Consider the following 56,311-nt stretch of genomic DNA (forward strand, 5'->3'; position numbering starts at 1 on the left):
TATGCTGGGCAACTTCGACTTGTCGAAGTACCCGCTGGACGGGCCACTGCCCGAGTTGCCGCTGACTGACAGCGGGCAGCAGAGTCGGCAGAAGTTGCTGACCGAACTGGCGGGGCGCGAAAACCTCACGCTGGCTGAACTGGGCCGCAAGATTGCCGGCGGGCGAGGGCATTACACTCTGGTGGGCACGCCGGTACAGATTGCCGATCGCTTGCAGGAGTGGTTCGAACAGGGCGCTGCGGACGGCTTCAACGTGCTGGTGCCACATCTGCCGGGCGGGCTCGAAGATTTCGCCAATGGCGTGGTGCCGGAACTGCAACGGCGTGGGCTGTTCAGAACCGAGTATGAGGGTCGGACGTTGCGCGAGAACCTTGGCCTGGCCCGGCCCCAAAACAGATTTTTGTGATTGATAGAGCTGTTGTGGTGAGGGGATAAATCCCCTCACCACAAAAGTGTTCGACTTCAGATGACCAAAAGACAGACAAGAGAGGATTCGATGACTTACACCGCTGCCGAAAACCGCTACGACTCCATCCCTTACCGCCGCGTCGGTCGCAGCGGTCTGGTGCTGCCGGCGCTGTCACTGGGCCTGTGGCACAACTTTGGCGACAGCACGCCGATCGACACCCAGCGCGCCTTGCTGCGCACCGCCTTCGACTTAGGGATCAACCACTTCGACCTGGCCAACAACTACGGCCCGCCGTACGGCAGCGCCGAGACCAACTTCGGCCGCCTGCTGCGCGAAGACTTCAAGCAGTACCGCGATGAATTGATCATCTCCAGCAAGGCCGGTTGGGACATGTGGCCCGGCCCTTACGGCCAGGGCGGCGGTTCGCGCAAATACGTGCTGGCCAGCCTCGACCAGAGCCTGCAGCGCCTCGGTCTGGATTATGTGGATATCTTTTATTCGCACCGCTTCGACCCGGACACCCCGCTGGAAGAAACCGCCAGCGCCCTCGCCACTGCGGTTCAGCAGGGCAAGGCGCTGTACATCGGCATCTCCTCGTATTCCGGGGTGAAAACCCGCGAAATCGCCGCGTTGCTGAAAGAGTGGAAAGTGCCGCTGCTGATTCATCAACCGGCGTACAACCTGCTCAACCGCTGGGTGGAAAAGGATCTGCTCGATACCACCGAGGAACTCGGCACGGGCGTCATCGCTTTCACGCCATTGGCGCAGGGCCTGTTGACCGACAAATACCTCAACGGCGTGCCGGAAGATGCGCGGGTCAATCGTCCGGGCGGTGGTTCGTTGCAGGCTTCGCACTTGTCCGAGGCGAACATCGCGCATGTGCGCGCGTTGAACGAGATCGCCAAGCGTCGTGGGCAGAGCCTGGCGCAACTGGCGCTGGCGTGGACGCTGCGTGATCCACGGGTGACCTCGGCGCTGATCGGTGCGAGCCGGCCGGAGCAGATTATCGAGAACGTCGGGGCGTTGAAGAATTTGAGCTTCAGTGCTGAAGAGTTGGCGGAGATTGACCGGTTTGCCCAAGAGGGCGGGATCAATCTTTGGGAGAAGCCTTCGACGGCGGAATAGGTGGTTTCGAAGACTTGACGCGTCATTACGGAGAAACCTCACTGGACGAGGTTTCTCCGTAATTTTTTGTAGTTTTACTTTTTGCTCGGGAACCCGAGTACTTCTGCGGCCTCGCTGAAAAAGGAATCTCTTGCGGTTCGTTTTCTCAGTTGCATGTCGATCACCTGTGACTGATCTGGCAGGGTGAAGTAACCCTTGTCCAAACTGCATAGGCTTTCCAGTGTAGGTAGCGGTAGTCCGAGCAACTGTCTGAGTTGAGATCGAGAAAGGACTTTATTTTCCACGAGCATTTTTACGCCTCGTGCAATCAACTGAGGCCTTTCAAAGTCGAAGTCAGCGTCCATCGGCTCACCTTTGACCCATCCTCTTGCTGACCTGGCCTTCCACAGTCTCGTAGTAGTGGTTTCGTTGATTATTTCCAGATCCTGGCATCTACGAACCATCGCTGCTACAGAGACTTTCCAGCGTGGTTTCAGCGCTAGCAAAGTATCCAAGGTAGGCCATCGAATTTCTCTCAGGAAGCTCTCTGCTGGCATCAGGAATGCGCTGGCGAATCGATGAGCCTGCGACTCAAGCAGATCGTAATTCGATTCGTACTGCTCCTTCGATACATGACGATGTAGAACGATATGCCCCAATTCATGTGCAGCATCGAATCGGTTTCGTATGCCGTTCGCCTTGTCTGCTACAAGGAGGACGTAAGGCCGCTGATCCAACTCGTACCAATTTGAAACACCGTCCATTTTCAAATGGCCCAGTGTGGTCCGAGTGCAGACGATACCTGCGTTTTCGAGGGTCTGAATGACATTGGGGATGGGAGCAGTCCCAAGTCCCCAGGCTTGGCGGCATTCGCTGGCCATTCTCTCGATTTCTTCGTCCGAAATCAGTAAGCAGTTACTTTCTTCCAGATGAGGAACATTTACTGCCACGAACTCCAGGCTTTCTTGCAGCTTGTAGGAAACGTCTTGAAGCCATTCCAAGCGTACTTCCGCTATTTCCCTGGCGTTTGCCGTGGCGCTTACCTGAGAACGAAAAAAGAACGGTGTACGCTCGCTCGTTACGATTTGTTCTTCAAGCAGCCAATTCTCACTGACGCCGAAGACCTCACATAGTCGTTGGAAAGCATCGGCTTCAGGAACCTGAACCCCGTTCTCCCATTTAGAGATGTTTCCAGAGGCGCGCCCAACCATTTCAGCCAAAGCGGTCTGGGTAATACCAAACGTGAGCCGTAACTGCTTGAGACGCGCTGATTGGAAGCCTGCGACTCCAGTTCTCATGCTTCACCTCTCGGACTTCTGCTCATCATCAATTTGGTTTTCAGTTTTTTCTGCGCGGCGCATCTTATCTCGCAATGTCACCAGTTCAACTCGTTTTTGATCAGTGGCCGGATTATCTGAGTAGCTCTGAAGAAGGTCTTCGAGTGTGCAATCCATATGGAAGCCTCTGCCACTGAAATATGGCACTGCCATTGTGATTGCCAAAGGCTCTGATTGATCCTCTGAGCGCGGCGGGGGGGCATGGACTACGACAAGCGCATGAATCAACTGTTCGTTGACAGTTTGAGTGAGGCCGTCAATCCAATCCATCTGGGGGGAAGCCAAAGACTCGTTGAGCGTTTTCAGTTCAGTTCGGTGTTTTGCTGTACGAATTTCTTTCTGCCAAGGCAACACGACTGAGGTGATCCGCAGACTCCCCATCTCAAGCAGGACATAGTTGTGCCCCTTGGGATCGGTCGATTTTATGAGTGGGCTCCAACGTTTCATTCCTGCCAAGGCCTCTTGAACCAGTGAATGGCGCAAGTGACCTCGCAGGTCTTCATGAGGAGTATGGATTAAGAGATCTTCGACCTCCTTTAACGCTTTTTGAAAGGTCTGAGGAATCAAAACCCCAAGCTCATCAAAAAATTCTTTGTCCACTTGTGCACGAATGAAACTTTGAATTTCTTCTTTTGTGACCATGCGTTTCACCACTCACTAATCGGTAAGCGGATTTTTACGCCAATTTTATTCGTTATGGAAGCAATGACTGTTTTTTTATACAGCCAATCTGATGGATGGTTGCTTCTGTAGTGTTCAGCGAAAAAACGGCACATCCCCCAACACCGTAGCCCGCTGCATCACCCGCCGCGCCGGCCGGTAATCATCCACCGCGTAATGCTGTGTCACGCGGTTGTCCCAGAACGCAATATCGTCCTTCTGCCAGCGCCAGCGAATGGTGAACTCCGGCCGCGTCGCGTGGGCGAACAGAAACTTCAGAATCGCCTCGCTCTCGATTTCCGACAGCTCATTGATCTTCGACGTGAAGCCTTCATTGACGAACAACGAACGCCGGCCGCTCACCGGATGCGTACGGATCACCGGATGCGACAACGGCGGATTCTTGCGTCGCGCCTCTTCCCACTGCGCCAGCGCTTCCGGCGTGTTGCCATAGCGCTCCAGCGGAAACGAGCGGGTGAAATCGTGGGTCGCGGTCAGCCCTTCAAGCAAGCCTTTCATCGGCGCCGACAGCGCTTCATACGCGGCAATGCCGCTTGCCCACAGCGTGTCGCCACCAAACTCCGGCAACAACTTGGCGCTGAGCACCGCGCCCATCGCCGGCGTCGGCAGGAAGGTCACATCGGTGTGCCAGATCGCGTTGTCGCGCACGTCGGTGACAGCGGTGTCGAGAATCAGCACTTCCGGTTGTTCCGGCACGTTCGGGTAGATCGGATGAATGTGCAGATCACCGAAATAGTGAGCGAAGCGCGCCTGTTGCGACGGCTCGATCGGCTGATTGCGGAAGAACAGCACTTGGTATTTGAGCAGCGCCTGCTCGATGGCGTCGCGGTGTTCCAGGCTCAACGGCTGGCTGATGTCGACGCCGCTGATCTGCGCGCCGAGGGCCGAGCTTAATGGGGTGATGTTCAGGCTGCTCATGGTCTTACTCTTCAAATTCGGGGGGGCAGAGCTTTTGTAGGAGTGAGCCTGCTCGCGATAGCGTTGCGTCATTCACAACAGCCGTTGCCTTTCACTCGGCAATCGCGAGCAGGCTCACTCCTACAAGGGATTTACATGAAATGGGTCAGTGCGCCTGGCCGTGCCACGGCACCAGTTTGCGCTGCAGGGCACGCAGGCCCATTTCCATGGCGAAGGCGATCAGGGCGATGACCAGAATCCCCAGCACCACCACGTCGGTGACCAGAAATTGCGCGGCCGACTGCACCATGAAGCCCAAACCACTGGTGGCGGCGATCAGTTCAGCGGCGACCAGCGTCGACCAGCCAACCCCCAGACCAATGCGCACACCGGTAAGAATGTCCGGCAACGCGCTCGGCAGAATCACATGGCGAATCAGTTGTGCGCGAGTCGCGCCGAGCGACTGCGCTGCGCGCAGTTTGGCCGGGTCAACCGTGCGCACGCCGGTAGCTGTGGCGATGGCGATCGGCGCGAAAATCGCCAGGTAGATCAGCAGCACTTTCGACAACTCGCCGATGCCGCACCAGATCACGATCAGCGGCAGATAAGCCAGAGGCGGAATCGGGCGATAGAACTCGATCAGCGGATCCAGAACGCCACGGGCGATGCGGTTGGCACCGATGGCGATGCCCACCGGCACGGCGGTCAGAATCGCGAAACCAAGGCCCAGGCCGATGCGGCTGAGACTCGCGCCGAGGTGTTGCCACAGGGTCGAATCCATATAGCCGCTGGTGGCCAGCAACCAGCCTTTTTGCAGCACAGCGGAGGGCGGTGGCAGGAACAGCGGCTCGATCAATCCAGTGGCGGTCACCGCCCACCAGATCACCAGCAAGGCGAACAACGTCAGCAGGCTGATCCAGCGCGTGCTGAGACTGCGGCGCACCGGGATCGCTACCGATGGGGTTTTCACTGCCGGGGCGGAAACGTCGTAACTGCTCATGCGCGCTCCTGTCGTTGAACGGCGCTGCGTTGCGAGAACACTTTGCTCAGCACGTGTTCGCGGGTTTCGATAAAACGCGGGTCGGATTTGATCGCCCGTGCCGATTCGCCAGCGGCGTAACGCTGGCCGAAATCCAGGTGTAGACGCTCAACGATCTGCCCCGGATTCGGCGCCAGCAGAATCAGGTCGGTTGCGAGGAACACCGCTTCTTCAATGTCGTGGGTAATCAGAAAAACCGGTTTGGCGGTGCGCTGCCAGACTTGCAGCAGCAGTTCTTGCATTTGTTCGCGGGTAAATGCGTCGAGGGCGCCGAAGGGTTCGTCCATCAGCAACACGCGCGGGTCGGCGGCGAGTGCACGGGCGAGGCCGACGCGTTGTTTCTGGCCACCGGAAAGTTGCCAGATACGGCGGTTTTCAAAACCGGATAGATCGACCAGCGCGAGCATCTCGCGGGCGATCTTTTCGCGCTTGTCCTTGGCGACACCGGCCAGCTCCAGACCGAATGCAACGTTGGCCAACACGTCCTGCCAAGGCAGCAACGCGTCGTCCTGAAACACCACGCCACGTTCGGCGCTCGGACCTTTGACCGGCACGCCGTCGAGGGTGATGCGCCCGGCACTCGGTTCGACGAAGCCGGCAATCAGGTTCAACAGCGAAGTCTTGCCACTGCCGGACGGGCCGAGGGCCACCAGCAATTGCTGCGGCCCCAGGGTCAGAGAAATATCCGCCAGCACCGGTTCCGGGCTGCCCGGGTACTGTGCGCTGATGCGCTCCAGCTGTAGCAAAGCCATCGCAGTTAACTCCCGATCAGTTGGTGATGTATTTGGCGCTGACGTACGGCGCGTAGTCCGGCAGAACCGCTTCGACCTTGCCTTGCTCCTTGAGGAACGCGGCGGTGTCGGTGATGGCTTTGGTGGTCGGTGCGCCAAGGTCGCTGACCTGATCAGCCGCCAGTGGGTAGACGTTGCCTTGCAGCAGCAATGGAATGTCGCTGGCCTTGGCGCCGGAGAGTTTCACCAGTTTGTCGACGTTGGATTGATCGGCGAGCCAGGCTTTCGGGTCTTTGCGGTAATCGGCGTAGGCATCGAGGGTAACTTTGGCGAACGCCCGGACGATTTCCGGGTGCTTCTCGGCGAAATCCTTGCGCACGATCCAGGCATCGAAAGTCGGCGCGCCGAACTTGGCCAGCTCACCGGAGGTGATCAGCACTTTGCCGTTTTCCTTGGCTACTCCGAGGGCTGGGTCCCACACGTAAGTGGCGTCGATGTCACCGCGTTTCCACGCAGCGATGATTGCTGGCGGCGCGAGGTTGAGCACGGTGACTTTCGAGGGGTCGATGTTCCAGTGCTTGAGTGCGGCGAGCAGGCTGTAGTGACCGGTCGATACGAACGGCACGGCGATTTTCTTGCCGACCAGATCCTGGGGCGTCTTGATCCCGGAACCGTCGCGAGCGACCAGCGCTTCGGCGGCGCCGATCTGGGTGGCGATGAGGAAGGTTTCCACCGGGACTTTGCGGGTGATCGCAGCGGTCAACGGGCTTGAACCGAGGTAGCCGATCTGCACGTCGCCGGAAGCGATGGCGGTGATCACGTCGGCACCGTTATCGAATTTGCGCCAGCTGATGTCGGCCTTGGTGGCCTTCTCGTAGGCGCCGTCGGCCTGGGCGACTTTCGCCGGGTCAACGGTGGTTTGATAAGCGACGGTGAGGTCGGCGGCCTGCGCCAGAAAGCTCGCGGCAGCCAGAGAGGCCACGGCCAGCAGGCGAAGCGGGAAATGCAGTTTCATGGGAGTGCTCCAGTTCAGGCGACCGAGGATCGGCGTGGAAAGGAGACTAAATGATCTAAGAATCGTTAAATAAATAACTTTTTAGAATGAGCTTATGAGCGGAAAAATCTAAGAAGGAGGGTAGAGAGAGCCTTTCGATAGTTCCCACGCTCTGCGTGGGAATTCAGCTTGTGACGCTCCACGTCACAGGGACGCAGAGCGTCCTTTGAGGCATTCCCACGCAGAGCATGGGAACGATCATCACACGGTATTTCAGGTCGGCGTACTTCGCATCAACACCGCGGTCAGTCCCCTCTCCCTCTGGGAGAGGGTTAGGGTGAGGGGCTTTTAATTACTGATCGCCAGAATACTCGCCTGATACGACCCGACAAACACATCGAAATCGCCCACTTCGTTCTGCTCCAGCTCAGCCTGCGCCGCCAGCGAAGATCGCGCCAGTTCCTCAAACTTCGCCTGCTCATCCGCCGCCAAAGGCTCGCTGCGGAAGAATTCGGCATGCGCCTGGCTCTGACGCAGGGAGAACTGCGCGAAGCTTTCCTTGTGCTCAGCCATCGCTGCCAACACCTGCGCCGAAGGCGTCAGCGACGGATCGCGGACCTTGGCCAGTTGCGCATCCAGCGCCTTGCTGTGCGCGTCGCCGCCATGGCTCTGATCCAGCAGCGCGGCGAGCGGGGCAATCTGTTCCAGCAGCTCGGTCGCCCAGGTCTTCATCTCGACCGGCTCACCGTCACGCTGCAATTGCAGGCCCGGACGGCGACCTTCCTTGACCACGCTGAGGAAGTTCGAGGTGGCGTTGCCGCACGACGTGTTGGTCAGCAGCGGGCTGTCGTTCAGCGCGCAGTACAGCAGGAACGCGTCGAGGAAGCGCGACTCGGTAAGGTCGATGCCCATCGGCAGGAACGGGTTGATGTCCAGGCAACGCACTTCGACGTACTGAATGCCACGGGCCATCAAGGCCTGGATCGGCCGCTCACCGGTGTAGGTCACGCGTTTCGGGCGGATGTTGGAGTAGTACTCGTTTTCGATCTGCAGGATGTTGGTGTTGAGCTGCACCCACTCACCATCCTTGTGCGTGCCGACCTCAACGTACGGCGCGTACGGCGTGGCCACGGCTTTGCGCAGGCTGTCGGTGTAGCTCGCCAGATCGTTGTAGCATGGCGTCAGGCCGGCCTGGGCGTTGCTTTGATAACCGAGGTCGCTCATGCGCAGGCTGGTGGCGTAGGGCAGATACAGGGTGTCCGGATCGAGCTGTTCCAGCTGATGCGAACGACCGCGCAAGAAGCCTGCGTCCAGCGCCGGCGATGCACCGAACAGGTACATCAGCAGCCAGCTGTAGCGACGGAAATTACGGATCAACGCGATGTAGGAAACCGACTGGAAATCGCGGTCAGTGCCGACAAAACCCTCGGCTTCGCGCAGCAGCGGCCAGAGCTTTTCCGGCAGGGAAAAGTTGTAGTGAATCCCGGCGATGCACTGCATGGTCTTGCCGTAACGCAGGGCCAGGCCCTTGCGGTAGACGTACTTGAGCTGACCGATGTTGGAGGTGCCGTAATAGGCGATCGGGATGTCTTCCTCGGCCGGCAACGGGCACGGCATCGATGGACTCCACAGGTACTCGTTGCCGAGCTTGCTGTAGGCAAAGCGATGAATCTTGTCCAGGCTCGCCAGCGTATCCGCCGGGTCGGGCAGGGCGGGCGTGATGAATTCCAGCAGCGACTCGGAATAGTCGGTGGTGATTTGTTCGTTGGTCAGCGCGGAACCCAAGGCTTCCGGGTGCGGCGTTTGCGCCAGTCGACCTTCGCTGGTCACGCGCAGGCATTCACGTTCGATACCGTGAAGGCACTGTTCGAGCAGAGAGAGGTTGGCGCGCTCGCCGAGCAGAGCCAGGCGGCGGTTGAGAAGTTCGCTCAATTTGGATTCCTTCACGCGTCAGTCGCCCCAATATGGGGGTGGGCAGGACGGTCTACAAGGGTGAAGTTGAAACTGGCGTTTTCGCCTGGTTTTTCGGGCCTCAAAGCCCCCGTTGAAACGCCAACTTCATTCCCTGAATCTGGCTGATGCACGCGAAGAATACGCGATCCCTGTGGGGGCGGGCTTGCCCGCGAAGAGGGCGTGTCAGTCAACCTCAAGTTGCCTGACACAGCGCTTTCGCGAGCAAGCCCGCTCCCACAGAAAAGCTCGACGCTGCGATCACAGCGCCGAAATTAACTCAAAATGATGAACAACATCTACAGGACAGCGAACGTGCCTTGCGCTTTTGCGACCAGTTTGTCGCCTTGCATTACGTCGGCTTCGACCACCAGCGTACGCCGGCCCGGGTGGATCACCCGCGCCGTGCACAGCACCTCACCGTCGGAAACGGCACGGATATAGTTGATCTTGCACTCGATGGTCGCGCTTTGCTGATCGAAGCCATGCACGCTGGAACAAGCCAGCCCCATGGCGATGTCGACCAGACTGAACAGCGCGCCTCCGTGCAATTTGCCACCGCGATTGCGCAGTTGCGGTTCCAGCCCCAGGGTGACTTGCGCCACCCCGGTTTCCAGGCTGTGCAGGCGGCAGCCCAACAGCTTGAAAAACGCGCTCTCGACGAGCCCGGCCGGAACGTCCATCAGCGTTTCTTCAACTGCTTGGCGTTGGCGAACAGCGAGGCCATCGCATTGTTCACCGGCGCGGCGGTGACGGTTTCCTTGCGTGGCGCGTTGTTCGAAGGCTGGCGCTGCGCCGAGCCCGGACGCGAGCCACGGGCGCCGTCGATCTTCTCGCCCGGGGTGTCGCCCATGCGCATCGACAGGCCAACGCGTTTGCGCGGGATGTCGACTTCCATGACCTTCACTTTCACCACATCACCGGCCTTCACCGCTTCACGCGGATCCTTGATGAACTTCTCCGACAGCGCCGAAATGTGCACCAGACCGTCCTGATGCACGCCGATGTCGACGAATGCACCGAACGCGGTCACGTTGGTGACAACACCTTCGAGGATCATCCCCAGTTGCAGATCCTTGAGGTCTTCGACACCTTCCTGGAACTCGGCAGTCTTGAATTCCGGACGCGGGTCACGGCCCGGTTTTTCCAGTTCTTGCAGGATGTCGGTCACGGTTGGCAGACCGAAGGTCTCGTCGGTGAATTTCTTCGGGTCCAGACGCTTGAGGAACGCGGCGTCGCCGATCAGCGAGCGAATATCGCGGTCGGTTTCAGCGGCAATGCGCTGCACCAGCGGATAGGCTTCCGGGTGAACTGCAGAGGAATCCAGCGGGTTGTCGCCGTTCATCACGCGCAAGAAGCCGGCGGCCTGTTCGAAGGTTTTCTCGCCCAGACGCGCGACTTTCTTCAGTGCTGCACGGGTTTTGAAGGCGCCGTGTTCATCGCGGTGAGCGACGATGTTTTGCGCCAGTGTCGCGTTGAGGCCGGAGATCCGCGCCAGCAGCGCTACCGAAGCGGTGTTCACGTCGACACCGACGGCGTTCACGCAGTCCTCGACCACAGCATCCAGGCCACGCGCCAGTTTCAGTTGCGAAACGTCATGCTGGTACTGGCCGACACCGATGGATTTCGGATCGATTTTCACCAGCTCGGCCAGTGGATCCTGCAGGCGACGGGCGATGGACACTGCACCACGGATCGACACGTCCAGATCCGGGAATTCCTTGGCCGCCAGCTCCGACGCCGAGTACACCGATGCGCCGGCTTCCGAAACCATGACCTTGGTCATCTTCATGGCCGGGTATTTTTTGATCAGCTCGATCGCCAGTTTGTCGGTCTCACGGCTGGCGGTGCCGTTGCCGATGGCGATCAGGTCCACCGAGTGCTTGGCGCACAGGGCGGCCAGGATGGCGATGGTCTGGTCCCACTTGTTGTGCGGAACGTGCGGGTAAACCGTGGCGTGATCCAGCAGCTTGCCGGTCGAATCGACCACCGCAACTTTGCAGCCGGTGCGCAGGCCCGGGTCGAGGCCCAGGGTCGCGCGCGGGCCGGCCGGGGCGGCCAGCAGAAGGTCGTGCAGGTTGTGGGCGAACACGTTGATCGCCTCGGTTTCGGCGCCGTCGCGCAGCTCGCCGAGCAGGTCGGTTTCCAGATGGGTGTAGAGCTTGACCTTCCAGGTCCAACGCACCACTTCGCCGAGCCATTTGTCGGCCGGACGGTTCTGGTTCTGGATATTGAATTGCTGACCGATCATGCCTTCGCACGGGTGCATGGTGCCCGGCAGCTCGTCGCCGACCTTCAGCGCAGAGCTGAGGATGCCTTCGTTACGGCCACGGAAAATCGCCAGTGCGCGGTGCGATGGCATGCTTTTCAGCGGTTCGTCGTGTTCGAAGTAGTCGCGGAACTTGGCGCCTTCCTCTTCCTTGCCGGCGATGACGCGGGCACTGAGGGTCGCTTCCTGCTTGAGGTAATTGCGCAGCTTTTCCAGCAGGCTGGCGTCTTCGGCAAAGCGCTCCATCAGGATGTATTTGGCGCCTTCGAGCGCCGCCTTCACATCAGCCACGCCTTTTTCGGCGTCGACGAAACGTGCGGCTTCGGCTTCCGGGGTCAGGTTCGGGTCGTTGAACAGGCCGTCGGCCAGCTCGCCGAGGCCGGCTTCCAGGGCGATCTGGCCCTTGGTGCGGCGCTTCTGCTTGTACGGCAGGTACAAGTCTTCGAGGCGAGTCTTGGTGTCGGCGAGCTTGATGTCGCGTTCAAGCTGCGGAGTGAGTTTGCCTTGCTCTTCGATGCTGGCGAGGATGCTGATGCGCCGTTCGTCGAGTTCTCGCAGGTAGCGCAGGCGCTCTTCCAGATGACGCAACTGGGTGTCATCGAGGCTGCCGGTGACTTCTTTCCGGTAACGGGCGATGAAGGGAACGGTAGAGCCTTCATCGAGTAGCGCGACGGCCGCTTCGACCTGTTGTGGGCGTACGCCGAGTTCCTCGGCGATGCGGCTGTTGATGCTGTCCATAAAACCACCTGACATATTGTGAAAGCAGGCTCGCAGGCACGGAAATAAAGGCCCGGAGTCTGGTTGAGCGGCTTGAAGATTACCGCTGCCTGGGTCAAAAGGCAGCCCATTGACCCGTGAAATCGAACAATTACTGCGCCGGGCAGGAAAAAAAGGCCTGCCACCTGCGGTAACGATTCAGACGTTGCCTGGCACAAAACGCCGCGCATTATAACCAGCGTTCTGTCATTCGGGGGCGTTGCAGTCTGTAGGCATAAACCCCGGTTTTCTGGCAGTGAAGGAAAAATCTGCTAACAATGCACACGGTGCGTATAACGGCAGCTACGCCATAATGCGCGCCGAGCTAAAAGGAGCATCCAATGAGCAGCACTGCACAAACTGCTGAAGGCGAAAAAATTCTCATCGTTGACGACGATCCGGGGCTGAGCAGCCTGCTGGAACGGTTTTTCGTCAGCAAGGGCTACCGCGCCCGCACCGTACCGAACACCGAGCAGATGGATCGTCTGCTGTCGCGTGAAGTTTTCAATCTGGTCGTACTCGACCTGATGCTGCCTGGCGAAGACGGTCTGACCGCCTGCCGCCGTTTGCGGGCGGCAAACAACCAGATTCCGATTATCATGCTCACCGCCAAGGGCGATGAGATGAGCCGCATCAAGGGCCTGGAACTGGGCGCCGACGATTATCTGGCCAAGCCGTTCAACCCGGACGAGCTGATGGCTCGGGTCAAAGCGGTGCTGCGTCGTCAGGCCGCACCGGTACCGGGCGCACCGGGCAGCGAAGACGAAAACGTCACTTTCGGTGATTACGTATTGTCGCTGGCCACTCGCGAACTGAAGCGCGGCGACGAAGTGCACATGCTCACCACCGGTGAGTTTGCGGTACTCAAGGCCTTGGTGATGAACGCGCGTCAGCCATTGACCCGCGACAAACTGATGAACCTGGCCCGTGGCCGCGAGTGGGATGCTCTGGAGCGTTCCATCGACGTACAGATCTCCCGTCTGCGCCGGATGATCGAGCCTGATCCGTCGAAACCGCGCTATATCCAGACTGTCTGGGGCGTGGGCTACGTGTTCGTACCGGATGGCGCCGCCACCAAGTGATCGGCGATTTGTAGGAGCGGGTCTGCGGGGGCTGGTCGAACGGCCATGCCCGCAGACTCGCAATCCGCAATATGCGAGCATTGCTCGCTCCTGCAAGTGTGTAGCGGTTATAGATGAAAACCCCCGTCTGGTTCCCCCAAAGTTTTTTCTCCCGCACCCTCTGGCTGGTGCTCATCGTCGTGCTGTTTTCCAAGGCGCTGACCCTGGTTTATCTATTGATGAACGAGGACGTGCTGGTGGATCGCCAATACAGCCACGGCGTCGCCCTGACGCTGCGCGCCTATTGGGCCGCTGACGAAGAAAATCGCGCGAAGATCGCTGACGCCGCCACCCTGATCCGGGTGGTGGGTGCCGGCGTGCCGGAAGGCGAACAGCACTGGCCCTACAGCGAAATCTACCAACGGCAAATGCAGGCGGAACTCGGTGCCGACACCGAAGTGCGATTGCGCATGCACTCGCCGCCGGCATTGTGGGTTCGCGCGCCGAGCCTGGGCGATGGCTGGTTGAAAGTCCCGTTGTATCCGCACCCGTTGCGTGGCCAGAAAATCTGGAACGTGCTCGGCTGGTTCCTGGCGATCGGTTTGCTGTCGACCGCCTCGGCGTGGATTTTCGTCAGCCAGCTCAACCAACCCTTGAAACGTCTGGTCTACGCTGCCCGGCAACTCGGTCAGGGTCGCAGCGTGCGCCTGCCGATCAGCGATACGCCAAGCGAAATGACCGAGGTGTATCGCGCCTTCAACCAGATGGCCGAAGATGTCGAACAGGCCGGCCGTGAGCGTGAATTGATGTTGGCAGGGGTTTCCCACGACTTGCGTACACCGTTGACCCGATTACGGCTGTCGCTGGAGTTGATGGACGACCGCAACGACCTGACTGACGACATGGTGCGCGATATCGAAGACATGGACGCGATTCTCGACCAGTTCCTAGCGTTCATCCGTGATGGTCGTGATGAGTCGGTGGAGGAGGTCGATCTCAGCGATCTGGTGCGTGAGGTGGCGGCACCGTACAACCAGAACGAAGAGAGGGTGCGCTTGCGCCTCGAGCCGATCCAGCCGTTTCCGCTACGTCGGGTGTCGATGAAACGCCTGTTGAACAACTTGATCGGCAACGCCTTGAACCATGCTGGCAGCAGTGTGGAAGTCGCCGCCTATGTGTCCGGTGATGTCAGCGCGCCGTATGTGGTGCTGAGCGTGATGGACCGTGGGGCGGGGATCGATCCTTCCGAACTTGAAGCGATTTTCAACCCGTTTACCCGAGGAGATCGGGCGCGGGGCGGCAAGGGCACCGGGTTGGGGCTGGCGATCGTGAAGCGGATTGCTTCGATGCATGGCGGCAATGTTGAGTTGCGTAACCGGTCTGGGGGTGGGCTTGAAGCGCGGGTGCGGTTGCCGTTGGGGCTGATGTTGCCGCGGGATGCCGTTTAAAACATAAACCCTCACCCCAGCCCTCTCTCTGTATGTACCGGAGACATGGTGGACACATGTTCGGAGACATGGTGGACGGTTTTAGATCTTCTTACCTGCCGTAACGATCTGCAAGTNGGTGATGAGCAATGTGTCTATTAAAAAGTGTCCACCATGTCTCCGAACACCTGTCCACCATGTCTCCGGTACATACACTCTCAGAGGGAGAGGGGGCCGACCGAGGTGTCTGGCGTTGTACATCGACCTGAAAGACTGGCTCGATTGTGGATTCGGCACAGCAGGATCAGGTCGGCGTATCTCTTAAGCATCTCCCTATCAGTCCCCTCTCCCTATGGGAGAGGGTTAGGGTGAGGGGCTCTTGCTCTTCGCTCTAGCCCTTACCCTTGGTGCGAGTCATATTCGGCCCGCCATTCTTCTCAAGGTGCTCGATGATGATCCCCGCCACATTCTTCCCTGTGGTAGTCTCGATCCCCTCCAGCCCCGGCGACGAGTTCACTTCCATCACCAGCGGCCCATGATTGGAACGCAGGATATCCACACCCGCCACCGCCAGGCCCATGACCTTGGCAGCACGCAACGCGGTCATGCGTTCTTCCGGGGTGATCTTGATCAGGCTGGCGCTGCCGCCGCGATGCAGGTTGGAACGGAATTCACCCGGTTTGGCCTGACGCTTCATCGCCGCGATCACCTTGTCGCCGACTACAAAGCAGCGGATGTCCGCGCCGCCCGCTTCCTTGATGTATTCCTGAACCATGATGTTCTGCTTCAGGCCCATGAACGCCTCGATCACCGACTCCGCAGCGGTCGCGGTTTCGCACAACACCACCCCAATGCCCTGAGTGCCTTCCAGCACTTTGATCACCAGTGGCGCGCCGTTGACCATGTCGATCAGGTCGGGGATGTCATCCGGCGAGTGGGCAAAACCGGTCACCGGCAAACCGATGCCGCGCCGTGACAGCAACTGCAGCGAGCGCAACTTGTCACGCGAACGGGCAATCGCCACCGATTCGTTGAGCGGGAACACACCCATCATTTCAAACTGACGCAACACTGCGCAGCCATAGAACGTCACCGACGCGCCGATCCGCGGGATCACCGCGTCGAAACCTTCCAGCGGTTTGCCGCGATAGTGGATCTGCGGCTTGTGGCTGGCGATGTTCATGTAGGCGCGCAAAGTGTCGATCACTACCATTTCATGCCCGCGTTCGGTGCCAGCTTCGACCAGACGACGGGTGGAATACAGACGCGGATTCCGCGACAGCACAGCGATCTTCATGCAACACCTGTGGAGGAGGTAGATACCGGGAACACCGGCTTGTCTTGTACATATTTGATGCCCGGATTGACCACCAGATGGCCATCAATCAGGGCTTTGGAACCGAGCAACAGGCGATAGCGCATGGATTTGCGGCAGGCGAGGGTGAACTCGATCGGCCAGACCCGATCACCCAGGGCCAGGGTGGTGCTGATCACATAGCGCTCCTGGGCATGGCCGTTGGAGCTTTTAATGGTTTTGCGCGTTACCAGCGGCGCTTCGCAACGGCGGTGACGCAACTGCACCACCGTGCCCAGGTGCGCGGTGAAGCGCACCCACTTCTCGCCGTCGCGCTCGAACGGCTCGATGTCGGTGGCATGCAGGCTGGAGGTGCTGGCACCGGTGTCGATTTTCGCCCGCAGGCCGGCGACTCCCAAATCCGGGAGCGCCACCCACTCGCGCAGACCGACAACGGTCAAATGGTCAAATGTCTTCAATGGATAAAACCAACGATTAACGCGTCCACGCCTCAGGTGAAACCTGGGCCAACGCTTTGAATGCAGGTTTGGCGAACCAGTACCCCTGCATCAGAAATATTCCACAGTCCGCCAGGAAATCCCGTTCACCGGCGCTCTCGATGCCTTCGGCGATGACTGTAACGTCCAACTCCGCACAGATTGTGACAATCCCCCGGACGATAGCCTGACGAACGCGGTCTTGATCGACATCGCGGATCAGCGCCATGTCGAGTTTGATCAGGTCCGGTTGGAAATCAGCCAGCAGATTGAGCCCCGAATAACCGGCACCGAAATCGTCGATGGCGGTCTTGAAGCCGAATTCGCGGTATTCACGCAGAATATTGGTCAAATGGCGATAGTTATCTACGTGCTCGCTTTCCAGGGTTTCGAAAATCAGTCGGTCGATCGGGAAACTGTGTTTTTTGGCGGCCTCCAGGGTGCTGCGAATGCATAGCTCTGGACGATAGACGGCGTTGGGCATGAAGTTGATCGACAAGTGTGTCTGCATATTAAGGTTGGCCGCGCCTTCGATGGCGCGGGTCCGGCAGAGTTGGTCGAAGCGGTAGCGGTTGTCTTCTGTAACCTGATCTAACACCGTCAATGCGCCTTCACCAGCCAGACCACGGACCAGCGCCTCATGGGCGAAAATCGACTGGTCGCGCAGATCGACGATAGGTTGGTAGGCGAAGTCAAAATCAAAACCCAGCGGTTCGCTTTGCTGGCAGCCCTGGCAACCGGCCTGGGGCGAGGTCAATGAAGACGGAAATTTAGTCACTCGATCACTCCATGCCGCTGAACCGGCGAAGATCACAGTCTATCTGGAGGGCCGAATTCTTGCGCCCGACAGAAACGGTAGTACAGTTCCGACTACTGGCAGAACGAGGAATTCATATGGCGCAAAAACAGGAAGAAGACGACAAGGTCCGTCTCGATAAATGGTTGTGGGCTGCGCGTTTTTATAAAACCCGGGCCTTGGCGAAAGCAGCGATCGAGAGTGGCAAAGTGCATTGTCGGGGCGAGCGCTGCAAACCAGGCAAAGAGCCACGCATCGGCGATGAATTCGAGATTCGTACTGGTTTCGAAGTGCGTACGGTGAAGGTCGAAGCCTTGTCGATTGTGCGTCGTGGCGCGCCTGAAGCGCAGACGTTGTATGCGGAAACCGAAGCGAGCGTGGCAAAACGCGAAGCGGCTGCGGCGATGCGCAAGGCGGGTGCCTTGGGCGTGAGCACCGATGGCAAGCCGAGCAAGAAGCAGCGGCGGGATCTGTTTAAATTTCGTGGGAACAGTAACGACGAGTAGAGCCGTAGTTGCTGTGTTGTCTGTGCTGACGTCATCGCGGGCAAGCCCGCTCCCACAGGTATTTCAGATGCTCACAAAATTTATGTTCACTGAATATCACTGCGGGAGCATGGCTTGCCCGCGATCGAGTGCGCAGCACTCGCCATGGACGACGCGGTATCAGGCGCTACGCACCACACTCATCCGCGAAACAAGCGGCAACTTGCCCAGCAGATTGAAGATCGGCGAAGTCACCTTCACCCAGAAATTCGCGGCGTGATAGGCAAACGGCGTGTAGTAACCCCAGCCCAACGCCCACACCGCCAGCAACATGCCGCCGATGTAATCGTCCTGACCCCAATGCGCGCCGGCCACCAGCCGCGGCAGCATGAACAGCAGCGCCAGGCACCAGATCACCAGGAACTGGCCGACCGTACGGCTGAACACGCCCATGAACAGCGCCCAGATCAACAGCACCGAAGCATGGTCACCGGGGAAGCTCTGGCTGGAGCGATCCTTCAGCTCCCAGGTCTTCTCCAGATGTGGGAAGTAGTCGCTGATGTGCACCGCGCCTTCAAGGACCATCGACGGGCTGCTGTGCTGCCAGTCCATGTGGTCGGCGAACTTGGAAAACAGCGTGCGGATCACCACCATCAACAGCAGGATCGAGAAAAATCCGAAAAAGGCGCGACGCACATCAATCGCCTTGAACACCCAGTCGCCCTTGATCAGCAGCGTCAGCAGAATCAGCCCGACCACAATGTCGAAAGGACGCAGACTTGCAATTGCCCAGATGTGGAGCCATATCGGGTTGCTGGCCAGCGGTGCGTTGAGTGAGCGGAACAGCCACTCGTCGAAAAACACACACAGCGCGTTGCCCGTAGGCCATAACCAGAAAGCCAGTAGCGCCAATGGCACCACATTGCACAGAACCAGCCGGCCGAGGTTCCACCTTTGTTGGAACAAACCCGGATTGTTCATAAAATGCCTCCCATGGCTAAGCAGTCGGCACCAAAATAAGTGCCAAGAAGCGCAAATTTTCATTCTTTGTAACCATTTTGTCACCTCATTCAGATACCCAGACCTATGACCGACCTACCGGATACCGATTACACCCAACGCTTCATCTTTGATGACAGCGACACGCGCGGCGAACTGGTCGCGCTGGAGCGCAGCTACGCCGAAGTCCTCGCCAAGCACCCGTACCCGGAACCGGTCGCGCAGTTGCTCGGCGAATTGATGGCGGCGGCCTCGTTGCTGGTGGGCACCTTGAAGTTCGACGGCTTGCTGATCCTGCAGGCGCGCTCCGAAGGCCCGATCCCGATGCTGATGATCGAGTGCTCCAGCGACCGTGAAATCCGTGGTTTGGCGCGTTACCACGCCGATCAGATCGCGGCGGATGCGACCCTCAGCGACTTGATGCCGAACGGCGTCCTGGCTCTGACCGTCGACCCGACTGTCGGCCAGCGCTATCAGGGCATCGTCGACCTCGACGGCGAAACCCTGTCCGAGTGCTTCACCAATTACTTCGTCATGTCGCAACAGGTCGGCACCCGCTTCCAGCTGTTCGCCGACGGTCGTCGTGCCCGTGGCCTGCTGCTGCAGCAACTGCCCGCCGATCGCTTGAAAGACGAAGAAGACCGCGCCGCCAGCTGGCAGCACATCACTGCGCTGGCCAGCACGCTGACCGCCGATGAATTGTTGAGCCTGGACAATGAAACCGTGCTGCATCGTCTCTACCATGAAGAGCAGGTGCGCCTGTTCGATGTGCAGAAACTGCGCTTCCATTGCAGCTGCTCGCGGGAGCGCTCGGGCAATGCACTGGTCAGTCTGGGTCAGGAAGATGCACAGGCTCTGGTGGTGGAAAACGGCGGCAACATCGAGATCGATTGCCAGTTCTGCAACCAGCGCTACCTGTTTGATGCGACCGATGTAGCTCAATTGTTCGCTGGCGCAGGCGTCGACACGCCGTCAGATACCCGGCACTAAAACGGTTCAGCGCAGGTAAATTCACTGCGTAACGACGGAATATCGCCGTTACGACGGGAGGACCCTACTCTTTTTGGGCTTTTCTGGCATAATCCGGCCCACTTTTTTCGCGGTAGTAGTGCACGACTTTCTACTACAAAACGTTTGGAGCACACTCGGCCACTGGCCGACGGGGAACCTCATGACGCAAGCCAATAACGCCGTGTACACCGATCTGAGTGTTGATGATCTGGTAAAAGAAGCCCTGAACCGCGGTGAGGGCGAGCTTGCCGATACCGGCGCTCTGGTTGTTCGCACTGGTCACCGCACCGGTCGTTCGCCTGTTGACCGTTTCATCGTTGAAGAGCCTTCCACCCAGGCCGCTATCGCCTGGGGCCCGATCAACCGCAAGTTCCCGGCCGACAAGTTCGATGCCTTGTGGGCTCGCGTCGAGGCGTTCAACAACGCGCAAGAGCACTTTGTTTCCCACGTGCATGTAGGCGCGGCCGAAGATCACTACCTGGCCGTGAAAATGACCACCCAGACTGCCTGGCAGAACCTGTTCGGTCGTTGCCTGTTCATCAACCCGGCCCAGTACAACCCGGCTGGCCGTGAAGAGTGGCAAGTGCTCAACGTGGCCAACTTCGAGTGCGTGCCAGAGCGTGACGGCACCAACTCCGACGGTTGCGTGATCCTCAACTTCGCACAGAAGAAAGTGCTGATCGCCGGCATGCGTTACGCCGGTGAAATGAAGAAAGCCATGTTCTCCGTGCAGAACTTCCTGCTGCCGGCCGCTGACGTGCTGCCAATGCACTGCGCCGCCAACATCGGCGAAGAAGGCGACGTGACCCTGTTCTTCGGTCTGTCGGGCACCGGTAAAACCACGCTGTCGGCCGACGAAAGCCGTTACCTGATCGGTGACGACGAACACGGCTGGGGCGAAGGCGTTGTCTTCAACATCGAAGGCGGCTGCTACGCCAAGTGCATCGACTTGTCCGAGAAGAACGAGCCGGTCATCTGGAAAGCCATCAAGCACGGCGCCGTTCTGGAAAACGTCGTCATCGACGACGCCAAGCACGCCGACTACGCCGATGTCAGCCTGACCCAGAACAGCCGCGCCGCGTACCCGCTGGAGCACGTTGCCAAGCGTTCCGAGAAGAACCTGGGTGGCGAGCCAAACGCTGTGATCTTCCTGACCTGCGACCTGACCGGCGTGCTGCCGCCAGTGTCGATCCTCAACGAAGAACAAGCGGCCTACCACTTCCTGTCCGGCTACACCGCTCTGGTGGGCTCGACTGAAATGGGTTCGGGTAGCGGCATCAAGTCGACCTTCTCCACCTGCTTCGGCGCACCGTTCTTCCCGCGTCCGGCCGGCGAATACGCAGAGCTGCTGATCAAGCGCATCCGCGGCTTCGGCTCCAAGGTCTACCTGGTCAACACCGGCTGGACCGGCGGCGGCTACGGCGTTGGCAAACGCTTCAACATCCCGACCACCCGCGCGGTGATCGCAGCAATCCAGAGCGGCGCGCTGATCGGTGCCGCCACCGAGCACCTCGACACCATCAACCTCGACGTGCCACTGGCCGTACCGGGCGTTGAAACCAACCTGCTCAACCCGCGCAACACCTGGGCTGACAAGGCTGCTTACGACGAGGCTGCCAAGGCATTGGCCGGTCTGTTCATCGAGAACTTCAAGAAGTTCGAAGTGAGCGACGCGATCAAGGCTGCTGGGCCTAAGTTGTAAGACTTAGTTCTGGTGAATGAAAAAGCCGCCTCTTGAGGGCGGCTTTTTTGTGGGTGATGGGTTGGGTGTCATTATCAGACCAACTGCCAATATTCCCGCAGCGTTCGCGTTAAACAGCCAGAATAATGCCACTTAAGTAGCCGCGAACTCTAAACGCCGTTCTTCTTCTCTTCAGCCTTCATAGCCATTGCCGCCTGGTATGCAGTACTCGCAGCATCACCACAGCATCAACTTTGATTGTGTAGATGATGTAGTAGTTTGGGGTGACAACCATTTCGCGGGTGCCTTGCGCGATACCTCTTTTGTATAAAGCTGGCTGCTGGCGGACGCTTTCTCCCTTCGATTCGAAAAGCTCATCGAGCTTGATCGCTGCAGCGGGATTTTCCTGGCCGATACGCTCCATGATGTTTTCTCGATCATCCAGCGCCTCTTGGCGCCAGACCAACCTCATCAACGTACTCGCTGACGCAGAGCATCCCGCTTGGCGGCAAATATCCTGCGAGCGTCTTCATCGCTGACGCTGGGTCTTGGGTCATCAATGCTGATTTGTACCTGTTGCTTGACCCATTCTTCATATGCCGCAGCTTCATGCGCTTGTTTCATCGCTTCGGCGCGATCAGGTCGGGCATAGGTTTTTATCTGCAGAGGGTCATAGCTGGAGGCGTCCACATCGAAGTGATTGATACCTACTCCTTGCAGGTAGGTCACCAGTGTTTCAAACCGCTTGAACAGTCGCACCTGACCACTGCGTTGTGCTGCCAGTGAATATTCTTTGTTTCCTTGCTGAATCTGAATTGACCAGCCACCGGGTTTGGCGACGATATGTGCGCTACTGATCGAACCATTCTCAAACAATCGCGCGAGAGTACTGTGATCAATGGTTTCAGTGGTCATGAAGGCAAGCCCTTGGTTGAACAATGGCTCCCATCGTACGCAATCAATAATAGTTTGCAAAATGCAGCTCCTTAAGCTTTGCGCCGAAATCCCAGCGTCAGTGTTCGAGATAGAGGCAGGTAGTTCTAGCTGTGAACGCGCCTGCCGAGGAGTTCGTCAGGCTGGTGCTTTCCAATTGAGCATTTGCTGCTGCGCGACTTGCAGCAGGTCACAGCCATCCTGCGTCAGCAGATAGAGGGCGTGGGTGATGTGGGGGATGTCTTCGACGTCGGCTTGTTTGAAGCTGAGGCAGTAGAGGGTGCGTAGCAGATCGGCGGAGGCGCGCAGGCGCTGGACGGCGCATTCGAGGATGTCTTGCGGGTTGGCCGTTGTGTCGATGATCAGGGGCTTGGTGTCGGTGAGGTTTGATTCGAGTGGGCGGTAGCGATCGGTGTTGAATTGATTCCATGATTTCATAGTGTGTTCTCCAAATATCCTGAATGAACTCACCCCCATCGTGACCAAGCGATGGGAGGTGGACTGTGTTCGGGTTGGTCAACCGAAGGAACACACAAGTCCGGCACGCTTGAAGGCGTCCCAAACACAGCCACCATTAAGCGTGCAGACATTTGAAGTGCCGGCAGCATACAACGGACGTGTTTGTGTGTCCCATCGGGTGACCAAGCCCGAGCCGCTGATTTGGCAGCGACAGTCACGACTATAGAGACGAGCTACACGACGGCGATAGAAGACAAGGAGTCTGTCCTTGTAGGAACAGGACGTAGATTCAATAGGTCATTGCTGACAATCCTTCAGACGTCTTAAACGAGCGCGTTTATCTGCCATCAGTTTCCTGCTTACTTCATCGGAAATGCTTGGCCGAGGATCATCAATGCTGGCTTGGACCTGCCGGATGAACCATGCCTCGTAGGTTTCCTCGTCGCTAGCCTGTTCCGATTCACCGCTCGTACTGTTCATCGTTCTATTTCCTTCTTGGTTAAAAACCTATCGGTCGCCGCTCCGCCTCAGCCAATAACCCGATACGCCGCCGCATCCAGCACACTGGTCGTCAGCCCCGTCGCAGGGGTGTAGATCGAGCCTTTCACCGCCGAGAACGGTACGCCTTTGCTGCCTAAAGACACGTAGCGCTCGCCTTTATCCAGTTCGGTGAAGTAAGTGTAGGAAATGTTGTGCATCCGTTTGTACCGGGCCTCATCGCGGACGATGCCGTCGGTGAGGGTCTTCAGATCGGTCGCGGTCAGATTCAGGGTTTTGTTCAGTTGCACGCCCCAGCGCTTGAGGCAGGCTTCGGCGAAATGACGGACGACGCGGCCCGGTTCCACCAGGGTTTTCAGGTCACTGGCGCTGACAGGGACGCCGCCGTCGGCGGTGGCGTTGCCGGCCATGGTCGCGTGACGGCCGGCCATGGGATAGATGCAGGTTTTGGTGCCGGTGGCGGTTTGCGGGATGACGCAGCTGAAGCCTTTGGAGCGTTCATCGCGGGCGTAGAAGGCGATGTATTCTTTGACGTTGCTGCCGAGTTTGACCCGATCTTCCTGGAAGTTACCGATTCCCGGAACGGGGTCCAGGGCAAAGATGTTCACCGGAATATTTTTAAGTTGAGTGTCTTTCAACATTGCATTGGCCAGCATATGGCAACTTACACCGCCTCGGCTCCAGCCCACCAGGTTGACGCGGGTGGGAATAACACCGTCTTTGCGGAACGTCTTGATAATGCCCTCCTGCAACTTCTGTTGGGTGATGCTGCGGTCGCCATAGTTGTACTTGCGCCAAAACCACGAGCCCTCGGCTTTGACATCTTCAATGGGAATGCCGGCGGCTTTGAGGCGGTTGTATCCGGCTTCGGTCAGTTGTTCGCGTTGCCAGTCGCATTTTCCTTTGATGATATTCAGCGCGTGCTGTACGTTTTCTTCCCAGCCCTTGCCGAACAACGTGCCGCTGAGACCGTACTCCTTGGTTTTGGTAAACAGGTCATCCGCTTGCAGGTTGCCGCTGCCCGGCCCATCGACCACGATCCATTCGGCAAACTCGCGACCGGAATGGTTTGCGGCCAAGGTGGAAATCAATTCGCCGTTCCAGAAGTTTTCATGGGTGGTGTCAAACTTGTTGGAACCCGTGCCGCAAAAAAAGATAGTTAAAACAGTCATGTTTATTGCTCTTGTTTAATGAAAGAGCAGTCAACCTAGTATTGTTCTTTTAAAAGGCAAAGAAGTGGGTTGTTTCGAGATTTGTTGGTTGTTGGGTTTAATTGCGCTGGGCGATTTTAAGTTTTGCAACTTCCAGTAGTTCGCAACCGTCTTGAGTCAACAAGTAAAGCGCCTGAACAATGTTCGGGATGTCTTTGACGTCTGCTTGTTGGAAACACAAACAGTAAAGAGTTTCCAACAGATTGCTGGCAGCGCAAAGACGTTGCTGTGCGGCATCCAGCAGGTCTTCATGGCAGGCGTCCGTGTCGATGACCAGCACCGGATTCTCGCTGTAACTGGTTTTCAAACGGCGGTAGCGGTTGAGGGGCGGGTGCAGTGAGTTCATGGATTAGGCTGTCCTTTGAGAAGTCGCTACGGTGCGATTCAGTCGCGTCGGCCACTATAGGAGGGCATCGGGCTGTGGGACAAGACGGCTGCAATGGACAGAGTTCGTAGGGGTTTTTCCGGTGTTCGGGTATTTGCCCTACGTGTTTTCATGGGCTTTTCAAGGCAAAACCCTTAGCTCGGAATATTCCTACGGGTTTGTCAGGCGCTTCTGAATAAACCTCTGTATGGTGCGCGCCAGAATCTGTGGGACGTTTCCAGACGTCCTATACGCGCATAAAAGGAATTAGGTATGCAGTGGCTACGAATGGCCTTGATTGTGGTGCTGTGGGCCAGTGGTTGCCGTGTAGCAATGGCGGTTGACCTGGATAACGCTCTGGTGCTCGATCATCTGGATCGAACCGGTTGGCCGGAGGCGCTCACCAGCCCGGCGAACGTCGACACGGCCTCGCGCGCCGAAGTGCTGATGTTCGGCAAAGCTCTGCTCGCCAGCGAAGCGCTCGATGAGTCAGGTCTGAAACAACGGTTGGGTGTGCCGCAAGTGCAACTCAAGTCGATCCGGCAAGTGCGCGACGGTTTGTGGGATCACCTGCTGAGCACTTATCGCAGCGCCAGTCAGGACTGTGGCGAACAACCCTTTTGCCCCCAGGTGCGCAGCGTTGCCGACCTTCGCCAGTTGGCGGCGGCGTTTACCGGCGACATCAGTCCGGCCCATGCACTTTGGGCAAGTAGAAGCCAGAGTGTGCATGAACAGGCATTGAACGAGCAGTTGCGAGTGGCCGTACTGCTGCCGTGACCTCTGCTGATTGACGTCTAGGCCATAGCGGCTGCCTGCACCGTCGCACTGGCCGCGAGTTGGGGAAGTTCGTCTGGAAGCCGCATGCATCCGCCTAGCAGCAGGGCGGAGAGGGTGAGGGCGAGTATTAGCTTCAATCTAGAGTGCATGATCATTCCTTTGAGAATTTTTCACGCATCCGCCGTCCGGGCGTGATGCGGGCGAAACAGTGGGTGGGACTTTATCGCGATGCCGGAAAAGACCGCGATAAACAAATTGTGGCGTTTGTTTCAGCCTGTGACCCAGCGTCAGGGGCTGTATCATTCCGAATCGATTTGGCCCCGACCTTTTCTCGACTCGCTGCGATCGCCCGCTAGGCTGTTGGCATGGCAGCAGTCAAAGGAGTGACAGCGAATGCACAACACCCTGGAACAGGTTTTTGGTTATCCACAGTTTCGCCCCGGACAAGAAACAGCGATCAGTGCGGTACTGGCCGGGCGTTCGGCAGCCGCGATTTTCCCCACCGGTTCCGGCAAGTCCCTCTGTTATCAATTGCCGGCGCTGATGCTGCCGAACCTGACGCTGGTGGTCTCGCCGCTGCTGGCGTTGATGCAGGATCAATTGGCATTTCTGCAACGCCACGGCATTTCGGCCGGCAGCATCGATTCGGCGCAGAGCCGCGAGGATGCCAATGACGTGATGGCCCGCGCCCGTTCGGGTGAATTGAAGATCCTGATGATCTCGGTGGAGCGTTTGAAGAACGAGCGCTTCCGCAATTTCTTGCAGCAGGTGCCGATCTCGTTGCTGGTGGTGGATGAGGCGCATTGCATCTCGGAGTGGGGACACAATTTCCGCCCCGACTACCTCAAGTTGCCGGACTATCAGCGTCAGTTCAACATCCCGCAGACCTTGCTGCTGACGGCCACGGCAACGCCGCAAGTCATCGCCGACATGCAGGCGAAATTCTCTATTGCCGCCGAGGATGTGGTGACGACCGGTTTCTATCGGCCCAACCTCAATCTGCTGGTGGAGCCGGTGCGTGGCCAGGACAAGCGTCGGCGGCTGGTGGAGTGGATGGCCGAACGGCCGGGTCAGCCGAGCATTGTCTACGTGACCTTGCAAAAAACCGCTGAACACATCGCCGAACATATGGAACGCAACGGCATTCAGGCCGAGGCCTATCACGCCGGTCTGCCCCACGATAAACGCGAGGCCATCCAGAAGCGCTTCATGGCCGGGCAGTCCAATTGCATCGTTGCGACCATCGCCTTCGGCATGGGCATCGACAAGAGCGACATCCGCAATGTGGTGCACTTCGATCTGCCCAAATCCATCGAAAACTACAGCCAGGAAATCGGCCGTGCGGGGCGTGATGGAGAATCGTCGGACTGCCTCGTGCTGGCCAATCGTGACAGCCTCAACGTGCTGGAAAACTTTGTCTACGGTGACACGCCGGAGCGTGACGGCATTCGTTATGTGCTCGATGAGTTGAAGGCCTCGGCACCGGAAGGGCAATGGGAGTTTCTGCTTGGTCCGCTGGCGGATCAGAGCAACATACGCGCGTTACCGCTGAAGACCTTGCTGGTGCAACTTGAGCTGCGTGGTCTGATCGCGCCGCGCTATGCGTATTACGCCGAATACCGCTTCAAGTATTTGCTCGAACCCGAGGCATTGCTCGAGCGTTTCGAGGGTGAGCGCCGGGACTTCGTTGCGGCGATCATCCAGACGTCGAGCCGTGCGCGTACCTGGGCCACGGTCAGTTTCGAGGCGATGTACACGCAATATTCGGCTGAGCGCAATCGGGTGGTGAAGGCGCTGGATTACTTTCAGGAGAAGGGCTGGGTCGAGCTTGAGAGCAAGCAGATGACCGAGGTCTACAGCTTGCTGCACAGCGACTTTGACAGTGATGTGTTGAGTGGCGAGCTGCACGATTACTTCACTCGCCACGAACAGACCGAAGTCGCGCGGATTCACGCGATGCTTGAAGTGTTCGCCACTGAACGCTGCCTGGGTTATCGACTGGCGGAGTATTTCGGCGATCACGATGCCCCCGAGCGTTGTGGGCATTGCTCGGTGTGTCACGGACAGATTGCTCGTTTACCAGCACCTCCGGAACTACCGGCGCTTGTGGATAAAAACTTCGCAGCACTGTGCGGTGAATTTATCCACAGGCATGAGCAGCACACGGGCAGTGTGCCGACAGCGGAGCGATTGACGCGGTTTCTGTGCGGCATCAGTGTGCCGCTGTTCACCAAGCTCAAGGCGCGGGCGATTTCCGGGTATGCGACGTTGGAGGAGTATCCGTATGCCGAGGTGCGTGGGTGGGCCCAGGAACACCTTTGAGGTTGCATCCATCCGCTGAATGTCGATCATCACGGTAATAAACTTCAAAAACCGTCGATGGCTGACTATGGTGAGACCAGTCTTTGGATCTCCAACAAGAGAACAACATGAGCCAGACATTCGATATTCAGCAGGCGGCGGTAATCGGTGCAGGCACCATGGGCCGGGGCATTGTCATGTGCCTGGCCAATGCCGGCGTGACGGTGCAATGGGTGGATAACAATCCACAGATGCTGGCGCAGGCGCTCGCGACCGTGGCCGATACGTACGCACACAACGTACGTCAGGGTCGTATTGATCAGGCCGAAGCCGATGCGCGTCTCGCCCGGATCAGCGCAGCGCCGGATTACGTGGCGATCCGTAATGTCGATCTGGTGATCGAGGCGGTCTACGAAAACCTTGAGCTCAAACAGAAAATCTTCCGTGAACTGGATGGCGTGCTCAAGCCTGAAGCGGTGTTGGCGAGCAACACCTCGGCGCTGGATATTGATGCGATCGCGGCGGCTACCCAGCGTCCCGAGCAAGTACTGGGTCTGCATTTCTTCAGCCCGGCGCACATCATGAAACTGCTCGAAATCGTTCGTGGCGCGCGAACTTCGCCTGCGGTATTACAAGCGGCTTTGGCGCTGGGCAAGCGCATGGGCAAGGTCAGTGTGGTGTCGGGCAACTGCCACGGCTTTATCGGCAACCGCATGCTGCATCCGTATGTACTGGAGGCGCGCAAGATGCTGCTCGAAGGCGCTTATCCACAGCAGGTGGATGCGGCGTTGCAGGGTTTCGGTTTTGCGATGGGGCCGTTTCGCATGTACGACGTGGTCGGCATTGATCTGGAGTGGCGTGCGCGTGAGCTGGATGGCAAGGGCCAGGATGCGCCGGAGGTCCAAGTGGATAACCGCTTGTGCGAGATGGGCCGGTTTGGTCAGAAATCGGGCAATGGTTATTACCACTACGAGCCGGGCAGTCGTCAGGCAGAGCATGATCCTGAAGTGGATGCACTGGTGTTGCAGATCAGCGAGGGGCTGGGTTTTCAGCGTCGTGAGATCGGCCCGGAAGAAATTCTTGAGCGTTGCCTCCTGGCGCTGGTTAACGAAGGCGCGAAGATTCTGCAGGAAGGCATCGCCGAGTCGGCCCATGACATTGATCTGGTGTATCTGAACGGTTATGGCTTCCCGGCGGACAAGGGCGGACCGATGGCGTGGGCGGATCAGCAGGGGCTGGCGGATATTCATCAGCGTTTGCTGGCGCTGGAGACGCGGCAGGGCGATCACTGGACGCCGGCGCGGTTGATTGCTGAGTTGGCGGCGCAAGGCAAGGGGTTTGCTGACCGTTGAATGAAGTGGCGCCTGTATCAGCGCCTTCGCGGGCAAGCCCGCTCCCACAGGTAAAGTGGTCGTTCTCACGGTCAGCGTGAGAACGATCAATACGAGAACTACGCATGAACCAACGCACTGACTATCCGCACTTCCAGCCCATCACCACACGCTGGCACGACAACGACGCCTACGGCCACGTTAACAACGTCACTTATTACAGTTTCTTCGACACCGCCGTGAACACCTACCTGATTCAGGTTGGCGGGCTGGATATTCATGATGGCGAGGTGGTCGGTTTTGTGGTCAGTTCGGCGTGCGATTACTTTGCCTCGATCGCTTTTCCGGATCTGATCGAGATCGGCCTACGGGTCGGCAAGCTGGGCAATAGTTCAGTGCAATACGAACTGGCGGTGTTCAAGGTTGGCGAAAGCGAGGCTTGTGCGGCCGGGCGTTTCGTCCATGTGTTTGTTGATCGTGCGAGCAATCAACCGGTGCCGATTCCTGCCGGGTTACGCGCAGCGCTGGAACGATTGGTGGTGTGAAAAAGGCAAAAAAAAATCGCAGCCCGAGGGCTGCGATTTTTGTTCAAGCATTCGCCTTAACGGTGGCGATAGTACTTGTGATGCTTGCGATGGCCATAGGCATGGCCGCGACCACGGTGGTCGTCGCGATAATAGCGACGGTCGTCACGGCCGCGATCATAGCGACGATCGTCGTCATCGCTCTTGTTGCCCATGTAGTTGCCCAGCGCGCCACCGGCACCGCCACCTGCTGCGGAGCCGATCAGGCTGCCGGTGGTGCCGCCCATGCTGCGGCCGACTACGTTACCGCCGGCCGCGCCCAACGCACCGCCAATGGCGGCTTCGCCACGGCTGCGTTTGTCTGCGCCGACCGCACTACCACCCGCGCCGCCCAGGGCTGCGCCGATGGTGGAACCTGTATTGCCGCCTAAAGACTGACCGACGACCGAGCCAAGAACCCCGCCCAATGCGCCGCCCACACCTGCTTCGGTGGTGCCTCCGGCAGAAGCGAAGCCACTGACCAGGCCAAGGGACAACAAGAGAATCGAGGAGAACTTCATAGATGAGCCTCAAAGGGATGACGGCGCCGATCCTGAGGCTGTGGAACAAGGCTGACAATCAAAATCCGACGAATAACACGACTTGTATACAATTGTGCAAGTTACTGTTTTTTATGCGGAACTTAACCGATTTTCGCCGGTCTTTAGCTACTTCGGACAGGCCGCTTTTGTGAAAAAGCGGCCTTTTTTGTGGGCGATGGAAACGCAAAAACAAGAGCTGATCGTAACCACGCTCTGCGTGGTTATGCATGCTTGGACGCTCAGCGTCTGATATTGGGACGCGGAGCGTCCCGGTCTGCGTTCCCACGCGGAGCGTGGGAACGATCAACAAACAGGAGTCCTTCGGCCTCCAGCGGGAGCAAGCTCCCTCGCCACAGTGGTCCGTGTGTATCAGGCCGACTTGGCCATGATCAACCCAGTCTCACTCGCCGCTTCCAAGCGGATCGCAATGAACTTCGACGTCGGTGTATGGCTGCCATCCCCGGTGCTTTCCAGCGGCACCAGCGGGTTCACTTCCGGGTAGTACGCAGCGGCCTGCCCTGCAGGGATATCAAACGCCAACAACGTGAAACCCTTCACCCGACGCTCACGACCGTCATCCCAGATCGACACGATGTCAGCCTTCTGCCCCGGCCGGAAGCCCAGGCGAATGATGTCGGCCTCGTTGGCGAACAGCACGTCGCGCTGGCCTTTGACCCCGCGATAACGATCGTCGAGGCCATAAATCGTGGTGTTGTACTGATCGTGGGAGCGCATCGATTGCAGGATCAAGTCCGGCAGTTGCCCGGTGGCGCGGGTGCGTTCGTGGACAAGATCTTTCGGCAGCAGGTTCGCACGGAAATTGGCGCGGCCTGACGGCGTATTCCACTTGCGTGCGCCGGCGCTGTTGCCGAGGTAGAAGCCGCCCGGGTTCTTGATCTTCTCGTTGAACTCCTTGAAGTTCGGGATGGTGTCGGCAATCAGCTCACGGATACGCCCGTAATCGGCCACCAGCCAGTTCCAGTCCACCGGTTTGCTGCCCAGGGTAGCGGCGGCGATGCCGGCGATGATCGACGGTTCCGAGCGCATCTGGTTCGACAGTGGCTGCAACTGACCATTGGAGGCGTGGACCATGCTGAACGAGTCTTCCACGGTGACCGCTTGCGGGCCTTCGGTCTGGATGTCGATGTCGGTACGCCCGAGGCACGGCAGGATCAGCGCGTCTTTGCCGTGAGCCAGGTGGCTGCGGTTGAGTTTGGTGCTGATCTGCACGGTCAGGTCGCAATTGCTCAGTGCCGCGAACGTGCGTGGGCTGTCCGGCGTGGCTTGGGCGAAGTTGCCGCCCAGACCGATAAAGACTTTGGCGCGGCCCTCGGCCATCGCATGGATCGCCTCGACCACGTTGTGGCCGTTGTGACGCGGCACCTTGAACTGGAAGCGCCGCTCCAGCGAATCAAGGAACGCCACGGGCGGACGCTCGTTGATGCCCATCGTGCGGTCGCCCTGCACGTTACTGTGGCCGCGCACCGGGCACAGGCCCGCGCCCGGCTTGCCGATGTTGCCGCGCAGCAGCATCAGGTTGGCGATTTCCTGAATGGTCGGCACCGAATGGCGGTGCTGGGTGATGCCCATCGCCCAGCACATGATCACGTTTTTGCCTTTGGCGTACATGCGTGCGGCTTGTTCGATCTCCACGAGGGTCAGGCCGGACTGCGTGACGATCTGCTCCCACGGCGTATCGTCGACGACGCCGAGGTACTCCAGCACGTTGGCGCTGTGGGCGTTGAGGAAGTCATGGTCGAACACCGCCAGGGTGCCGGCCTTCTGCGCATCACGCTCCCACTGCAGGAGGAATTTGGCCATACCGCGCAGCACGGCCATGTCGCCGCCGAGTGCCGGGCGGAAGTAGGCGGTGTTGGTCGGCTTGTCGCCGTTGGTGAGCATTTCGATCGGGTGTTGCGGATGCTGGAACCGCTCCAGTCCACGCTCTTTCAGCGGATTGATGCAGACCACCTGAGCGCCGCGTTTCACCGCTTCACGCAGCGGTTCAAGCATGCGTGGGTGGTTGGTGCCGGGGTTCTGGCCCCAGACGAAAATCGCATCGGCGTGTTCGAAATCGTCGAAGGTCACGGTGCCTTTGCCGACGCCGACACTTTGCGCCAGTGCAACACCGCTGGCCTCGTGGCACATGTTCGAGCAGTCAGGGAAGTTGTTGGTGCCGTAGGCGCGCACGAACAGTTGATAGAGGTACGCCGCTTCGTTGCTGGCGCGGCCCGAGGTGTAGAACTCGGCCTGATCCGGGCTCGACAAGCCTTGCAGGTGTTTGCCGATCAGCGCGTAGGCGTCGTCCCAAGCAATCGGCTTATAGCGATCAGTCTCGGCGTCGTAAACCATCGGCTCGGTCAGGCGACCCTGATACTCCAGCCAGTAATCGCTCTGTTCCAGCAGCGAAGTGACGCTGTGCTTGGCGAAGAATTTGGCATCGACGCGGCGCTTGGTAGCTTCCCAGTTCACCGCTTTGGCGCCGTTCTCGCAGAACTTGACCATACCGCTTTCCGGCGAATCGCCCCACGCGCAACCCGGGCAGTCGAAGCCGCCGTTCTGGTTGGTCTTGAGCATCATGCGCAGGTTTTTCAGCGCGTTGTCGCTGGTCAACCAGGCCTGAGCCACGCTGATCAGCGCGCCCCAGCCGCCGGCTGCGCCTTTGTAGGGCTTGTAGCGCGGGACAGGTTTCTGGTCGGCTTGATGATGTTGGCTCACGCTTGATTCTCCATCGCGGGGCTATACACCCGCGGCGCACTTTTCTGCGGCAGGTGGATGAGATTGAGGTTGTGTCGCCGGGCCCATTGCACGGCAAGGCCGGTCGGCGCGGACAGGCTGACCAGGGTCTGGATGCCGGCGCGCAAGACTTTCTGGATCAATTCGAGGCTGCAACGGCTGGTGACAATCGCCAGGCCGCCGTCTGTAGATATCTTCTGGCGGATCAGCCCGCCGATCAGTTTGTCGAGGGCGTTGTGCCGGCCAATGTCTTCTCGGCCCAGCAGCAATTCGCCGCTGGCGTCCATGAACACCGCTGCATGTACCGCGCCGCAATGCTGACCGAGCGGCTGGAAGGCGCCGATGCGCTGGCGCAAACCGTCAAGCCAGGCAATCGGTGGCAACGGCGCACCCGGCAATACCTTAAGGTCGGGCAGCGCCTGTTCCACGGCTTCGACGCCGCACAGGCCGCAACCGCTGGTGCCGGCCAGTTGCCGACGCTGGGTCTTGAGATTCCAGAAGGCGCGGTTGGCAATCGTCACTTGCGCGTATTGCGCTGAGCCTGCGCCGGTCAATTGCAGGTCATAAATGTCGCTGGCGTCCTCGATGATGCCGCTGCCGAGGCTGAAACCGACGATGAAGTCCTCAAGGTCGGTCGGCGTTACCAGCATCACGGCCTGACTGATGCCGTTGTAAGCGATCGCCAGCGCGACTTCCTCGGCCAGCGCGGTGCTGGCCGATTCCACAAGGGGTAAATCGCTGTAACTGTAGGTCTGGCTGGCGGCGGGCGCGGGCGTTTCGAGTGCTGGCGCCGCGCAGGCTGGGCGCTTGGCGTTCATGGCATCACCGACGGTTTGATCAACGTTAAGACTAGGCGCGGCAAGATGTCGCGTCTAATCGCTAATGTTGATCTACCGATAGATGCCGTCGATCAAGAGTCGCCTGGCGATTTTTGATACAGGGCGAAACAGGCCTCGGCCAGTGCTGAACGCGGCGCACCACGGCGCATGATCAGCCCCAATGGCGCAAGGGTTTGCGCGTTTTCGATGGGCTGCAGGCGCAGGTGATCGGTGAGTTTTTCGAGGCCGCCGTCCAGTGGCATGATCGCGCAGCAAAAGCCCCCATGCACGGCTTGTAACAATTGATGGACAGCATCGGTTTGCAGCAATGGCTGCGGGGTCAGACCCCGGCTGTGGAAGTTGTGGTCGATGGACTGGCGAAAGTGCATGCCACTGGTGAGCATGCCCAGCGGCAGTTCGATCAGCGATTCCCAGCTCAACGGCGCCTCGCCGAAGGTGAAAGAGCGCTGATCGTAGAGCAGACCCATGCGGGTTTCGCTGAAGGCCAATGATTCGAAGCGCTCGTTGTCGAGACGATCGAGATAGGAAACGCCCAAGTCGATGCGGTTGTTCGCCAGGTGTTCGAGGATCTGCTCGGAGCTCAACGCCGACATTTCAAAGCGCAGGTTCGGATGCGCGGCATACAGGCGTTGCATCAGCGGTAACGGATCGAAACTCGACAGCGGCACCACCCCAAGCCGCAGTGTGCCGATGAGGTTGCCGCGACACGCCGCCGCCTCGGCGTGCAACCCGTCATAAGCCGCCATCACCGACCGCGCCCACGCCAGCACGCGCTCACCCGGCGCGGTAAAACCTTCAAAGCGCTGGCCGCGGTTGACCAGCGGCAGATCGAGTTCTTCTTCGAGGCTGCGCAAGCGCATCGATAACGTTGGCTGGGTGATGTGGCACCGCGCGGCGGCCTGGCCAAAGTGGCGGGTTTCGTCGAGGGCGATGAGGAATTTCAGCTGCTTGATGTCCATCTTCGCTCCGGAGGGTGTTGGCGGGGTAGGCGATTCTACCGCTTGGGGGTGGCAGGGTCATTGGTCGGCTTGGAACCGGGTTTGTCTGGCGTGGTCTAGGCTTGGACGTCTGGAACCCAAATCAAGGAGTGTGCGCTATGAGTCTTTTGAGTTTTGTGAAAGAAGCCGGTGAAAAGCTGATCGATCTGCTGACCCCGGGCAATGCCAATGCCAGCGAGCAGTTGAAGGAACACATCAGCAAGGTCGGACTGGGCAATCCGAATGTTCAGGCGACAGTGGACGGCGACAAGGTGACGGTCACCGGTGAGGTGGCGAGCCAGGAAGAGAAAGAGAAGATTCTGCTGGCGGTGGGCAACATTGCCGGGGTTGGCAGTGTTGATGACCAGATCACCGTGAGCGGGCCGGTTGTGACTGCCGCACAATTTGTTGTGGTCAAATCGGGCGATACCCTCAGCGCGATTTCGCTGCGTGTGTACGGTGATGCCAACAAGTATCAAAAGATCTTCGATGCCAACAAGCCAATGCTCAAGGATGTGAACAAGATCTATCCGGGGCAGACGCTGCGTATTCCTGAGTAACCCGCAAGATCCTGTGGCGAGGGGATTTATCCCCGATGGGCTGCGTCGCGGCCCCTGCTTTTTTTCGACTGCTGTGCAGCCGATCGGGGATAAATCCCCTCGCCACAATGGATTTTCATAGGTTGCAGATGAGGTCGCGGTAATCTTCGACCGCGGAAAATTCGGCCGTGTCTTTCGGGCCTTTGCGGCTGTCCGGCTCTTTGACCGCGAGCAAATGCGCCACACCGAAATCCCGCGCACTGCGCAAGATCGGCAGAGTGTCGTCGATAAACAGGCTGCGTGCCGGATCAAAGCGGATATCCGCTTGCAGGGCATCCCAGAATTGCGGGTTCTCCTTCGGGAAGCCGTAATCATGAGAGCTGATCAAACGCTCGAAATAGGGCGCCAGTTCAATCCGCTCCAGCTTCAACGACAACGAATCACGGTGCGCATTGGTGATCATGATCACCCGTTTGCCGGCCCGTTTGAGTGCCTCCAGAAACGTATCCGCATCCGGGCGCAAGGCGATCAGGTGCGCGGTTTCCTGCTTCAGTTCGCGCACCGAAAGCTTCAACTCCGTGCTCCAGAAGTCCAGGCAGTACCACTGCAATTGCCCGGCATGGCGCTCGAACAGCGGCTGCAACTCCATTTCCGCCATTGCCCGGCTTACCCCATGCAGCTCGGCATAGCGCTGGGGCAGGTGTTCCAGCCAGAAATGGTTGTCGAAGTGCAGATCCAGCAGCGTGCCGTCCATGTCCAGCAGAACGGTATCGATGTCGGACCAGGGTAATGAAGGCATGGCAACGTCTCGAACGGTAGAAAGATATCCGACATAAACAATCGGGAAAGCCGCGTTATAGTAGCGCGTTCACGCCAAGGAGCTTTGCATGCGCCAGAAACCCACCGTACTCGCCCGCGAGATCGTCGCCACCAGTCGCCTGTTTTGCGTCGAAGAACTGAAGCTGCGTTTTTCCAATGGCGTCGAGCGCACCTACGAGCGTCTGGTCGGTAAAGGTGCGGGCTACGGCGCGGTGATGATCGTGGCGATGCTCGATGCCGAGCATGCAGTGTTGGTCGAGGAGTATTGCGGCGGCACTGACGAATACGAATTGTCCTTGCCCAAAGGCCTGATCGAGCCGGGTGAGGATGTGCTGGCGGCGGCCGAGCGTGAGCTCAAGGAAGAAGCCGGTTTCGGCGCGCGGCAACTGGAGCATCTGACCGAGCTGTCGTTGTCACCCGGCTACATGAGCCAGAAGATTCAAGTGGTACTGGCCACTGATCTTTATGAGGAACGTCTGGAAGGCGACGAGCCCGAGCCGATGCGCGTCGACAAGGTCAGTCTGCGCGAGTTGTCGGCGCTGGCGCAGAATCCGCAGTTTTCCGAAGGTCGCGCATTGGCGGCCCTTTATTTGACCCGTGATCTGCTGAGTCAGCGCGGCGTTTTCAATTATGAGTGAGCACTCGATGAATTTCCCCAACCCGTTGATGGCCCCGGTAGTTGAGCTGGCATTGCGCGCGGGCGAAGCGATTTTGCCGTTCTGGCGCTCAGGCGTTGAAGTCACGGCCAAGTCCGATGACTCGCCGGTGACCGCCGCCGATCTGGCGGCGCACCACCTGATCGTCGCCGGACTGACAGCGCTCGATCCGAGCATTCCGATCCTGTCCGAAGAGGACGCCAATATCCCGCAAGGCGTGCGGGCCGGTTGGCAGCGCTGGTGGCTGGTGGATCCGCTGGATGGTACCAAGGAGTTCATCAGCGGCAGCGAAGAATTCACCGTCAATATCGCGCTGATCGAAAACGGTCGGGTGGTGTTTGGCGTGGTGTCGATGCCGACTAATGGTCGCTTCTATGTCGGTGGTAGCGGGCTCGGTGCCTGGCGTTGCGATAAGGGTGGCACGCCGGTTTCGATTCAAGTGCGTGACGTGCCTGGGCCAGGTGAAGCGTTCACTGTGGTCGCCAGCCGTCGACATTCCAGTCCCGAGCAGGAACGCCTGCTGGCCGGATTGAGTGCGAATCTGGGTGAGCTGCAATTGGCGAATATCGGCAGTTCGTTGAAGTTTTGTCTGGTGGCTGAGGGCGCGGCGGATTGCTATCCGCGACTGGCGCCGACTTCGCAGTGGGACACGGCGGCGGCGCAGGGTGTGCTGGAAGGCGCGGGCGGTGAAGTGTTGGATTTGCGCGGTAATGCGTTCTGTTATCCGGCGCGGGAATCACTGCGCAACGAGTTCTTTCTGGCGCTGCCGGCGAAGGCTGCGTGGCGGGCGAGATTGTTGGAGTTGGCCCGGGGGTAAGTGGCCTGATCCTGACGCCAGACCCTCACCCCAGCCCTCTCCCGGAGGGAGAGGGGGCCGATTGGGGGATATTGGAGGGATACACCGACTTGAGCGAGCTGTGCTGAATCCATAACCGCCGCCGATCTTTCAGGTCGATATCTGACGCAAGACCCTTCGGTCAGTCCCCTCTCCCCCCGGAAGAGGGGCTAGGGTGAGGGGCTCTTGGGCTTTACCGATGCAGGACGTACTGCCCGCTGAACCTCACCGCATCCTCATCACTGCGCGCATTAACAATCCGCGTATTCAGTGTCAGCCGCGCCCGCCCATATCGCCGATACATCGCCAGAAACTTCTTCCACATCGCTGCATCCGGCGCCGGGCAAATCGCCGTGGCATCCCCCGTCACCGGCAGCGGATAGCTGATCTGCCCCTCCTGAATGACGATGTGCCCGTCCTCGATCCCTTCTTCCTTCAAGCGCAAATGCAACCAGCCCCAACCGGCCAGCACCGCGCCGCAGTAGAGGCTGCCGCCGAACATGGTGCTCTTGTGATTGACGTTGGGATCCAGCGGCAGGTGCAGACTCAACTGCTGCTCACGCCAGTCGAGCACTTTCAGGCCCATGTCCCGGGTCAACGGGATGTCGTGATGGAGAACGGACTCCAGATATTGTCTGTGATCGGTCATTCGCTCTCTTCCCCATGGCTGCTGTCGCCGAAGTTGAGGCCATGCTTGCGCAGTTTGTCGTGCAAGGTCTTGCGCGGAATGCCCAGGGCTTCGGCGAGGCTGCGCACGGAGCTGTGCGAGCGCGCCAGTTCGGCGGCAATCAACGACTTCTCGAAGTTTTCCACTTGCTCGCTGAGCCCGCCGCCGATGACTTCCACGGTAGCAACGCCGTCTGATCCACTGTTGTCCAGCGCCAGTTCCAGGCCGAGGGCGAAACGCTCGGCGGCGTTTTGCAATTCGCGGACGTTGCCCGGCCAGGTATGGCGCAGGAGCAAAGCGCGTTGTGCCGGTTGCAATTCGTGGGGTGGCAAACCGTGACGGGCGCTGGCTTCATCGGCGTAATGCTGGAACAGCACCAGCGCATCTTCGCCACGCTCGCGCAACGGTGGAATGCGCAGCGGTGCGACATTGAGGCGGTAATACAAGTCGGCGCGGAAACGGCCCTGATCGGCTGCTTGACGCAAATCTTCCTTGGTCGCGGCGATCACGCGGATGTCCAGCGGGATCAGTTGATTGCCGCCCAGGCGTTCGACGACGCGCTCCTGAAGCATGCGCAGCAACTTCACTTGCACGTCCATGCTCATGCTTTCGATTTCATCAAGGAACAGCGTGCCGCCATTGGCGAATTCAAACTTGCCGATCCGGCGTTTTTGCGCACCGGTGAATGCGCCCGGCTCATGCCCGAACAGCTCGCTTTCCACCACCGATTCGGCCAGCGCGCCGGCGTTGATCGCCACGAACGGACCGTTACGGCGGCTCGACAAATCATGCAGTGCGCGGGCGACCACTTCTTTGCCGGCGCCGGTTTCGCCAAGGATCAGCACGTCAGCCTTGGTCGCTGCCAGTGCGCCGATCTGCTCGCGCAAGCGCAGCATCGGCGTCGAATGGCCGACCAATCGCGCGCTCAATTCGTTGCGATCACTGAGGGCCAGACGCAGGCTGCGGTTGTCCAGCACCAGGCGGCGCAGGGCCAAGGCGCGGCGCACGCTGTCGAGCAGGGCGTCGCTGGCGAAGGGTTTTTCGAGGAAGTCGTAGGCACCAGCGCGCATCGCCTGCACGGCCAGCGGCACATCGCCGTGGCCGGTGATCAGCAGCACTGGCAGTTCAGGGTCCTGAGCGTGCAATTCGCTCAACAATTCCAGACCGTCCATGCCCGGCATGCGAATGTCACTGACCACCACGCCGGGCCAGTCACGCTCCAGTTGCGCGGCGAGGCCTCTGGCTTCGGACAACTGAAGAATTTTCAGGCCGGCCAGATCCAGGGTCTGGCCGAGGGCCTGACGCAGGTGCGGATCGTCGTCGATCAACACTACCTGAATGCGATTGTCGATGGTCATGCACTTCGATCCTCGGACGGTTGCAGGCTGACCCCGGGCGCACCGGCGCGCAGCCGCAGGGTAATCAAGGCGCCGCCCTGTTTGTGGTTGGCGAACGACAGTTCACCACCGAAGGCGCGCATCAGCGTTTCACAAATGGCCAGCCCTAGACCAAGGCCCTGCGTGCGGGTCTTGGTGGTGTAGAAAGGTTCGCTGGCGCGGCCAAGAGCTTCCATGCAGAACCCCGGGCCATTGTCGCGAATGTACAGATTGACGCCCTCGGCGGTGGATTCGGCACTCAGCCACAATTTACGCGGCGGGCCTTTTTCGGTGAGGGCGTCGAGGGCGTTAGCCAGCAGGTTGCCGAGTACCTGGCGCAAACGGGTTTCGCCGGCCTCGACCCACAGGGTGGCGGCGGGCAGATCGCGGATCAGTTCGACCTCCATGCTGCGGCGACGTTTCGCCAGCAGTGCCAGCGCATCGTCCAGCGCCGGTTGCAGGGCGACGCTTTCCGGGGCGTGGCGATCGCGGCGAGCGAAGGCGCGCAGATGTGCAATGATCGAGGCCATGCGCCCGGTCAGTTCGCTGATCAGCTTGAGGTTGCCGCGCGCGTCATCGGTGCGCTGATGATCGAGCAGCACTTCGGCGTTTTCCGCATAGCTGCGGATCGCTGCCAGTGGCTGATTGAGTTCGTGGCTGATACTCGCCGACATCGTGCCCAGTGCCGAGAGTTTGCCGGCCTGCACCAGATCATCCTGGGCGCGTACCAGTTCCTGTTGGGCTTGTTCGCGCTCCAGCACTTCCTGTTTCAAGCGCCGGTTGAGGCCTTCGAGGTCGCTGGTGCGTTCGGCGACCCGACCTTCCAGCTCCCGTCGCGCCTTGGCTTCGAAGGCGATGCGTTCCAGATAGTGACGGCGGCGCTGCATCATCAGACCGAGCAACAGCATCACCACCAACAGCGTGGCGCCGCCGATGGCTACGACGGTGCGCACCGGCCGGTCGATCAGCGTGCGCGGGGCAAGGATGCTGACGCTCCAGCCGGTTTCGGCGATGTCGTGGGTCTGGGTGAGCCAGGCATCGGGGCTGAGATTGAGTGGGCGTGGTTCGCGGGTCGGGTAAGGCTGGATCGCAGTGATCGCCGCTCGCTCGGCGTCACTCAAGACACGCGTCGAGCGGAAGCGCCATTCCGGACGCGAGGTGAGGATGACCACGCCGTTATGGTCGGTCACCAGCAGTTGTTCCGGGGTTTTGCCCCAGAGGCTTTCGGTGTGGTCGAGATCGACCTTGATCACCAGCACGCCAATGATCTTTTCGCCATTGCGCACGGCGGCGGCGAAGAAATAACCACGCTTGGCAGACGTTGTGCCAAGACCGAAGAATCGTCCGAGGCGTCCGGCCATGGCTTCGCTGAAATACGGCCGGAACGAGAAATTGCGGCCGACGAAACTGTCGTGTTTGTCCCAGTTCGACGCCGCCAGCGTTTGGCCGTTGGTGTCCATCAGGTACATCACTTCAGCGCCGGTCTGCGCACTGATGTTTTTCAGCAGGCGATTGGCATTGCCTTGGGTGACACCATCGTCCGGTGCCCCCAGTACCGCGCGCAGGGCTGGCAGGTCGCCGAGGATTTGCGGCAGTACTTCATAGCGGTGCAGGGTGCCCAACAGGTTGGCGACATACAGGTCGAGCGTCTGGCGGTTCTGACCGGCCAGTTCGCTGCGGTAATAGCGCTCGGCCAGATGTTCCAGCGGCCACAGTAGCGGCGCCAGACACAGGGCCAGCAGGGCGAGGCTGCGCCAGCGAGGTCTGCGGGGGAGAGATGGTTTCATGAGCGTGCGCCTGTGGGGACAGGCGCATTATGCCCTTGCTCCCTACGAACTGCCTGCGCGTCGATCATGCCGCGTTAAAAACAGGCTCGTAATGCTCGTTTAGGCCCCTGAACTCCGCTTATTCGCCTGTTTTTGCCTTGCCAGATCGCCGCTCGGCTGGTTTTCGCAGGGGCTCGATGGCTCAGGCGAAGACTTCAGCGTCCTTGAGCAGGGCTGCTGCCTGATCCTTGGCCGACAGCGTCGGCGCTTCGTCCAACTGCCAGTCGATACCCAGAGCAGGGTCGTCCCAGCGAATACTGCGCTCGGACGAAGGGTCGTAGTAGTTGGTGGTCTTGTAGAGGAATTCAGCGAACTCGCTCAGTACCACAAAACCATGGGCAAAACCTTCCGGGATCCACAGCTGACGATGGTTGTCAGCCGACAGGCGCACTGCTACCCACTTACCGAAGTGCGGCGAGCTGCGGCGGATGTCCACGGCCACATCCAACACTTCACCGGCGGTCACGCGGACCAGTTTGCCTTGGGTGTTTTCAAGCTGGTAATGCAGACCACGCAACACACCTTTTTGCGAACGCGAATGGTTGTCCTGGACGAACTGTGTATCCAGACCGGTCGCTTGCTGGAACCCCTTGGCGTTGAAACTCTCGTAGAAGAAACCGCGCTCGTCACCAAACACCTTGGGTTCGATGATCAGAACACCGGGCAGATCGGTGGTGATTACATTCATGAGGATTGTCCAGTGTTAGGTGTGGATTGCTGACATTCTTGCGCAAAGTATTGGTTAGTGCGAGTGAGAACCGCGACGGGATACTCATTCGACTTCACCCCAATACCAATGTTGTTCTTCATAGGTCTGGCCTTCTTGATATTCAACATGGTAGCGCAGGCCTCTCTCTGCCACGTCCTGCGGCAAGACGAGTCTCCACTCTTTACCAGCCTTTTAGCGGTTTTGATGTATCTGTCACATGGAAACCATGTCAGGGCAGGCAGAGAGGGTCGTCGTTCGACAATCGATAGCCTGTTCCGTTCGGGACATACGCAGGCGAAGCGCTGCGGGACATTTCGGTAATGGTTTCTAGTCGATAATGGTTTCTGGCTGATGACATTCAAGCGTCTCAGGTTGAACAGTGAAGCCTTCAAACACAATCTGAAAATGTTGTGGGAAAAGTTACCCGGAGTGCTCTCGGTGCAGCGTTACGCCCTTGATTAGATCGATAGTCGGTACAAGGGGTTGCGTCTCGCCGGAAGCAATGGCGATATAGGCGCCTAATAAAATTTCAGGGGTCGTTTCATGCCGCTCGCCACGTTGATTCATCGCGCCAGTTTGCCCAGTCCGCAAATTTGTGAAGAGCAGGCGCTGCAATGGCTGGCGGAGCATTACGGGCTCAGTGGCACGTTGCAGGCCCTTGGCAGTCAGCAGGATCTGAATTTTCGTGTCGACAGTGCGCGCGGGCGCTTTGTGCTGAAGATCTGCCGTGGCGATTACGCCCTCGTTGAGTTGCAGGCCCAGCACGCCGGGCTGAAATATCTTGCCGAACATTCTAACGTCAATGTGCCACGGGTGATTGCGGCCAATAACGGCGAGGACCTGCTGTCACTGGAGGTCGGTGGCGAAACGGTGCATGTGCGGCTGCTGGATTACATCGAAGGCCAGTCGCTGACCCACCTCGATCATTTGGGCAATACCGTGGTGGCCGGGTTTGGTCGGCTCTGTGGCGAGATGGATCTGGCGCTGGCCGGGTTTGACCATCCGGGCCTTGAGCGCACGTTGCAGTGGGACGCACGCCATGCCAGTGCATTGATCAGCCATTTGCTGCCGGTGATCAACGACGAGCAGCAACGCACGCTGATTGCCGATGCCGCCCAGCAGGCCGAAAGCCGCTTGCGACCCTTGCTCGACAAACTGCCGGTGCAGGCCATCCACATGGACATCACCGATGACAACGTGGTCTGGCAGCGCGACGCCCAGCGCCACTGGCAATTGCAGGGCGTCATCGATTTTGGCGATCTGATACGCACGTGGCGGATCACCGATCTGTCAGTGACTTGCGCGGCATTGCTGCATCACGCCGGCGACGATCCTTTGGTGATTTTGCCGGCGGTGCAGGCTTATCACTCGGTCAATCCGCTGCAACGCGAAGAACTCCAAGCGCTGTGGCCATTGATCGTCGCGCGTGCGGCGGTGTTGGTGCTCAGTGGCGAGCAGCAGGTCAGCATTGACCCGGGCAACGCCTATAGCCGCGACAATCTCACCCACGAATGGGAAATCTTCCGCGTCGCGACATCGGTGCCGCTGGCGCTGATGGAGGCGGCGATCCTGACGGCGGTGGGGCAGAGCTTGCCGGCGATCAACGGCGAAGGTTTTGCACCGTTACTCCCGAGTCTGGTCGGGCGCGAATTCGCGCTGATCGACCTTGGCGTGCTGAGCCCGCATTTCGAGGCCGGCAATTGGGAGCAGGCAGGCATCGATCAGCGCCTGCTGACGGAAGCGGCGGCGGCCCATGGCCTGGCGGCGAGCCGTTATGGTCAGTACCGTTTGTCGCGCACCCGGCCCGACAGCGCCGAGCAACCGGAGACCTTCGCGCTGCACGTTGAATTACGCGTACCCGATGGCACAGCGGTCGAAGCGCCGTTTGCCGGTGTGTTGCATCAAACGGCGGACGGCGTGCTGCAACTCGATGGCCCGCAACTCAGTGTGCGGCTGTGGGGCGTGACGCCTTCACTGCACAGCGGCGCGGCACTGGTCAAAGGTCAGGTGCTGGGCGCGGTCAGCGGGCCGTTGATCGTGCAGTTGAGCCGAGGTGCGCAACTGAACGCGCCGCTGTTCTGCACGCCTTCCCATGCCCCGGCCTGGCAAGCACTGTGCCCATCGCCCGCCGCTTTGCTGGGACTGGCCTGCGATGCCGAACCGGAGCTGGACGCGAAAACCCTGCTTGAACGCCGCGATGCCAGTTTTGCCCGCACGCAGAAACACTACTATGTCGACCCGCCGCGCATCGAACGCGGCTGGCGCAATCACCTGATCGACATGCAGGGCCGCTCCTATCTCGACATGCTCAACAACGTCGCGGTGCTCGGTCACGGTCACCCGCGCATGGCAGCGGTCGCGGCCCGCCAATGGTCGTTGCTCAACACCAACTCGCGGTTCAACTATGCGGCGGTCGCCGAGTTTTCCGAGCGCTTGCTGAAGCTTGCGCCGCAAGGCATGGACCGGGTGTTTCTGGTCAACAGCGGCAGCGAGGCCAATGACTTGGCGATCCGTCTGGCGTGGGCCTACAGCGGCGGGCGCGACATGATCAGTGTGCTGGAGGCCTATCACGGCTGGACGGTCGGCGCCGATGCGGTATCGACGTCGATTGCCGACAACCCCAAAGCCCTCGAAAGCCGCCCGGACTGGGTACATCCGGTGACCGCGCCGAATATCTATCGCGGGGAATTCCGGGGTCTCGATTCGGCGCCGGAATATGTGCGCAGCGTCGAGCATCATCTGGCGAAAATCGCCGAGCAGAAACGCCAACTGGCTGGGTTTATCTGCGAACCGGTGTACGGCAATGCCGGTGGTATCTCGTTGCCGTCGGGTTACCTGCAAGCGGTGTATGCGAAGGTCCGCGCGCTGGGCGGCGTTTGTATTGCCGATGAAGTGCAGGTCGGTTACGGGCGCATGGGCCATTTCTTCTGGGGTTTCGAAGAGCAGGGCGTGGTCCCCGACATCATCACCATGGCCAAAGGCATGGGCAACGGTCAGCCATTGGGTGCGGTCATCACCCGTCGGGACATCGCCGAAGCGCTGGAGGCGGAAGGCTACTTCTTCTCGTCGGCGGGCGGCAGTCCGGTGAGCTGCCAGATCGGCATGGCGGTATTGGACGTCATGGAAGAAGAAAAACTCTGGGAAAACGCGCAGGTGGTCGGTGGCCATTTCAAGGCACGGCTCGAGGCGCTGATCGATAAACATCCGCTGGTGGGCGCGGTGCACGGCTCAGGGTTCTATCTCGGGCTTGAGTTGATCCGCAATCGCCAGACGCTGGAGCCGGCGACCGAGGAGACGGCGTTGCTGTGCGATCGCCTGCGCGAGCTGGGTATCTTCATGCAGCCGACCGGTGATGACCTGAACATTCTCAAGATCAAACCGCCGATGGTGACGTCGCGCCAGAGTGTGGATTTCTTTGTCGACATGCTTGATCGCGTTCTAACCGAGGGTCTGTAAACCCTGCAAATCCCCTGTGGGAGCGAGGCTGCTCGCGAATGCGGTATGTCAGTTACTGATTAGGTTGACTGACGCGCCGCCTACGCGAGCAGGCTCGCTCCCACATTTTTTTGGATTTTTAGTTGGATTTATATCGGTATTTATTCGGATTATTTAGACGTAAGGCAATTTACATGCTTCTAAAGCCGATATTTATCGGATATAAAGTCGCCATTGCTCCGGCATGGCGATGGCTGGCCGGTGCGCGCGTTTTTTCTTTTCGGTCGAATCCTCGGCCGTCAAAGCACTTGCCCGGAGATGATTCATGAGCCGTATCGTTACCGTCGCCGCCACTCAGATGGCCTGTTCCTGGGATCTGGAAGCCAACCTCGAAATCGCTGAAAGGCTGGTGCGTGAAGCTGCGGCCAAAGGCGCGCAGATCATCCTGATTCAGGAGCTGTTCGAGGCGCCGTACTTCTGCCAGAAGCCGAACCCGGACTATCTGCAACTGGCGACGACGGTGGAAGAAAACGTCGCGATCAAGCATTTCCAGAAAATCGCCAAAGAGCTGCAAGTGGTGCTGCCGATCAGCTTCTACGAACTGGCCGGGCGTGCGCGTTTCAACAGCATCGCAATCATCGATGCCGACGGCAGCAACCTCGGGATTTATCGTAAAAGCCACATCCCGGACGGCCCGGGCTATCACGAGAAGTACTACTTCAACCCAGGCGACACCGGTTTCAAGGTGTGGAACACCCGTTACGCGAAGATCGGCGTTGGCATCTGCTGGGATCAGTGGTTCCCGGAAGCAGCGCGGGCGATGGCGTTGCAAGGTGCGGAAATCCTGTTCTATCCAACAGCCATCGGCAGCGAGCCGCACGACAAGACCATCTCCTCGCGCGATCACTGGCAGCGCGTGCAGCAGGGCCACGCCGGCGCCAACCTGATGCCGTTGATCGCCAGCAACCGCATCGGCAACGAAGAACAGGACGGCTACGACATCACGTTCTACGGCTCGTCGTTCATCGCCAACCAGTTCGGTGAAAAAGTGCAGGAGCTGAATAAAACCGAAGAAGGTATTCTTGTGCACACTTTCAACCTCGACGAGCTGGAACATATTCGCAGCGCGTGGGGTTCATTCCGTGACCGCCGGCCAAACCTGTACGGCGCGTTGAAAACCCTCGACGGTTCCCTGGAGTCCTGATCCCGATGACCACATTGAAAAGTACCCCACGTGCCGACGGCTTCTACATGCCGGCCGAGTGGGCTCCCCAAACTCAGACCTGGATGATCTGGCCCGAGCGCCCGGACAACTGGCGTCTTGGCGGCAAACCGGCGCAAGCCGCCCACGCGGCGGTGGCCAAGGCCATCGCCCGTTTCGAACCGGTGACCGTGGCCGTGTCCGCCGGCCAATACGAAAACGCCCGCGCGCGTCTCGACGTGCCGAATATCCGCGTGGTCGAGATGTCCAGCGATGACGCCTGGGTGCGCGACAGCGGCCCGACGTTCGTCATCAACAACAGCGGCGAAGTACGCGGTGTGAACTGGGATTTCAATGCCTGGGGCGGCTTCGATGGCGGTCTGTACTCGCCGTGGAATCGTGATTCGCAGATCGGCGGCAAAATCCTCGAGATCGAGCGCAGCCCGCGTTATCGCACCGAAGGTTTTGTGCTTGAGGGCGGCTCGATTCACGTCGACGGCGAAGGCACGCTGATCACCACCGAAGAATGCCTGCTCAACCGCAATCGCAACCCGCACCTGGGCCGCGAAGAAATCGAAGCGGTGCTCAGCGCCAATCTGGCTGTGGATAAAATCATCTGGCTGCCGGACGGTTTGTTCAACGATGAAACCGACGGCCATGTGGATAACTTCTGCTGCTACGTGCGTCCGGGCGAAGTGTTGCTGGCATGGACCGATGATCCACAGGATCCGAACTACCCACGCTGCCAGGCCGCGATGAAAGTGCTGGAAAGCAGCACCGACGCCAAGGGTCGCCCATTCACGGTGCACAAGATGCCGATTCCGGGGCCGCTGTTCGCCACCGAAGAAGAGTGCGCCGGTGTTGATCCGGTGGACGGTACGCAGGAGCGTAATCCGTCCGTGCGCCTGGCCGGTTCTTACGTGAACTTCCTGATCGTCAACGGCGGCATCATCGCGCCGAGCTTCGACGATCCGATGGATGCACCGGCTCGGGAAATTCTGCAGAACCTGTTCCCGCAACACGAAGTGGTGATGGTGCCGGGCCGTGAACTGTTACTGGGTGGCGGCAACATTCACTGCCTTACCCAACAGCAGCCAGCACCGCACAAAGAGTGAGTTGAGTCGTAACAGCTTGAGTTGATTAACAAATCAACCGGGCAATGTTTAGCTCGCTATGCATCAACTGAGGCCCGCAGCCCGAAAGGACGGCGGGCTTCTTTGTATCCGCTTGTCGACAAATCGCAAACCTTGGCATAGCTCTTGTATCGGTCCAGGCGCACTAGGGAGGGGGAAAGAACTTCAACAGTTCTGTCATAAACCTTGGATAACGTAGCCGCTCACGAACGGGGAGAGAGCGCTGAAATGAACGCCGAAGTGAACGTAGTCAGCGAGCGGACGTTGCATCCCATGGCCGTAAACGGCGAATCGCTCCAGATTGTCGCGCACTTTTTGAAGTCCAATGGAACGCGTCAGATCAGGGAAGCTGATCCGCGCCGGATGATGATCGAGCGCTACCCCGCTGGCCTGTTCAGCGAGGCCGAACTGGAAGCGTTGTGGGCTGTGATGGAAGGATAAGAAAAACAACAGGGATTACTGAAAGCGCTGCCGGGATGGCGGCGCTTTTTTATGCACGACACAAAACCCTTTGTAGGAGTGAGCCTGCTCGCGATTGCTATCTGTCAGCCGCCATAAATATCAACTGACACTCCGCTATCGCGAGCAGGCTCACTCCTACAGGTATTGGGTTGAATCAGAAGGAATAGGTACCTGTCATCACCACGCTACGTGGCGCGCCCGGCATTATCTGCGCGGCGCTGGTCGCCGACGCGTAGTACTCGCGATCGGTGATGTTGTTCAAAGCCGTGCGCAAATCCCAGTCCTTGAAGCGATAACCGACCAAGGCATCCCAGCGGCCATAACCCGGCAGCACCGTGGTATTGGCGTTATCGGCATAACGCTGGCCGACCAGCGTCAGGCCGGTTTCGCCATACCAGCCCATCTCCGGTTTCCAGGTCAGGAACAGGCTGCCGTTGTGCTTGGCGACGTTGTTAATGCGTTTGCCTTCGAGGCCGTTGTTGTCCTTTTCAATTTTCGCGTCCTGCATGCCGATGCCACCGCGCATGTACCAGTTACCGACGATGTTGCCGGTGGCGGTCAGCTCGATCCCGCGTGAACGTTGCAAGCCGGACATCACCGTCAGGGTCGGATCATTCGGATCGGTGGTGCGGCGGTTGTAGAGTTCCAGGTCATAGATCGCCAGCGTCGTGCTCAAACGATCATCGAGCCAGTCACTCTTCACGCCGATTTCTTTCTGCTTGGTCAACTCGGGGCTGAGGTCGTTGGTGTTGCCGGCCGCACCGGGAGTGATGCCAATCAGGCCACCGCCCACCGGCGAAAAGGTCTTCGACCACGAGGCGTAGAACGAGTGATTCTGCAACGGCGTCCAGACCAGGCCCACACGCGGGCTGGTGCTGTGGCTGTCGCGGTCTTCGGAAATGTTCTTGAGCTTGTTGGTCGATTCGATATCGAAGGTGTCGTAACGCAAACCGCCGAGCAATTGCCATTGATCGTTCAGGCGCAGTTGATCCTGCACGTACACCGCACGGCTTTCGACTTCGGTGTGGCTGTCGCTGAAGGTCTGCATGCTGCCGGTGTGGCGCAGGTCGCGATTGGGGTTGAACAGGTCCAGCGACGGCACGGCTTGCGCGCCAGGTGTCCTGCCGGTGGCGGCGTTGTACAACTTCGGATCGCGACGCTGGCTGCCGATTTCGATACCGGTCAGCAGGCGATGCTCAAGGCCGAAGGTATCGAAACCGCCTTCCAGTTCAAGGTTGTTAGTGACGTTGCGGGTGGTCAGATCCTGTTGCCAGTGCTGGCGCGTAACCTTGTTGGTCGCCGGGGTGTAACCGGTCAGGTAGGTGTTGTCGAAATCACTGTCGAGCTTGAACACGCCGAGGGTCTGGCGCAGTTGCCAGTTGTCGTTGATCTCGTAAGTGAGTTTCGAGCGCAGCGATTGCGCCTTGTCGTCGATGAAATCGTGATCGTTGCCATAGGTCGTGTCGCGGCCGACATCGGCTGGCCGCCCGTTTACGCCTGGAATGCCGCGATCCGGCGTGCGGTTGTAGCGGCTGTATTCGTACTGCACCAGCCAGTTCAGGTCGGGTGTCAGCTGCCAGCTCATCGACGGTGCGAACAGTTGGCGGTTGCCGCTGACGCCGTCGCGGAAACTGTTTTCGTCCATGTTGCCCATGTTCAGGCGCAGGCTGATGTTCTCGCTCGGATCGGTGCTGAGGTCGGCGTACAGGCTGCGCAAGTCTTCACTGCCGCCCTGGGCTTCGATGGTCGAGCGACGGCCAGCCTCAGGCGCCTTGCTGACGCGGTTGACGATCCCGCCCTGACTGCCGCGACCGTACAACACGGCGGCCGGGCCTTTGAGCACTTCAACGCGTTCGATGTTGTGCAGGTCGCGTTTGTATTGGCTATCGTCGCGGATGCCGTCCAGATAGAAGTCGTTGCTGGCGTCGAAACCGCGGATGCGCAAGCTGTCGAAACGGGTGTCGGCGCTGCTGCTGACGTTGGGCATTCCGCTCAGGGCATCGCCGATGTCGTTAGTGCCGTAGTTGGCAACGTTCGATGTCTTGATCGAATCAATGGCCTGCGGCACATAACGCACCGGGGTCGAGGTACGGGTGGCGGTGTTGCTGACCTTTACGCGCGGGTCATCGGCTTCCTCTTGCGCTTGAGCGCTGATGGCGGTGGCGGGCAATTCAGTCGCCGAGTAGGCAAAACCACTGGACAGAAAGGCGGAAAGCCCAAGGGTGACGGGCGTAAGACGGAACGGGGCAGGCATTGAAAAGCGCATCCGAAAGGGTGGAAGAATTCGAGTGCACGAATGGTAATGCTTTGCATTTACTTCCGTTAATTATTCCCTATAAGTTCCTTTGTCAGATTGTTTCTATTTGTGTCGATGTCGATACAACTTGAACGATCGGACAATTCGTCCGATTCGCGAAACAGACTGAAAGCCAATCTGGCGTTTTTCCGCAACAAGTCGAGGGCTAGTCTGCCGGCATCGATTTTCCCCACTTTTCTGCCGGAGTTTTCTGATGGTCCTTCACTACATTTACGACCCGCTGTGCGGCTGGTGCTACGGCGCCAAACCATTGGTGCAGGCGGCGCAGGCAGTGCTGCCAGTGATCGCTCATGCCGGCGGGATGATGAGCGGCGCCAATCGCCAGCGTGTTTCGTCGCAACTGCGCAACTACGTCATGCCTCATGATCGGCGGATTGCCGAATACACCGCGCAACCATTCGGCGAAGACTATTTCGAAGGTTTATTGCGCGATGACACGGCTGTTTTCGATTCGACGCCCCCGATCGCCGCCGTCATGGCAGCAGAGGCCGTTGATGGTCGTGGTCTTGAGCTGCTCGGGCGTTTGCAGACGGCGCATTACGTGGAAGGGCGCCGGATTGCCGATGAGTCTGTATTGCTCGAACTTGCCGGTCAGATGGGTTATGCCGGTGAAGCTTTTCGCACGGCGCTCAAATCCGTGGATACCGAACAACATATAAAAGCCAGCCGCGCACTGCTTGCTCAGTTGGGCGGCCAGGGATTTCCGACGTTTGCGCTAGAGCGGGACGGCCAGTTCACGCTGGTCGATATCAGCCCTTGGTTGGGCAAGCCACAAGCCTTCGCTGCTTGGTTGGGACAGTCCGTTGAAGTGAATGCGGCAGGTGAATCGCCAGCGCTCTGTGGTCTTGATGGTTGTGCGTGATACGCCTTGATTCACTGGCTGGCGGCATTTCCCAGCAAGGAGTCAGCGCAAAATTTACGATTCTTAGACGATTTTTGCCTATTTAAAGACGATTCTTGAAATTGACACATAGTTCAGGGCGCGGCTACGATTCGGCCCAACGCCTGTGGCCAACCGCCATGACTCAAAATAAGGAGCAGGCCCGCCATGACATTGTCTTGGGCGGGTCTTTTTGTTTCGGGGTGAATAAAAGAGTGCAATAAGCGCCGTTTCAGCCGTTCGACACAGCGCGTTTCAACCCGTAATAAGGAAAACAAAATGTTGAACAAGCGAATCAGTCTGATCGCATTGGGGATGTTGAGCGCCACTTCGGCCATGGCTAACGACCAGGCCGAGTCCAAGGGTTTTCAAGAAGACAGCAGCCTGAAAGTGTTGCTGCGCAATGCCTACATCAATCGTGACTACAAAGACGGTAACAAGGACAAAGCCGAATGGGGCCAAGCGGCCATCGGTACGTTCTCGTCCGGCTTCACTCAAGGCACCGTCGGAGTCGGTGTTGACGCCTTTGGTCTTTACGCGCTGCGTCTGGATGGCGGCAAGGGCCGCAGCGGCGCCGGTGGGATCGACTTCTTCAAGCAAGACAACAGCTATGAAGAAGGCCACAACGGTAGCGCGGCCAACGACCTGGCCAAGGCTGGCGCGGCGGTCAAATTCCGCTTCTCCAACACCGTGCTGACCTACGGTGACCAGATGCCGGCTCTGCCGGTGCTGAACTACGACAACTCCCGCCTGCTGCCGGAAAGCTACACCGGTACTTTGATCACTTCCAAAGAGATCAAAGGCCTGGAGCTGAACGCCGGTCGTTTCACCGCTGAATCGCGCAAGAGCGATGAAGGTCGTGACAGCGGTGGCCTGAAGTCGATCAACGTGTTGGGCGGTAGCTATCAGTTCACTGAGCGCTTCAAAGGTGCGCTGTACGCTTCCGACGTTGAAGACGTATTGAAGAAACAATACGTGAACGCCAACTACGTGTTGCCGTTCAACAAGGATCAGTCCCTGACCCTGGACTTCAACGGCTATCGCACCAAGCTGGACAGCTCGTACGTTCGCGAAAACACCGTGCCTGGCAAGAGCATCGTGACCGGTCAGGACAACAAGATCTGGAGCCTGGCAGCCACCTTCGCCACTGGCCCGCACTCGTTCACCGTGGCGCACCAGCGCTCCACTGGCGACAGCAACCTGGGCTACGCCTACGGCGGCTATCAGAAAGATCAACAGCGTGTTGGCGACGGTGGCAACACCATCTACCTGGCCAACTCCTACTGGTCTGACTTCAACGCTGAAGACGAACGCAGCTGGCAGCTCGGCTACGGCCTGGACTTCGGCGCATTCGGCGTTCCGGGTCTGAGCTACAACTTCGCTTACGTGCGTGGCGACAACATCACCACGTCCACCAGCGAAGGCGGCACAGAGCGCGAAATCTTCAACCAGTTCAAGTACGTCGTGCAAAGTGGCCCGGCCAAAGACCTGAGCGTGAAACTGCGCAGCTCGATCCTGCGTGTTTCGCAGAAGTCCAGCGAGTACAACGTCGGCGGCAACGAGCTGCGAGTATTCGTGGATTACCCGATCAACATCTTCTGATGCGCGATCAGGTCTAATCGATGTGAGAAAAACCCCGACTGGCTCGGGGTTTTTTTTCGACGGTTTTTTGATGAAAACCAGAAAAAACCCGAGTTTTTTTCATGTAAAAGTTGTTTTTCACACGCTGCAAACGCCGTTTCAAACAGGGCTTTAAATGCCTGAAATTCTTTCTCATGGACGCAAATTCTCCACCTAATAGATTAGGCCGCTCAACGCAGCGGAGAATTTGGTAATGATCGTTTTGAACAGAGAAGTGGGCGAATCGCTACGGCGCGACAAATATGTCAACGTCCAGGGTGGTGACTTCAATCTCTACGGTCATTTTGCCGACTTCGTCAGACTGACCAAAAGTTGGGAAAACATGGAGCCTGACAGCTACTACGGTCAGGCCGAAGCCGGCATGCGTTACCGTCGTTACAGCGACTTTGAGTACAACCCCAAGACACGTGAACTGAAACAACTCGAGCATCGCGCGTACGTGCAGTCCAAGGAAAACAACGCCTATGTGGGCGGCCTGGTGCGGCACTTTCAGGACTTCTCCGATGAAGTGATTACTTCGCCGGTGATGCGCAGCCTGATCGACACCGATTTTGAAGTGTACAAAAGTGTCTTGCCGGAAGAGCTGCACGATGAAATCTGGCAATGCCAGATCCACCAGATCCGCATCGAAATCAAACCCGGCAAACAACTTGAAATCACCCCGGAAGGGATTCACTGCGACGGCTATCCGTTCAGCGGCGTGCACTTCTGGGGGCGCAACAATGTCGAGGGTGCCGAGAGTCGTCTGTACGACATCCATGAGCATCAACTGGCGTCGACCACCTACCAGGAAATTCTCGACACCACGTACTTTCTCGACCGCGACATGCGCCACTACGTGACCCCGGCGCGCAACACGCATACCCATGCCATGGCGTACCGGCAGATTCTGGCGATTTCTTTCTCGCGGCCCGGGACCGCTTTCGACATTGTTCGCTAATCAGATCACCCCAATCGACGGCGTCGAGTGCTCGACGCCGGTGGTGCTGCGCCGCGCCACGGCCAAGGATGCGCAGCGCATGGAGCGCTTCTTCCGCCAGTTCGACGAAGTGTCGTTCTGCGAGTGGCAGGACGCCAAATGCCTGCGCGGCGTGTTGATCCAGAAAACCACCACCGCCTATCTGGCGTTCGACGTGGCCGGCGAAATCGTCGGCGCGGTACTGGGCGGCATGCTCGGCAGCCGCGGCACGATTAATCATCTGGCCGTCAGCCCGCGCTATCGCAGCCAAGGCGTCGGTCAACGCCTGGTTGAAGCAGCGTCGTCGGACATGAAGCGGGTGGGTGTGTTGCGGATGTTTCTGTTCGTCGACGATGCTAACCTCGCGGGCAAACGATTCTGGGCGGCCCAGGGTTTTTGCGAGCCTCATGGCGAACGGACATTTGAGAGGGATCTATGAATGAAACGTCCGGCAGTGCGCCGCTGATGGTCAACCATCAGCCATCGCGCACGTTTGCCGAAGCCAGCCCGGTGGTGGCCGGGTATTTCACCGTGTCATTTGTATTCGGGTTGATGGCCGTCAACGCCGGGCTGCCGATGTGGTTACCCGTGGCGATGTGTTTGTTCGTCTACGCCGGCGCTTCGCAATTCGCCGCGCTGGCGCTGATCTCCAGCGGTGCGTCGCTGACCACCATCGTGCTGACCACGTTCCTGATCAATGCGCGGCACATGCTGATGTCGGTTTACATGGCCAAAGCCCTGCGCGCCTTGGGGCTCAGTCGCATGGAGCGCTGGTGTTACGCCGGCGGCCTGACCGACGAATCCTTCGCTTTCCACAGCGTAAAACTCGGCACTGGCGCACCGGTCAACGTGCGCTATCTGATTGGCTTCAACCTGTTTTGCCACACCTCATGGGTGCTTGGCGGTCTGCTCGGCGCTGTGTGCGCGCAGTACGCCGCGCACTTGATCAAATACCAGCTCGACTACGCACTGACGGCGATGATGCTCTATGTGCTGGTGTCGCTGTGCAATACCCGCAACAAACTGATCGCAGCCGCTGCGGCAGTGATTTGCATGGGCGCGCTGAGCCTGGTCGGCAGTTCGCCGTTTAATGTGTTTATCGCCACGTTTGTGGGCTGCGGAGTGGGTGTATGCCTGACCAAACGTTCCTGATTCTGGTGGTCGCGCTAATGATGGCCGTGACCTTCCTGCCACGCGCCTTGCCCCTGCAAGTCAACACCGAGCACTGGCCGCCGTTTATCGCGCGGGCGCTGGAGTACTTGCCGGTGGCGATCGTCGCTGCGATCAGCCTGACACCCTTGTTGATCAAGGATCAGCACATACAGCTCGATCGCCCGGAATTTTATGCAGCGATTCCGACGTTGTTATGTGCGTACTTCAGCAAAAACCTCTTTCTCAGTGTGGCGGTTGGGACGGCTGCGTACATTGCGCTCGGCTCGTTCATGTAACGGCAGATCGACGACGTCGCTCAGTGCCTGATTCGACAGATCAGGATTGTTCACCGCCAGGCGCACTTCGAGGAAATCCTCGAAACCGGGGAAAATCGTCAGGCCATTCTTTTGCGCGGCCTCGCGAGAAACCATGCCGACCGCATCCATCTGGGTGATCAGCGACAGCGTCAGGGTTTCGCTGCACGAGTAAACCATCCGCTGGCCATTCTCGTGATTGCCCAACCCGGCGTCGAGAAAACGCAGGAAGCTGTGGGAATACGGACAATCTTCCGCAGGACGCACCTGAAACTTGTTGCCCAGCAACGTCAGCGGATCGTTTTCCTGGCCGCAATGCGCGCCGACCACCTGCACCTGCACATCCGGCAGCACGATGCTTGGCAAACCCGGCCGCTGCGGGCCGATCAGCACTGCCAGGTCAAAGTCCTCATTCTTCAGCTTGCTGAGATTTTCCATCGAC

General features: G+C 58.9%; 54 protein-coding genes (2 of these 54 running past the window's edge). 24 read left to right on the plus strand and 30 right to left on the minus strand.

The window, feature by feature from the left end; translation table 11 throughout:
• Together ACVVH8_RS01285 and mgrA are read left to right on the plus strand one after the other, a co-directional pair.
• Positions 1–406, plus strand: partial view of an LLM class flavin-dependent oxidoreductase gene (locus ACVVH8_RS01285; RefSeq protein ID WP_475228136.1) — the end only. The gene continues 914 nt to the left of window position 1, outside the view; the window shows 406 of its 1,320 coding nt (coding positions 915–1,320); its start codon lies off the left edge, out of view; the stop codon is at positions 404–406.
• A gap of 90 nt (positions 407–496) precedes the next feature.
• Complete coding sequence (gene mgrA / locus ACVVH8_RS01290) at positions 497–1,534, plus strand: L-glyceraldehyde 3-phosphate reductase (protein WP_315445213.1); 1,038 nt, start codon at positions 497–499, stop codon at positions 1,532–1,534.
• A gap of 74 nt (positions 1,535–1,608) precedes the next feature.
• Here the strand turns inward: mgrA and ACVVH8_RS01295 are convergent, their stop codons facing one another.
• From ACVVH8_RS01295 to ACVVH8_RS01335, 9 genes are all read right to left on the minus strand, one after another.
• A complete protein-coding gene (locus ACVVH8_RS01295) occupies positions 1,609–2,811 on the minus strand; it encodes a helix-turn-helix domain-containing protein (protein ID WP_475228139.1) in 1,203 nt (400 codons plus the stop codon).
• 3 nt (positions 2,812–2,814) lie between these two features.
• Entirely contained in the window at positions 2,815–3,492 is a 678-nt protein-coding gene (locus ACVVH8_RS01300) for a hypothetical protein (protein WP_475228141.1), read from the minus strand.
• A gap of 114 nt (positions 3,493–3,606) precedes the next feature.
• Positions 3,607–4,449: a taurine dioxygenase gene (gene tauD / locus ACVVH8_RS01305; RefSeq protein WP_475228143.1), complete on the minus strand. Its 843-nt coding sequence runs from the start codon at positions 4,447–4,449 to the stop codon at positions 3,607–3,609.
• A gap of 145 nt (positions 4,450–4,594) precedes the next feature.
• Positions 4,595–5,428 carry a taurine ABC transporter permease TauC gene (gene tauC, locus ACVVH8_RS01310; RefSeq protein ID WP_166221357.1) on the minus strand — a complete coding sequence of 278 codons (834 nt, stop codon included), beginning with the start codon at positions 5,426–5,428 and terminating at the stop codon, positions 4,595–4,597.
• Positions 5,425–6,219 carry a taurine ABC transporter ATP-binding subunit gene (tauB, locus tag ACVVH8_RS01315; RefSeq protein ID WP_097086895.1) on the minus strand — a complete coding sequence of 265 codons (795 nt, stop codon included), beginning with the start codon at positions 6,217–6,219 and terminating at the stop codon, positions 5,425–5,427. The genes tauC and tauB overlap by 4 nt, the downstream gene beginning before the upstream one ends.
• A 16-nt stretch (positions 6,220–6,235) precedes the next feature.
• The gene (tauA, locus tag ACVVH8_RS01320; protein ID WP_103304132.1) at positions 6,236–7,213 is read right to left on the minus strand and encodes a taurine ABC transporter substrate-binding protein; all 978 of its coding nucleotides are present in this window, start codon (positions 7,211–7,213) and stop codon (positions 6,236–6,238) included.
• A 327-nt stretch (positions 7,214–7,540) separates the two neighbouring features.
• Entirely contained in the window at positions 7,541–9,124 is a 1,584-nt protein-coding gene (gshA, locus tag ACVVH8_RS01325; protein ID WP_103304133.1) for a glutamate--cysteine ligase, read from the minus strand.
• A 317-nt stretch (positions 9,125–9,441) separates the two neighbouring features.
• Positions 9,442–9,825, minus strand: coding sequence for a PaaI family thioesterase (locus tag ACVVH8_RS01330; protein ID WP_475228146.1), 384 nt, complete (start codon positions 9,823–9,825; stop codon positions 9,442–9,444).
• Complete coding sequence (locus ACVVH8_RS01335) at positions 9,825–12,149, minus strand: Tex family protein (RefSeq protein ID WP_401301283.1); 2,325 nt, start codon at positions 12,147–12,149, stop codon at positions 9,825–9,827. The genes ACVVH8_RS01330 and ACVVH8_RS01335 overlap by 1 nt, the downstream gene beginning before the upstream one ends.
• A 359-nt stretch (positions 12,150–12,508) precedes the next feature.
• Between ACVVH8_RS01335 and ompR the strand changes: the two genes are divergently transcribed.
• Entirely contained in the window at positions 12,509–13,249 is a 741-nt protein-coding gene (ompR, locus tag ACVVH8_RS01340) for an osmolarity response regulator transcription factor OmpR (protein ID WP_016986271.1), read from the plus strand.
• Positions 13,250–13,362: 113 nt separating this feature from the next.
• A complete protein-coding gene (locus ACVVH8_RS01345; RefSeq protein WP_475228148.1) occupies positions 13,363–14,676 on the plus strand; it encodes an ATP-binding protein in 1,314 nt (437 codons plus the stop codon).
• Positions 14,677–15,046: 370 nt separating this feature from the next.
• Here the strand turns inward: ACVVH8_RS01345 and rimK are convergent, their stop codons facing one another.
• The 3 genes from rimK to rimA are packed head-to-tail and all read right to left on the minus strand — an operon-like array spanning position 15,047 to position 17,224.
• Positions 15,047–15,952 carry a 30S ribosomal protein S6--L-glutamate ligase gene (rimK, locus tag ACVVH8_RS01350; RefSeq protein WP_007949201.1) on the minus strand — a complete coding sequence of 302 codons (906 nt, stop codon included), beginning with the start codon at positions 15,950–15,952 and terminating at the stop codon, positions 15,047–15,049.
• Entirely contained in the window at positions 15,949–16,428 is a 480-nt protein-coding gene (rimB, locus tag ACVVH8_RS01355; protein WP_016986269.1) for a retropepsin-like aspartic endopeptidase RimB, read from the minus strand. Before rimB ends, rimK begins: the two co-directional genes overlap by 4 nt.
• Positions 16,429–16,444: 16 nt before the next feature.
• Positions 16,445–17,224, minus strand: a complete 780-nt coding sequence (rimA, locus tag ACVVH8_RS01360) for a S6 modification regulatory phosphodiesterase RimA (RefSeq protein ID WP_103304138.1) — start codon at positions 17,222–17,224, stop codon at positions 16,445–16,447.
• 116 nt (positions 17,225–17,340) lie between these two features.
• On the opposite strand from rimA, the gene ACVVH8_RS01365 reads away from it, so the two are divergent.
• A complete protein-coding gene (locus ACVVH8_RS01365) occupies positions 17,341–17,748 on the plus strand; it encodes an RNA-binding S4 domain-containing protein (RefSeq protein WP_103304139.1) in 408 nt (135 codons plus the stop codon).
• A 159-nt stretch (positions 17,749–17,907) separates the two neighbouring features.
• Here the strand turns inward: ACVVH8_RS01365 and ACVVH8_RS01370 are convergent, their stop codons facing one another.
• Positions 17,908–18,708, minus strand: a complete 801-nt coding sequence (locus ACVVH8_RS01370; RefSeq protein WP_475228150.1) for a phosphatase PAP2 family protein — start codon at positions 18,706–18,708, stop codon at positions 17,908–17,910.
• 105 nt (positions 18,709–18,813) lie between these two features.
• Here ACVVH8_RS01370 and hslO point away from each other — a divergent pair, with 105 nt between their 5' ends.
• The gene (gene hslO / locus ACVVH8_RS01375) at positions 18,814–19,716 is read left to right on the plus strand and encodes an Hsp33 family molecular chaperone HslO (RefSeq protein WP_103304141.1); all 903 of its coding nucleotides are present in this window, start codon (positions 18,814–18,816) and stop codon (positions 19,714–19,716) included.
• A 181-nt stretch (positions 19,717–19,897) separates the two neighbouring features.
• Entirely contained in the window at positions 19,898–21,439 is a 1,542-nt protein-coding gene (locus tag ACVVH8_RS01380) for a phosphoenolpyruvate carboxykinase (RefSeq protein WP_025110978.1), read from the plus strand.
• Between the two features lie 178 nt (positions 21,440–21,617).
• Here the strand turns inward: ACVVH8_RS01380 and ACVVH8_RS01385 are convergent, their stop codons facing one another.
• From ACVVH8_RS01385 to ACVVH8_RS01410, 6 genes are all read right to left on the minus strand, one after another.
• Positions 21,618–21,890, minus strand: coding sequence for a type II toxin-antitoxin system RelE/ParE family toxin (locus ACVVH8_RS01385; RefSeq protein WP_475228153.1), 273 nt, complete (start codon positions 21,888–21,890; stop codon positions 21,618–21,620).
• A complete protein-coding gene (locus tag ACVVH8_RS01390; RefSeq protein WP_349306215.1) occupies positions 21,890–22,393 on the minus strand; it encodes a hypothetical protein in 504 nt (167 codons plus the stop codon). Before ACVVH8_RS01390 ends, ACVVH8_RS01385 begins: the two co-directional genes overlap by 1 nt.
• A gap of 96 nt (positions 22,394–22,489) precedes the next feature.
• Positions 22,490–22,789, minus strand: a complete 300-nt coding sequence (locus tag ACVVH8_RS01395; RefSeq protein ID WP_475228155.1) for a hypothetical protein — start codon at positions 22,787–22,789, stop codon at positions 22,490–22,492.
• A gap of 318 nt (positions 22,790–23,107) precedes the next feature.
• A complete protein-coding gene (locus ACVVH8_RS01400; RefSeq protein WP_103304145.1) occupies positions 23,108–23,290 on the minus strand; it encodes an antitoxin PaaA2 family protein in 183 nt (60 codons plus the stop codon).
• A 47-nt stretch (positions 23,291–23,337) separates the two neighbouring features.
• Positions 23,338–24,480, minus strand: a complete 1,143-nt coding sequence (locus ACVVH8_RS01405; RefSeq protein ID WP_475228156.1) for a hypothetical protein — start codon at positions 24,478–24,480, stop codon at positions 23,338–23,340.
• 97 nt (positions 24,481–24,577) lie between these two features.
• A complete protein-coding gene (locus ACVVH8_RS01410) occupies positions 24,578–24,865 on the minus strand; it encodes a hypothetical protein (protein WP_103304147.1) in 288 nt (95 codons plus the stop codon).
• Between the two features lie 291 nt (positions 24,866–25,156).
• Here ACVVH8_RS01410 and ACVVH8_RS01415 point away from each other — a divergent pair, with 291 nt between their 5' ends.
• The 4 genes from ACVVH8_RS01415 to ACVVH8_RS01430 all read left to right on the plus strand — a co-directional run bounded on the left by ACVVH8_RS01415 (position 25,157) and on the right by ACVVH8_RS01430 (position 29,837).
• Positions 25,157–25,660: a polysaccharide deacetylase gene (locus tag ACVVH8_RS01415; protein ID WP_475228159.1), complete on the plus strand. Its 504-nt coding sequence runs from the start codon at positions 25,157–25,159 to the stop codon at positions 25,658–25,660.
• Positions 25,661–26,053: 393 nt separating this feature from the next.
• The gene (locus ACVVH8_RS01420; protein ID WP_475228161.1) at positions 26,054–27,982 is read left to right on the plus strand and encodes a RecQ family ATP-dependent DNA helicase; all 1,929 of its coding nucleotides are present in this window, start codon (positions 26,054–26,056) and stop codon (positions 27,980–27,982) included.
• A 107-nt stretch (positions 27,983–28,089) separates the two neighbouring features.
• Positions 28,090–29,313 carry a 3-hydroxyacyl-CoA dehydrogenase gene (locus tag ACVVH8_RS01425; protein ID WP_475228163.1) on the plus strand — a complete coding sequence of 408 codons (1,224 nt, stop codon included), beginning with the start codon at positions 28,090–28,092 and terminating at the stop codon, positions 29,311–29,313.
• Positions 29,314–29,417: 104 nt separating this feature from the next.
• Positions 29,418–29,837 carry an acyl-CoA thioesterase gene (locus tag ACVVH8_RS01430; RefSeq protein WP_103304151.1) on the plus strand — a complete coding sequence of 140 codons (420 nt, stop codon included), beginning with the start codon at positions 29,418–29,420 and terminating at the stop codon, positions 29,835–29,837.
• A 56-nt stretch (positions 29,838–29,893) separates the two neighbouring features.
• Here the strand turns inward: ACVVH8_RS01430 and ACVVH8_RS01435 are convergent, their stop codons facing one another.
• The 4 genes from ACVVH8_RS01435 to ACVVH8_RS01450 form a co-directional block, all read right to left on the minus strand.
• Complete coding sequence (locus ACVVH8_RS01435) at positions 29,894–30,376, minus strand: glycine zipper domain-containing protein (RefSeq protein ID WP_103304152.1); 483 nt, start codon at positions 30,374–30,376, stop codon at positions 29,894–29,896.
• Positions 30,377–30,766: 390 nt separating this feature from the next.
• Complete coding sequence (locus ACVVH8_RS01440; RefSeq protein WP_475228167.1) at positions 30,767–33,115, minus strand: FdhF/YdeP family oxidoreductase; 2,349 nt, start codon at positions 33,113–33,115, stop codon at positions 30,767–30,769.
• Positions 33,112–33,951 (minus strand): formate dehydrogenase accessory sulfurtransferase FdhD, encoded by an 840-nt coding sequence (gene fdhD, locus ACVVH8_RS01445; protein WP_103304154.1) that lies wholly within the window; start codon positions 33,949–33,951, stop codon positions 33,112–33,114. Before fdhD ends, ACVVH8_RS01440 begins: the two co-directional genes overlap by 4 nt.
• 92 nt (positions 33,952–34,043) lie before the next feature.
• On the minus strand, positions 34,044–34,931 hold the full coding sequence (locus ACVVH8_RS01450; protein ID WP_103304155.1) for a LysR family transcriptional regulator: 888 nt from the start codon (positions 34,929–34,931) through the stop codon (positions 34,044–34,046).
• Positions 34,932–35,068: 137 nt separating this feature from the next.
• On the opposite strand from ACVVH8_RS01450, the gene lysM reads away from it, so the two are divergent.
• Complete coding sequence (gene lysM, locus ACVVH8_RS01455) at positions 35,069–35,509, plus strand: peptidoglycan-binding protein LysM (RefSeq protein WP_016986405.1); 441 nt, start codon at positions 35,069–35,071, stop codon at positions 35,507–35,509.
• 115 nt (positions 35,510–35,624) lie between these two features.
• On the opposite strand, the gene yrfG is transcribed toward lysM, so the two are convergent.
• Positions 35,625–36,287 (minus strand): GMP/IMP nucleotidase, encoded by a 663-nt coding sequence (gene yrfG, locus ACVVH8_RS01460; protein WP_103304156.1) that lies wholly within the window; start codon positions 36,285–36,287, stop codon positions 35,625–35,627.
• Between the two features lie 88 nt (positions 36,288–36,375).
• On the opposite strand from yrfG, the gene nudE reads away from it, so the two are divergent.
• Together nudE and cysQ are read left to right on the plus strand one after the other, a co-directional pair.
• On the plus strand, positions 36,376–36,945 hold the full coding sequence (nudE, locus tag ACVVH8_RS01465; RefSeq protein ID WP_475228169.1) for an ADP compounds hydrolase NudE: 570 nt from the start codon (positions 36,376–36,378) through the stop codon (positions 36,943–36,945).
• Positions 36,946–36,952: 7 nt separating this feature from the next.
• Positions 36,953–37,780 (plus strand): 3'(2'),5'-bisphosphate nucleotidase CysQ, encoded by an 828-nt coding sequence (cysQ, locus tag ACVVH8_RS01470; protein ID WP_475228170.1) that lies wholly within the window; start codon positions 36,953–36,955, stop codon positions 37,778–37,780.
• A 211-nt stretch (positions 37,781–37,991) separates the two neighbouring features.
• Here cysQ and ACVVH8_RS01475 read toward each other — a convergent pair whose 3' ends face one another.
• The 4 genes from ACVVH8_RS01475 to rfbC form a co-directional block, all read right to left on the minus strand.
• A complete protein-coding gene (locus ACVVH8_RS01475; protein WP_315445230.1) occupies positions 37,992–38,447 on the minus strand; it encodes a YiiD C-terminal domain-containing protein in 456 nt (151 codons plus the stop codon).
• Positions 38,444–39,823, minus strand: a complete 1,380-nt coding sequence (locus tag ACVVH8_RS01480; RefSeq protein WP_315445231.1) for a sigma-54-dependent transcriptional regulator — start codon at positions 39,821–39,823, stop codon at positions 38,444–38,446. Before ACVVH8_RS01480 ends, ACVVH8_RS01475 begins: the two co-directional genes overlap by 4 nt.
• On the minus strand, positions 39,820–41,628 hold the full coding sequence (locus ACVVH8_RS01485; RefSeq protein ID WP_103304161.1) for a sensor histidine kinase: 1,809 nt from the start codon (positions 41,626–41,628) through the stop codon (positions 39,820–39,822). Before ACVVH8_RS01485 ends, ACVVH8_RS01480 begins: the two co-directional genes overlap by 4 nt.
• Before the next feature lie 181 nt (positions 41,629–41,809).
• On the minus strand, positions 41,810–42,355 hold the full coding sequence (rfbC, locus tag ACVVH8_RS01490; RefSeq protein ID WP_213027243.1) for a dTDP-4-dehydrorhamnose 3,5-epimerase: 546 nt from the start codon (positions 42,353–42,355) through the stop codon (positions 41,810–41,812).
• A gap of 564 nt (positions 42,356–42,919) precedes the next feature.
• On the opposite strand from rfbC, the gene ACVVH8_RS01495 reads away from it, so the two are divergent.
• The 4 genes from ACVVH8_RS01495 to ACVVH8_RS01510 all read left to right on the plus strand — a co-directional run bounded on the left by ACVVH8_RS01495 (position 42,920) and on the right by ACVVH8_RS01510 (position 48,586).
• Entirely contained in the window at positions 42,920–45,832 is a 2,913-nt protein-coding gene (locus ACVVH8_RS01495) for an aminotransferase (RefSeq protein WP_475228173.1), read from the plus strand.
• A 304-nt stretch (positions 45,833–46,136) separates the two neighbouring features.
• Positions 46,137–47,015: an N-carbamoylputrescine amidase gene (gene aguB / locus ACVVH8_RS01500; RefSeq protein WP_103304164.1), complete on the plus strand. Its 879-nt coding sequence runs from the start codon at positions 46,137–46,139 to the stop codon at positions 47,013–47,015.
• A 5-nt stretch (positions 47,016–47,020) separates the two neighbouring features.
• A complete protein-coding gene (aguA, locus tag ACVVH8_RS01505; protein ID WP_475228175.1) occupies positions 47,021–48,127 on the plus strand; it encodes an agmatine deiminase in 1,107 nt (368 codons plus the stop codon).
• A 246-nt stretch (positions 48,128–48,373) separates the two neighbouring features.
• Positions 48,374–48,586: a hypothetical protein gene (locus tag ACVVH8_RS01510; protein ID WP_103304166.1), complete on the plus strand. Its 213-nt coding sequence runs from the start codon at positions 48,374–48,376 to the stop codon at positions 48,584–48,586.
• A 175-nt stretch (positions 48,587–48,761) separates the two neighbouring features.
• Here ACVVH8_RS01510 and ACVVH8_RS01515 read toward each other — a convergent pair whose 3' ends face one another.
• Positions 48,762–50,861, minus strand: coding sequence for a TonB-dependent receptor (locus ACVVH8_RS01515; RefSeq protein ID WP_475228177.1), 2,100 nt, complete (start codon positions 50,859–50,861; stop codon positions 48,762–48,764).
• Positions 50,862–51,117: 256 nt separating this feature from the next.
• Between ACVVH8_RS01515 and ACVVH8_RS01520 the strand changes: the two genes are divergently transcribed.
• The 6 genes from ACVVH8_RS01520 (at position 51,118) to ACVVH8_RS01545 (ending at position 55,851) form a co-directional block, all read left to right on the plus strand.
• The gene (locus tag ACVVH8_RS01520) at positions 51,118–51,786 is read left to right on the plus strand and encodes a DsbA family protein (protein ID WP_475228180.1); all 669 of its coding nucleotides are present in this window, start codon (positions 51,118–51,120) and stop codon (positions 51,784–51,786) included.
• 297 nt (positions 51,787–52,083) lie between these two features.
• Positions 52,084–53,406, plus strand: coding sequence for an OprD family porin (locus ACVVH8_RS01525; RefSeq protein ID WP_475228182.1), 1,323 nt, complete (start codon positions 52,084–52,086; stop codon positions 53,404–53,406).
• Between the two features lie 232 nt (positions 53,407–53,638).
• Positions 53,639–54,385: a 2OG-Fe dioxygenase family protein gene (locus ACVVH8_RS01530; RefSeq protein ID WP_034151909.1), complete on the plus strand. Its 747-nt coding sequence runs from the start codon at positions 53,639–53,641 to the stop codon at positions 54,383–54,385.
• Between the two features lie 79 nt (positions 54,386–54,464).
• On the plus strand, positions 54,465–54,842 hold the full coding sequence (locus ACVVH8_RS01535) for a GNAT family N-acetyltransferase (protein WP_016986309.1): 378 nt from the start codon (positions 54,465–54,467) through the stop codon (positions 54,840–54,842).
• The gene (locus ACVVH8_RS01540) at positions 54,839–55,555 is read left to right on the plus strand and encodes an AzlC family ABC transporter permease (protein ID WP_103304170.1); all 717 of its coding nucleotides are present in this window, start codon (positions 54,839–54,841) and stop codon (positions 55,553–55,555) included. The genes ACVVH8_RS01535 and ACVVH8_RS01540 overlap by 4 nt, the downstream gene beginning before the upstream one ends.
• Positions 55,534–55,851: an AzlD domain-containing protein gene (locus ACVVH8_RS01545; protein WP_007909127.1), complete on the plus strand. Its 318-nt coding sequence runs from the start codon at positions 55,534–55,536 to the stop codon at positions 55,849–55,851. Before ACVVH8_RS01540 ends, ACVVH8_RS01545 begins: the two co-directional genes overlap by 22 nt.
• On the opposite strand, the gene ACVVH8_RS01550 is transcribed toward ACVVH8_RS01545, so the two are convergent.
• Positions 55,768–56,311, minus strand: the 3' portion of a protein-coding gene (locus ACVVH8_RS01550; protein ID WP_103304171.1) for a LysR family transcriptional regulator. It continues 383 nt past the right edge of the window; only the last 544 of its 927 coding nucleotides appear in the window; its start codon lies beyond the right edge, outside the window; it ends in the stop codon at positions 55,768–55,770. The two genes, ACVVH8_RS01545 and ACVVH8_RS01550, sit on opposite strands and share 84 nt — an antisense overlap.

The organism is Pseudomonas trutticola BRTCR10 (genome assembly GCF_056155105.1).

Bases quoted from the DNA above. Each gene is read 5' to 3' on its own strand.
- tauD (WP_475228143.1), bottom strand. From the start codon at position 4,449: ATGAGCAGCCTGAACATCACCCCATTAAGCTCGGCCCTCGGCGCGCAG.
- ACVVH8_RS01485 (WP_103304161.1), bottom strand. From the start codon at position 41,628: ATGAAACCATCTCTCCCCCGCAGACCTCGCTGGCGCAGCCTCGCCCTG.
- ACVVH8_RS01330 (WP_475228146.1), bottom strand. From the start codon at position 9,825: ATGGACGTTCCGGCCGGGCTCGTCGAGAGCGCGTTTTTCAAGCTGTTG.
- ACVVH8_RS01295 (WP_475228139.1), bottom strand. From the start codon at position 2,811: ATGAGAACTGGAGTCGCAGGCTTCCAATCAGCGCGTCTCAAGCAGTTA.
- ACVVH8_RS01365 (WP_103304139.1), top strand. From the start codon at position 17,341: ATGGCGCAAAAACAGGAAGAAGACGACAAGGTCCGTCTCGATAAATGG.
- ACVVH8_RS01345 (WP_475228148.1), top strand. From the start codon at position 13,363: ATGAAAACCCCCGTCTGGTTCCCCCAAAGTTTTTTCTCCCGCACCCTC.
- ACVVH8_RS01520 (WP_475228180.1), top strand. From the start codon at position 51,118: ATGGTCCTTCACTACATTTACGACCCGCTGTGCGGCTGGTGCTACGGC.
- tauA (WP_103304132.1), bottom strand. From the start codon at position 7,213: ATGAAACTGCATTTCCCGCTTCGCCTGCTGGCCGTGGCCTCTCTGGCT.
- rimK (WP_007949201.1), bottom strand. From the start codon at position 15,952: ATGAAGATCGCTGTGCTGTCGCGGAATCCGCGTCTGTATTCCACCCGT.
- ACVVH8_RS01510 (WP_103304166.1), top strand. From the start codon at position 48,374: ATGAACGCCGAAGTGAACGTAGTCAGCGAGCGGACGTTGCATCCCATG.
- ACVVH8_RS01400 (WP_103304145.1), bottom strand. From the start codon at position 23,290: ATGAACAGTACGAGCGGTGAATCGGAACAGGCTAGCGACGAGGAAACC.
- ACVVH8_RS01530 (WP_034151909.1), top strand. From the start codon at position 53,639: ATGATCGTTTTGAACAGAGAAGTGGGCGAATCGCTACGGCGCGACAAA.
- ACVVH8_RS01435 (WP_103304152.1), bottom strand. From the start codon at position 30,376: ATGAAGTTCTCCTCGATTCTCTTGTTGTCCCTTGGCCTGGTCAGTGGC.
- ACVVH8_RS01450 (WP_103304155.1), bottom strand. From the start codon at position 34,931: ATGGACATCAAGCAGCTGAAATTCCTCATCGCCCTCGACGAAACCCGC.
- lysM (WP_016986405.1), top strand. From the start codon at position 35,069: ATGAGTCTTTTGAGTTTTGTGAAAGAAGCCGGTGAAAAGCTGATCGAT.
- tauB (WP_097086895.1), bottom strand. From the start codon at position 6,219: ATGGCTTTGCTACAGCTGGAGCGCATCAGCGCACAGTACCCGGGCAGC.
- ACVVH8_RS01300 (WP_475228141.1), bottom strand. From the start codon at position 3,492: ATGGTCACAAAAGAAGAAATTCAAAGTTTCATTCGTGCACAAGTGGAC.
- ACVVH8_RS01540 (WP_103304170.1), top strand. From the start codon at position 54,839: ATGAATGAAACGTCCGGCAGTGCGCCGCTGATGGTCAACCATCAGCCA.
- ACVVH8_RS01545 (WP_007909127.1), top strand. From the start codon at position 55,534: ATGCCTGACCAAACGTTCCTGATTCTGGTGGTCGCGCTAATGATGGCC.
- ACVVH8_RS01475 (WP_315445230.1), bottom strand. From the start codon at position 38,447: ATGACCGATCACAGACAATATCTGGAGTCCGTTCTCCATCACGACATC.
- ACVVH8_RS01525 (WP_475228182.1), top strand. From the start codon at position 52,084: ATGTTGAACAAGCGAATCAGTCTGATCGCATTGGGGATGTTGAGCGCC.
- aguB (WP_103304164.1), top strand. From the start codon at position 46,137: ATGAGCCGTATCGTTACCGTCGCCGCCACTCAGATGGCCTGTTCCTGG.
- yrfG (WP_103304156.1), bottom strand. From the start codon at position 36,287: ATGCCTTCATTACCCTGGTCCGACATCGATACCGTTCTGCTGGACATG.
- ACVVH8_RS01415 (WP_475228159.1), top strand. From the start codon at position 25,157: ATGCAGTGGCTACGAATGGCCTTGATTGTGGTGCTGTGGGCCAGTGGT.
- ACVVH8_RS01335 (WP_401301283.1), bottom strand. From the start codon at position 12,149: ATGGACAGCATCAACAGCCGCATCGCCGAGGAACTCGGCGTACGCCCA.
- tauC (WP_166221357.1), bottom strand. From the start codon at position 5,428: ATGAGCAGTTACGACGTTTCCGCCCCGGCAGTGAAAACCCCATCGGTA.
- mgrA (WP_315445213.1), top strand. From the start codon at position 497: ATGACTTACACCGCTGCCGAAAACCGCTACGACTCCATCCCTTACCGC.
- aguA (WP_475228175.1), top strand. From the start codon at position 47,021: ATGACCACATTGAAAAGTACCCCACGTGCCGACGGCTTCTACATGCCG.
- nudE (WP_475228169.1), top strand. From the start codon at position 36,376: ATGCGCCAGAAACCCACCGTACTCGCCCGCGAGATCGTCGCCACCAGT.
- ACVVH8_RS01495 (WP_475228173.1), top strand. From the start codon at position 42,920: ATGCCGCTCGCCACGTTGATTCATCGCGCCAGTTTGCCCAGTCCGCAA.
- rfbC (WP_213027243.1), bottom strand. From the start codon at position 42,355: ATGAATGTAATCACCACCGATCTGCCCGGTGTTCTGATCATCGAACCC.
- ompR (WP_016986271.1), top strand. From the start codon at position 12,509: ATGAGCAGCACTGCACAAACTGCTGAAGGCGAAAAAATTCTCATCGTT.
- hslO (WP_103304141.1), top strand. From the start codon at position 18,814: ATGACCGACCTACCGGATACCGATTACACCCAACGCTTCATCTTTGAT.
- ACVVH8_RS01420 (WP_475228161.1), top strand. From the start codon at position 26,054: ATGCACAACACCCTGGAACAGGTTTTTGGTTATCCACAGTTTCGCCCC.
- ACVVH8_RS01430 (WP_103304151.1), top strand. From the start codon at position 29,418: ATGAACCAACGCACTGACTATCCGCACTTCCAGCCCATCACCACACGC.
- fdhD (WP_103304154.1), bottom strand. From the start codon at position 33,951: ATGAACGCCAAGCGCCCAGCCTGCGCGGCGCCAGCACTCGAAACGCCC.
- ACVVH8_RS01535 (WP_016986309.1), top strand. From the start codon at position 54,465: ATGGAGCGCTTCTTCCGCCAGTTCGACGAAGTGTCGTTCTGCGAGTGG.
- ACVVH8_RS01380 (WP_025110978.1), top strand. From the start codon at position 19,898: ATGACGCAAGCCAATAACGCCGTGTACACCGATCTGAGTGTTGATGAT.
- ACVVH8_RS01395 (WP_475228155.1), bottom strand. From the start codon at position 22,789: ATGAAATCATGGAATCAATTCAACACCGATCGCTACCGCCCACTCGAA.
- ACVVH8_RS01385 (WP_475228153.1), bottom strand. From the start codon at position 21,890: ATGAGGTTGGTCTGGCGCCAAGAGGCGCTGGATGATCGAGAAAACATC.
- cysQ (WP_475228170.1), top strand. From the start codon at position 36,953: ATGAATTTCCCCAACCCGTTGATGGCCCCGGTAGTTGAGCTGGCATTG.
- ACVVH8_RS01480 (WP_315445231.1), bottom strand. From the start codon at position 39,823: ATGACCATCGACAATCGCATTCAGGTAGTGTTGATCGACGACGATCCG.
- ACVVH8_RS01370 (WP_475228150.1), bottom strand. From the start codon at position 18,708: ATGAACAATCCGGGTTTGTTCCAACAAAGGTGGAACCTCGGCCGGCTG.
- ACVVH8_RS01425 (WP_475228163.1), top strand. From the start codon at position 28,090: ATGAGCCAGACATTCGATATTCAGCAGGCGGCGGTAATCGGTGCAGGC.
- ACVVH8_RS01515 (WP_475228177.1), bottom strand. From the start codon at position 50,861: ATGCCTGCCCCGTTCCGTCTTACGCCCGTCACCCTTGGGCTTTCCGCC.
- ACVVH8_RS01405 (WP_475228156.1), bottom strand. From the start codon at position 24,480: ATGACTGTTTTAACTATCTTTTTTTGCGGCACGGGTTCCAACAAGTTT.
- ACVVH8_RS01410 (WP_103304147.1), bottom strand. From the start codon at position 24,865: ATGAACTCACTGCACCCGCCCCTCAACCGCTACCGCCGTTTGAAAACC.